Source organism: Luteimicrobium album, from assembly GCF_030161555.1.
Taxonomy (GTDB): domain Bacteria; phylum Actinomycetota; class Actinomycetes; order Actinomycetales; family Cellulomonadaceae; genus Luteimicrobium; species Luteimicrobium album.
This window is the reverse complement of record NZ_BSUK01000001.1, coordinates 566462-623605: the sequence shown is the minus strand read 5'-3', so window position 1 is coordinate 623605 and position 57144 is coordinate 566462. Positions and strand designations below refer to the sequence as shown.

Here is a 57144-nt window from a genome sequence, read left to right as displayed (position 1 = left end):
GCCTACCGGTGCGGTCTCACGGCCGTACCGCGGCCGGCAGCCCTTCTCGGAGAACGGGTTCTGGCAGCAGTACCCGGACCCGGGCACCGGGAAGTCGTCGACGCTGATCACCTTCATCCCCGACGCGCTCGCCACCGGACGATTCGAGCTCCGGACCGACTGCTACGTGAGGGAAGTCGTCGTCGGACGTGACGGGCGCGCCACCGGCGTCCTGTACCAGGACGGCGCAGGGAACGAGCTCCTGCAGGAGGCCAAGGCCGTCGTCGTGTGCGGCGGCGGGATCGAGACGCCGCGGCTGCTGCTGCTGTCGCGCTCGGCGCAGTTCCCGGACGGGCTGGCGAACGGGTCGGGGATGGTGGGCCGTCACGCGACCTTCCACCAGTACTCGTTCGCGATCGGCCTGTTCGACGACGAGGTATCCGACCCGCTGTACGGGTTCTCCGGCCACTACAACAACCTCGCGTCGATGGACTTCTACGAGACCGACGCGTCGCGCGGGCACGTCCTGGGGTCGTTGATCTTCCCGTCGATGATCGGGCACCCGGTCAACTGGAGCTTCCCCGGGCGCCCGTCCTGGGGGCAGGCGAGCAAGGACGCGGACCGCGACTTCTTCAACCACTCGATGAAGATCGGCGTCCTCCTGCACGACCTGCCCGTCGAGTCGAACCGGGTGGACCTGGATCCCGACGTCGTCGACGCCTGGGGGCTCCCCGTCGCCCGGATCACCCACACCCCGCACCCCAACGACTACGCGCAGGAGAGATGGCAGGTGGCGAAGAACGGAGAGATCCTCGAGGCGGCCGGTGCCAGCCGGGTGATCCCTGTGAACATGGAGCGCATCACCGGCAACACGTCGCACGAGCTCGGCACGGTCCGGATGGGCGATGACCCGGCCACGTCGGTCGTCGACCGTTGGTGCCGGTCGCACGAGGTGGACAACCTCTACGTCTTCGACGCCAGCGTCTTCCCCACGGCCACGGGCATCAACCCTGCACTGACGATCATGGCGAACTCGTGGCGGTGCTCGGAGCACATCGTCCGGTACGACGCCCGCGGCTGGACCGACTGAGGCAGCAAGGAAGGAGATCATCATGGGACAGGCCGACTGGGTGGTGGTTCCGCTCGACGCCAACGCGTCGGACGAGCCGCTCTACTTCGACGACCATGCCTGGAGGACGATCGAGGCGGCGACGGCACGGATCATCCCGACCGACCGTCAGCCGGGAGCACGCGAGGCCCGCGCGGTGCGTTTCATCGACCGCATGCTCGCAGGGACGCAGTTCGTGTACGCATCGGCGGACGGTTCCGGCTTCCTCCGGATGGACGGGCTCGAGGAGAAGGCGTGGCTCGAGCGGGTCGAGACACGCCGGGCGCTGTACGACGACGGCGTCGTCCGTCTCGACGAGCTCGCACGATCACGATTCGGGCAGCCGTTCGTGTCGCTCCGGGAGGAGGAGCAGGACGCGGTGCTCGAGGAGCTGGGCGGGCCCAAGCCGGCCCGATACCGTCTCGACGGGGCCGAGGCCGGCGGGACCGGCGGCGCCCCGGCCGGGAACCAGCCGATGGACGAGGACCTGCTCGACTTCTTCTCTCTCCTCGTCCTCAACACCCGCCAGGGTTTCTACGCCGATCCTGTCTACGGGGGCAACGCCGGCGGCATCGGCTGGCGGGTCATCGGGTTCGACGGGCCCGAGACGCTGCGTGCCACGACCGATGGGACGTACACGACGATCGACTACCTGATCGTCGACGCGCAGTGGCCTTACGAGAACGACCCGCGCGTCACTCGCGCCGGCTGGCGCTAGTAGCGGACGGGCGGGCCCGGACGGCGATCGTGCCGTTCGGGCCCGCCCCGGCACGGGATAATGGGACGGTGACCTCGACGACGCCCGCACGAACCGCCCGTCAGCGCACCTCTGGTGACGGTGGGCGAGCGGGCGGATCGCGGGCCCGGGCGACGGGAGGCCCGCCGCGCATGCTCGACGTGGCACGACTGGCCGGAGTGTCGCAGCAGACGGTGTCACGGGTCGTCAACGACCACCCGAACGTCAGCGACGACGTCCGCCAGCGGGTCGAGGAAGCGATCCAGAGGCTGGGATACCGACGCAACTCCACGGCCCGTGCCCTCGCAACCAACCGGACGATGGGCCTGGGCGTCGTCTGCTTCGCGCTCTCGGTGAACGGCCCCGCCGACGCCCTCTTCGGGGTTACCGACGAGGCGCGTCGGCGTGGCTACTCGACCCACCTGACGCCCTTGGACGACCTCGACCGTGCGAGCCTCCAGCGCGCGCTCGACCAGTTCCGGCTCGATGCCGTCGACGGCGTGGTCGTGCTGGCTCCGATGGCAGAGGTCGTCGAGGTCATGCGTGGCATCTCGGTCGGGCTACCCATCGCCGTCTTCGAGCAGGGCATGGCCTCGAGCGCGTCGTCGGTCGGGATCGACGACGTGTACGGCGCGCAGCTCGCCACGCGTCACCTGATCGAGCTCGGGCATCGGGAGGTGCTCCACATCGCGGGTCCCGTGGGGTGGATGGCGAGCGACGCGCGTGCACGGGGCTGGGACAGCGAGCTGAGGTTGGCGGAGCGCACGGGACGCGAGATGATCCGGGCAGACGACTGGAGCGCCGCGGCCGGTTACGCGGCCGGGCGAAAGTACCTTGAGCGCAGCGGCGCGCCAACTGCGGTCCTGGCCGCCAGCGACCGCCTCGCACTCGGGTTCGTGAAGGCCCTCCACGAGGCGGGAGTCCGGGTGCCGGACGACGTGAGCGTGGTGGGCTTCGACGATATCGCGGAGGCGGGGTACTTCGAACCGGCGCTGACGACCGTGCACTTCGATTTCGTCGCCGTCGGACGAGAAGCTGTGGCACGAGTCGTGGCGGCGATCGACAGAACCGAGAGCACCGGTCCGGACGCGTTGTCCGTCCCCGAGCTCGTCGTCCGCAGCTCTACGGCCCCGCCCCGCCGAACCGGGTGACGGCGGCCTCGCCGTCAGCCCCGAGGTAGCCAGACCCGCATCGTGCTCGGGCCACGGTTCGCCCAGCGGTGGTAGGGCACGAGCCGGCACTCGACGGAGCGGACGGCGCTCGGGACCGGCAGCGGACCGTACGGCGCGCCGTCGGGCTCGGCGAACGCGACGCTGGTCGCCTCGACGAGGGCGCCGTCCCCGTCGGGCCGCGGTGGGAGCATCGGGTCGACACAGAGCGTCTCGAGGTCCACGCCGTCGGGCAGGTCCACGGACTCCGCGCACAGAACCAGAGGACCCCGTTCGACGGCCACGGTGCCGCGGACCGCGTCGATGCGCGGGTCGGGATAGGTCCACCGCGGCGTCAGGGGGAGCCGCAGCACGACGACGTCCCCGGCCGCCAGGTTCGAGACCACGTGGCCCGGACCCTGGGCGCGCGCCACCCTCCCGCCGTCCTCGACGGTGGCGCCCTCGGCCCAGACGGGGACGCGCAGCGTGAGGTCCCACGGCCGGTCGGGGGCCTCGACGACGGTCACCGCCACCACGCCGTCCGCGGGGTAGCGGGTCGCGATCTCGAGACGGACCGTGCCGCCCGCGAGCTCGGCCCGCACCTGCCCGGTCACGTACTGGAGGAGCTGGACGCCGTCGTCCGACACGGTGGCCACGTACGTCGCGAGCTGCGCGAGCGTGCGGGCGACGTTGGGCGGGCAGCACGACACCTCGAACCACGGCGCCCGGAGCTGCGCGTGGGCGCGGGGCTGACGGCGTCGGGGTCGGTCTCCTGCGCGGCGACCCGCTGCTGGAGCGGGTTCGTGTAGAAGAACGCCCGGCCGTCCTCGCGGGGTGACGTGGCGACGACGTTGTACAAGGTCCGCTCGATCGTGTCGGCGTAGCGCAGGTCGCCCGTGCGCAGCAGGAGCCGCCACGCGACCATGACGGACGCGACACCCGCGCACGTCTCGCAGTAGGCGCGGTCGGGCGGGAGCTCGTAGTCGTCGCCGAACGCCTCGTCCTGGTGGTGCGAGCCCATCCCGCCGGTCAGGTACGTCCGCCGCTCGAGCGCGCGACGGTACTGGCGTTCCACGGCCTCGGCGAGCGCGGCGTCGTCCTGCTCGACGGCGGCGTCGACGGCCCCCGCGGACAGGTACAGCGCCCGGACGGCGTGCCCGCGCAGGTCGGTGGCGTCGAGGATCGGGACGTCGTCCTGGAAGTAGGCGCGGCCGAACTCGACGTCGGGGAGGGTGTGGTGGCCACGCCGGTCGAGGAACAGCCGGGCCTGCGCGAGGTACCGCTCGTCGCCGGTGGCCCGGTACAGCTCGACCAGCGCCGGCTCGATCTCGGCGTGCCCGCACACGCCCTGGATGCCGTCGGGGCCGAACGTGTCGCAGACGTGGTCCGCGGCGCGGAGCGCCACGTCAACGAGGCGGTCCCTCCGGCCGGTCCGCAGCCGCGCGACGGCGGCCTGGAACAGGTGGCCGTAGCAGTACAGCTCGTGCCCCCAGTCGAGCTGGGTGTAGCGCGCGGGCTGGCCGGGGTTGCCGAACCGCGTGTTGAGGTACCCGTCCGGCTGCTGGGCCGCGGCGACGCGCGCGACGATCCCCTCGAGCCGCGTCTCGAGCGCCTCGTCGCCGGTCCGGCCGATCTCCCAGGCCATCGCCTCGAGCAGCTTGTAGATCTCGGAGTCGGAGAACTCGCGGCCGCGCCGCGTCGTCGCGACGGTGCCCGCGGCCACGGCGTCGAAGTTCGCGAGCCAGCCGGTACGCTCCTGCCAGGCCGCGATGTGCGGGACGATCGCGTCGTGGTTGAGCGTCTGCCGGTCGGCCCAGAACCCGGCGTCGATGCGGACGTCGTCGAGGCCGAGCGGTCGCAGGGCGCCCGTGCCGGGGAGACGGGGGCGATCACCTGACGGTGCCGGGACCCGGTGGGGCGAGGGCTCGACGTGGTCAGTGGAGTCACGTTGGAAGTCATCCCTTCACCGCGCCTGACGTGAAGCCGCGGATGTAGTAGCGCTGGAGTGCGAGGAACAGGACGATCGCCGGGAGCGTGAGCACGACCACGCCGGCCGTCGTCGAGCCGTAGTCGATGACGCCCATGGTCTGCTGGCGCATGTTGACGAGGGCGAGGGGAGCGGCGCCTTCTCGGTGCTCAGCAGGTACAGCGAGACCATGAAGTCGTTCCACGCGGCCAGGTAGGTGAACAGGCCGACGGTCACGATCCCGGGGCGGACGGCGGGGAGCATGATCCGGTAGAACGCCTGGAACGCGTTGCAGCCGTCGATGTAGGCGGCCTCTTCGAGCTCGCGCGGGATCGTCGCGAACGAGTTCCGCATCATGAAGATCGAGAACGGGACCTGGAACAGCGTGAGGACGAGCGCCACGCCGATCAGCGAGTTCTGCAGGTGGATGTCCTTCATCCACACGAGCAGCGGGATGAGCAGGGCCGCGTAGGGGATCATCATGACCGACAGGACCAGGACGAACAGGGCGCTGCGCCCACGGAACCGGAACCGCGCGAACGCGTAGCCGCCGGTCGCCGCGATGACGATCGTGACGACGGTCGCGCCGACCGACACCACCAGCGAGTTCTTCAGGTACGTCGGGAAGCCGAGCCCGTACCTGAACATCGTCGTGTAGTTGCCGAAGCCGAAGCCGTCGGTCTGCGCCGTGCCGGGGCTCGGCGAGACCGAGCTCACGACCGCCCAGACGAGGGGCAGCATGAAGACGACGGCCATGACGGTGGTGAGCGTGTAGGCGGCGGACCGGCCGGCCGCGTTGGACCTCTTCATCGCGGGACTCCTACTTCTCGTCCGCGTCGAGCTTGAGGGCCCGGAGCTGGATCATGTTGATGATCACGAGCGCGAGCAGCAGCAGCACGGACAGCGCGGCGGCGAGGCCGAGGTCCTTGCGCGTCTCGAACGCGTCGCGGTAGATGAGCTGGACGATCGTGAGGGTCGAGTTGTTCGGCCCGCCCTTGGTGAGGATGTAGAACTGGTCGAACGCCAGCAGCGAGCCGGTGATCGACAGGATCATCGTCATCGCGATGGTCGGGCGCAGGAGCGGCAGCGTGATGGAGCGCAGGGTCCGCAGGCGACCCGCGCCGTCGATGCGCGCAGCCTCGTAGACCTCCGACGGGATGGCCTGCAGGCCGACCATCGTGAGCAGCATGTAGTACCCGGCGAAGCGCCAGACGACGAGCACGACGGTCGCCCAGAGCGCACCGCCCGGTGTGCCGAGGATCGAGGCGCCGGCCTCCGTGCCCGCGACCTTCTCGAGGATCCCGTTGATCGGGCCGACCTGCGGCGAGTACAGCGCGTAGAACAGCAGCGACGCCGACGCGATGCCGAGCGCCGAGGGCACGAGGATCGCGGTCCGCAGGAACGTGTTCCAGCGGCGCGACTCCTGCACGAGGAGCGCGAGCCCGTAGGCGATCGGCATGAGGATCAGCGTCGTCAGGGCCGTGTACTTGAGCGTGAACCCGATCGACTTGCCGAGCAGCGGGTCGGAGAAGAGCTTGGTGAAGTTGTCAGGGAAGTTGCCGCCCTGGGCGCCGCCCAGCAGCGTCCAGTGCGAGCACGCCATCACCACGACCACGACGACCGGCGCGACGAACAGGACGACGAGCAGGAGCGCGGTGGGCGAGGCGAAGAGCCAGCCGCGTCGATTCTCGAGCTGGGTCGCGGTGCGACGTCGTCGTCCGGACGACGACGTCGCGAGGGGCGACGGCGCCACCACCGGCTCCGCGTAGGTGGACTGGCTCATGGGGACCCTCCGTTGGGCGGGTGCGCGGCGGGCGGTGCCTCGGGGCTCCCGCCCGCCGCGCGCGTGCGGTGGACTACTGGCCGAGCGTCGACGTGATGGCGTCGTTGTCGCTGTCGACCTTCGACGCGTCACCCCAGACGGCATCCTGGACGAGGATCTGCCAGGGGCTGCCGGCGGCGTTGAACGCCTCGTTGAAGTTCACCGCGATGGGCGTCTGCCCGTCCTTGATGGTGCTGTTCGCGATGACGGTGCGAGGGTCGGCGTCCTTGTAGCCGTTCTCGAGCACCTTGAGGTTCGACGCCGTGTCGTTGTTGTCGGCGAAGACCTTCTGCTGCGCGTCCTCGGTCATGAGCCACGACAGGAAGTTCCAGGCCTGAGCCTCGTGCTTCGAGTCCTTGGAGACGCCGATGGCGTCGCCGCCGAGGAACGTGGAGGAACCGCCGTCGACGCCCGGGATGGGGGCGACGCCGATGTCGAACTTCGAGGTGTCGAACAGTGCGCTCACGGCCGTGGCCGGGTACTGCATCACGCCGATCTTCCCGTTCTGGAACGGCGCGGTCCACGTCGCCCCGGTCTCCTCCTTGGAGCCGGCGCCGAGGCCGTTCGGGGTCTTGGCGAGGTCCGCGTAGGCCGCGTAGAGCTTCTTCGCGGAGTCGCTCGCCATGAGGGACTCGGTGCCCTCGTCGTTGATCGCCTTCTCGCCGTTGCCCCAGATCATGGGGAAGAGCGTGAAGACGAGCGCTCCGCCGGACTGGCCGGCCAGGTAGGTGCCGGCGACGTCCTTCTTGCCGAGCTTCGCGACGGCCATGGCCTGGTCCTCGAACTCCTGGAGGGTGGTGGGGCCCTTGTCGGGGTCGAGACCGGCCTCCTTGTAGAGGTCCTTGTTCCAGACCATCACGGAGATGTCGGTGACGAACGGCAGGGTGTGCTCCTTGCCGTCCACCGTGCCGGCCTTGATGTGGCCGGACTGCAGGTCGGCCTTCTCGGGGAGCGAGTCGATCTGCTTGGTCAGGTCCATGAAGATGCCCTGCTCGGTCCAGTAGGGGACGCGGACGACGTCGCCTGCGAGGATGTCGGGCAGGCTGCCCGTCTGGACGGCCGCGCCGACCTTGCCCTCGACGTCGTCGTTGGGGAGGAGCTCGAGCTTGACCTGGTTCTTGTGCGTCTTGTTGTACTCGTTCACCGCGTTGGTCGCCTGCTTCTCGAGCGGGGCGCGCGACCACATGGTCAGCGAGGTGCCGTCGTCGGTCCCGCCGGTGGGGATCGCCGACGCGGCCTTGTCGTCGTCTCCGCCGCTGCTGCTGCCGCAGCCGGCGAGGGTGAGCGCGACGCCGGTGACGGCGGCCACCGCTCCCAGGGCGATCCGCCCGCGGCCTCGCCCGTGTGCGTTGTGCTTCATCGTGTGCCTCTCACTTCTCGACTCTGAGATCCGGCTGGCCTGGGGCCGCGGCGCCCGCCTGCTGTCCACGGCCGGTGCATCTCGAAACTACCGAAATGCTTTTCGCGGACGCTAGCATCGTGACTACAGCACGTCAAGCAGGACAAGGGGTCGGGTTCTGTTAACCTCGGCGAAAACCTTGCACGGTGACCTCGGACAGGGGGCTCAGGATGGTGGAGAAGACCAAGCCGGCCACGCTCGGCGACGTGGCCCGGCTGGCAGGCGTGTCCATCGCGACCGCGTCGAAGGCGCTCAACGGGCGGGCGCAGGTCCGCGAGTCGACGCGTGAGAAGGTGATGCGGTCGGCGGAGGCCCTGTCCTTCGTGCCGAACCCGCTCGCGCGTGGCCTGCTCTCGGGCACGACGGGGACCGTCGGGCTCCTCACCTCCGACCTGGAAGGCCGCTTCTCGATCCCGATCATGATGGGCGCCGAGGACGCCTTCGGCGCCGGCTCCACGTCGGTCTTCCTGTGCGACGCGCGTGGCGACGCCATCCGCGAGCAGCACCAGGTCCGCGCACTTCTGTCGCGCCACGTCGACGGGCTCATCGTCGTGGGGGCGCGCCCGGACCCGCGCCCGTCGCTCGCCGGCGACATCAACGTCCCCGTCGTCTACGCGTACGCGCCCTCCGAGGACCCCGACGACTCATCCGTGACCAGCGACAACGTGCAGGGCGGGCGGCTCGCGGCCGAGCACCTGCTCAGCACGGGTCGCCGGTCGATCGGCATCGTCACCGGCGACCGCGGCTACGGTGCGGCCCACGACCGGCTCGCCGGTGCGCTCACCGCGCTGCACGACGCCGGCGTCGAGCCGGTCCAGGACGCCCTGTTCGGCTCGTGGTCCGAAGGGTGGGGGCGCGGGGCCGCGCGGGTGCTGCTCGAAGCGCGCCCCGACCTCGACGGGCTCATCTGCGGCAGCGACCAGATCGCCCGCGGCGCGATGGACGCGCTCCGCGAGCTGGGCCGCGAGATCCCCGACGACGTCGCCGTGATCGGACACGACAACTGGGAGGTGCTCGCCATGAACGCGCGTCCCCCGCTCTCGACCATCGACATGAACCTCCAGGAGCTCGGCCGCCGGGCCGCGGGGATGCTCTTCGACGCCATCGGCGGCTCGCCGACGCACGGCGTCGAGAAGCTGCCGTGCCGGCTCATGGTGCGAGGCTCGACGACGCCGACGAGCTGAGGGCCGTCGGTTCCGCTCCGTCTGCGGTGGCGTCGCGCGTCCTGTGGTCGGGCCGTGCGTCCTGTGGCTTGGTCGGGTGGGGCGGGTGGGGTGCGCGCGGTCTTCCATCCGCCTCGCTCGTTCCTCGCTTCGGCTCCCGCCAGACCCGCCACGACCGCGCGCACCCCACCCGCCCCACCCGCCGCCGTCGGCCCACCTCCACGACCGGTCACCCGCCCAGGACCTGCAGCGGCGCCCGGTTCGGCGTCGGCGAGCCCCGTGCGCCGACGCTGACAGCGCCGCCTCGCGCGTGCACCCGGACACCAGGTCGACCAGAGGCCCACGGCGCCCAGCATGGGATCAGCAGCCACGTCACTTCGGGCGCGGCCGGCGTCGTCGTCGGCGAGCGAGAGGGCGCGATCGGCAGCGTCCGGGCGTATTCGGTGCCGATCGTGACCGGTCACGACGGCGCGCGTCACCGTCGGCGTCGGAAACGCGAGACGACGGCCGAACGGGTGGGTGCGGGGAGGTGGTGAAGGGCGTCAAGGAGTGCGCACGGCCCCCGGGCCGAAGCACGACAGCCCGAACCACCTCGCCGCACCCACCCGCGGACCCGGCCACCATCGTGAACGACCGAAAACACCGAAAACCATTGCGTCACTCTTTCGGGTATGGCATGTTCGACGCTGACCAGCCCATCTCGACGAGGAGAGAGCATGCACGCGCACCGACGAACGCGCAGTTCAGCCAGGCTGTCAGGGAGGTCAGGGCCAGGAGGAGCGGCGTCGTCGCTGTCGGCCCTGGCCCTCCCCACGGGAGGCGCAGCCGCCCGTCTGACCGCCGGCACAGCAGCCGCCGCCCTGGCGGCGACAAGCCTTTTCGGTCTTCTGACCCCGCAGCGCGCGGACGCGGCGAACGCCGACATCGGCTTCCCGACGTTCTCCGGCAGCGACCACCCCGTGCCCGACGAGGGCACCGGCTTCCACCCCCAGGGTCAGCTCCAGGCCATCTTCGACGCCGACAAGGCCGCAGGCGCAGGGACCGACACGGCCCACGACTTCTGGATCGACAAGATGCTCGCCCGGACCGGCAACCAGCCGGGCGGCTCCAACGGCGACGCCAACCAGTACCTGTTCTCGCGCGGTCGTGCGGTCTTCATGAAGACGCACACCCCCGGCACCCTCGGCTTCGGTGGCGAGGTGGCGTACTGGGAGACGATCTCGGGCGGCACGGGCGCCTACACGCTCAAGGTGCTCGTCGACGGGAAGCCGGTCACGCTCACCGAGGTCCCGGCGGAACGCAAGCAGACGCCGTCGTACTGGCGCTCGACGTTCACCAGCGCCGACAAGACCCTCAGCGTGGTCGAGACGAAGTTCATCACGCAGAACGACGTGGCGATCACCGAGCTCGCGGTGAGCTCCGCGGACGGCAAGGCGCGGACCGTGACGGTTCAGGCATCGTCGGCGTTCGCGACGCAGAAGGACGGCGACGAGCTGACCGGCTCCGTGACCGCGCTCAACAACATCACGACCGTCTTCCCGCGGCTGTCGGGCGACGGGTTCACCCCCGACGACGGCGCGTTGACCCGCGACCTGTCCGTGCCCGCGACGGGCTCGGTCACGACGAAGGTCCAGATGGGCTTCGTGACCAAGGAGATCCCCGAGTCGCGCACCGACTACGACACCTACCGCGACGCCACGCCCGCGGCCGCGTACACGAAGCACGTCACGGCGTACAACCAGTGGTGGGTCGACAACATCCCCTACCTGGACACGCCCGAGGACAACATCGACAAGACGCTCTTCTACCGCTGGTGGCTCCTGCGCTTCAACTTCCTCGACGCGAACGTGCCGGGCAACGACTACCAGTTCCCGACGTCCGTCGAGGGCGCGCTGGGCTACAACAACGCGATCGACCTGACGGCCGGCATGTTCATCGACGACCTCAAGTACCTGCGCGACCCCGCGTACTCGTACGGGACGTGGCTGTCGCAGGGCGAGACCGCCGGTTCGCAGGGCCAGTACCGCGACAACCCGGGGGACCCGGCGAACTGGAGCGCGAGCCACACGCAGTACATCTCCGAGTCGGCGTGGCAGTCGTACCAGGTCCACGGCGGCCCGGCGTCGGTCGCGGAGCAGATCGGCACCTACGCCGAGCGGGACACGGCGGGCGAGCTGGCCACGATGGACAGCAACCACAACTACCTGCTCGACACGAACTGGAACGCGTGGACGGGCAACGACGCCGACGCCGTGTCGTTCGACTACCAGCCGGGTCAGAAGCTCGACCGGCCGGAGAGCGCGTACGTGTTCAGCGGTGCCAAGGCCGGCGCCGAGGCGTTCCGGGTCGCGGGCGACGACGACCGTGCCGCCGCGCTCGACGACACCGCCCAGAAGGTCAAGGACGCCGTCCTCGACACGCTCTGGGACTCGAAGGACAAGCTGCTCTTGTCGAGCACGGTCTCGGGGACCCAGGTGCCGTGGAAGGAGATCAACAACTACTACCCGTACAGCGTCGGCCTCATGCCGAAGCCGGGTGACGCGGACTACACGGACGACTACGACGACGCCCTGCGACTCTTCGCGGACGACAAGGAGTTCCCGGTCTTCCCGTTCTACACGGCGGACCAGTCCGACAAGGCCGAGGCAGCGGCGGCGGGGCACCCGGGGAGCAACAACTTCTCGATCATCAACTCGACCGTGACGTTCCGGCTGTTCGACAGCGTCCTGCACAACTACCCGACGGACGCGATCGATGCGGACTCGTACAAGAAGCTGCTCTACTGGAACGCCTGGGCGCACTACCAGAACAACGGCGACAACCGGTACCCCGACCAGAACGAGTTCTGGTCCGACGGCAGCGCCGACCCGCAGAACATCGGCTACCGCTCCTGGATCCACCACACCCAGCTCGGCACCACGAACTGGACGATGATCGAGGACGCGATGGGTCTGCGGCCGCGCACGGACGACAAGCTCGAGCTGGACCCGATCGACATCGACTGGGACCACTTCGCCGCCGACAACCTCAGCTACCACGGCAAGAACCTCACGATCACGTGGGACGAGCCGGGCGGCACGAAGTACTACGGCGACGACGTGCCCGAGGGCTACTCGGCGTTCCTGGACGGCAAGCTCATCTTCACCGTCGACAAGCTGTCGCACGTCGTCTACGACCCGACCACGGGGACGGTCCAGACCGACGACGGCGTGACCGCGAGCAACGTGTCCACGGCGGGGCTCACGGACGCGCAGGACGTCCCGCTGGCCGCCGGCTCGCGCGTCGTCGACGCCCTGGCGAAGGCCGGGACCGCGGCCGCTCCGAGCGACGAGAAGGCCACGGACGTCGCGGCGGGCAAGCCAGTCACGTCGACCTTCGACGCGAGCGGCCACGCCGCGAAGCAGGCCGTCGACGGCCTGACCACGATGACCTCCTACTGGGGCACCGCGGGCTCGTCGAACGCGAGCGACTCGCTGACGATCGACCTCGCCGACGGCGGGGCCGCCGTGCCGGTCGACGACGTGCGCGTGTACTTCTACCGGACGTCGTCGAGCGGGACCGACCCCGGGTACGCGGCGCCGTCGCAGTACCTCGTCGAGTACGACGACGGTTCCGGCTGGAAGCCCGTGCCTGACGAGGCCCGCAGCCCCGTCTACCCGCAGGCCAACTACAACCACGTGCAGTTCCCGCAGGTGAAGGCCGAGAAGCTGCGCGTCACGGTGCAGCACGCGGCCGGTGCCAAGACGGGGATCAAGGAGGTCCAGGCGTTCTCGACGGGTGCCCAGGCGCCCGCCCCGACAGCCACGGGCCCGCACGCGGACGCGTGGGTCGACTCGACCTACAACCAGACCGGGTCGGCGCGCCTCCTGGGTCTCGCCCAGGGCGCGGGCGCGAGCGCCACGCCCGTCACCGCGCAGTGGAGCGTCGTCTCCGCGCCCGACGGCGGCAAGGCGTCGTTCGTGAGCGAGCACGCGGCTTCCACGGTGGTCCGGTTCTCGAAGGCAGGCAGCTACACGCTGCGGCTGACTGCGAGCCAGGGCGACAAGACGGACACCGCGGACGTCGTCGTGCACGGTACGGCGCTCGCCGAGGGCGAGATCAACATCGCGCCGAACGGGAAGCCCACGGCGAGCTACACGGCGTCGTGGAACAGCGTCAACGCGGTCAACGACGGCAAGCCGGCGTTCTACTCGGGCGGCAACCAGACCGACCTGTGGGGCACGTGGACGGGTGCCGAGCCGGCGACGCGCTGGCTCCAGTACACGTTCGACCAGCCCGTGCGGGTCGACCGGACGTCGATCGACTTCTGGTACGACAGCACGTCCGGCGGGAGCGGCGTGTCCGTCCCGAAGGGCTGGAGGCTCCAGTACTGGGACGACTCGGCGGCCAGTGGCGCCGGCGACTGGGCCGACGTCACGAACCCGTCCGGGTACGGGGTCAAGCGGGACGCCACGAACGAGGTCACGTTCGACGCGGTCACGACGACGCGCCTGCGGGCGACGTTCGACGCTCTGCCCAACGCGGCCGGCTCGGCTTACTCCGCCGTCGGCGTCAGCGAGTGGCGGGTGTTCGCGGCCTCCGCGGAGTCGATCGACCCCGTCGACGTGCGCACCACGATCGGCAAGGCGCCGACGCTGCCGAAGAGCGTCGACGTCGTGTACCCCGACGGGGCGCGCGTCGCGACGCCCGTGACGTGGGACGCCGTCGACCCGGCGGACCTTGCGCAGGAGGGCTCCGTCGCGGTCTCCGGGACGGTCGCCGGCACCACGCTCGCCGCCACCGCGACGGTCTGGGTGCGGTCGGCCCTCGGGCAGACGATCACGACCGTCAGCCCCGTGCAGGTCACGACGGCCGTCGGAAAGGCGCCGCAGCTGCCTGCCACTGTCACCGTCCAGTACAACGACGGCACGCGCCAGAGCGGCGTGGCCGTGCAGTGGGCGGCGGTCGACCCCGCGCAGTACGCGAAGGAGGGCACGTTCCAGGTCGCCGGCACCGTGGACGGGACCGATATCAAGGCCTCGGCCACGGTGACGGTCGGCTCGGGCGGCGACGACGGGGGCGACGAGGTCGGTCCGTCGATCGACAAGGTGTCGGTCGGTGACGGTGACACGGTGTCGGGGAAGGTGACGTTCACCGTGGATCTGGGTGGTGAGGCGAAGGACGTGTCGTACACGTACGTCGAGCTGAACAAGGGCTCGGGTCAGGTGTGGGTCACGGACAACACGAAGGCTCCGGGTTCGTCGAACGCGGGGCTGCACCCGACGCTGGTGGTGGACACCACGACCCTGGCGAACGGTGCGTACGGGTTGAAGGTCGACGCGGTGGGGACCAACGGGAAGACGACCGAGAAGAAGGTCTCGTTCACGGTCAACAACGCCCCGCGGTTGTCATTCGTGACTCCGAAGGACGGGGCGACGGTGTCGGGGAAGGTCGCGGTGTCGGTGGACCTGGCCGGTCAGGGTCTGAAGGCGTACAACCTGCGGGTCGACTCGGCGGGGTTGTCGTATGCGGCGTCGCCGAAGGCGGGCGAGCAGACGTTCACCTGGGACTCGACCACGGTCGCGGACGGGATGCACACGTTGCTCGTGACGGCGACGGACGATGCGGGGAACAAGACGACGGTCACCGAGAAGGTGAGTGTCGACAACGCCCCGAAGACCCCGGCGTGGGACGCGTCGACGGCCTACGCGACCGGTGACGAGGTCTCCTACGGCGGGTCGACGTGGCTCGCGTCGTGGTGGACGCAGAACCAGAAGCCCGGTGATGTGAACGGGCCGTGGCAGGAGATCGCGACGACCGCGGACGGGACCGCGGCCTGGACTCCGTCGCGGATCTTCGACGCGGGTGACAAGGCGGTCTACGACGGCGTGGCCTACGTCGCGCAGTGGTGGACGCGGAACGAGAAGCCGGGGCCGCGAACGGCCCCTGGAAGAAGCTCGGCTGACCCGACCGGCGGGTCGACGGGCCCGGCGTCGCTCCTCGCGGCGTCGGGCCCGTCGTCGTCGCCGAGTCAGCGTGTTTCGTCCGAGTCAGCGCGAATTCTCCGCTGACTCGGACGAAACCCGCTGACTCGTGGACCCCACCACGTCACCTCGGCAGCGAACGGAGCGTCAGCCGATGGTGGACGCCCTCGCGACGAGCGCGGGCGTGAACACGACCTGCTCGTGCCGGTGCTCGGGGTTGCCGGACTCGTCGAGCACGAGCCGCGCGGCGGTGCGGCCGAGCTCTTCGCGCGGCTGGCGGACGGACGTCAGCGGCACGGCGGCGGCGCCGGCGAAGACGATGTCGTCGTAGCCGACGATCGCGAGGTCGTCGGGGACCTTCCAGCCGCGGCCGATGGCCTGCTGGAGCAGCCCGAGCGCGATGAGGTCGTTGGCGCAGAAGACCGCCGTGGGGCGTCGCTTGCGCGGCACGCCGGCGAGCTGCTCGCCGGCGGCCCGGCCCTCGGCGATGGTGAGGGCGCTGCACGGGATGAGTGTGAGGTCTTCGGGCGGCAGGCCGGCGTCGTGCCAGGCGGCGACGGCGCCCTCGTACCGGTCGCGGACCTGCCCGATGGTCAGGGGCCCGCCCGCGAAGGCGACCCGCGTGTGCCCGAGGTCCACGAGGTGCTCGACGGCGAGCCGTCCGCCGAGCTCGTCGTCGACGGACACGGAGCACAGGTCGTCGGCGGCGCGGGCGCGGTCGATGAGGACGAGGGGGTACCACGTCCGACGACCTCGTCGAGCGCGGGGGAGTCGGGGTCGACGGGGGTGACGAGGACGCCCTGCGCCTGGTGCTGCTGGAGGTGCTGGAGGTGCGCGACCTCGCGCGTGGGGCGGTTGTCGCTGGTGCAGAGGAACAAGGAGAGCCCGGCGGCCTCGGCGACCTGCTCGATGCCCTGGGCGACGTCGGTGAAGAACGGGTTCCCGGCGTCGAGCATGACGTAGGCGAGGGTGCTGCTGTGCCCCGCGCGGAGCGTGCGCGCCGACTCGTTGCGGACGAACTCGAGGTCCGCCATGGCGCGCTCGACGCGGTCGCGGGTCGTGGCGCTCACGCGCTCGGGGCGGTTGAGGACGTTGGAGACGGTGCCGAGCGAGACGCCGGCGGCGGCGGCGACGTCCTTGACCGACGCGCGTCGGCCGGGGCCGGGCGAGGGTTCGACCACGGTGAGGTCCCTTCGTTATCAAACTGAAACGCTCAAACTGCAGCGTAGTGCAGAAGCGCGCGCCAGGGAGCCTTGACACCACGATGTGGGCTTCGTAGATTGCTCGTGTTGTGAAACCTTTCAACGAAGAAGGGAGGCGATGCGCATGGCCTCGAACCCGGACGCTCCCGTCCTCGAGCTCCGTGACGTGAGCAAGTCGTTCGGCGCGGTCGTCGCGCTGCGGTCGGGCACCCTCGCCGTCTCGCGCGGCTCCGTCCACGCCCTCGTCGGCGAGAACGGCGCCGGCAAGTCCACGCTCGTCAAGATCGCTGCCGGGGTGCACCGGCGCGACGGCGGCACGTTCCGCCTCGATGGCGAGGACGTGGACTTCACGTCGACGGCCGACTCCAAAGCCGCGGGCATCGCCGTCATCTACCAGGAACCCACGCTCTTCCCCGACCTGTCGGTCACCGAGAACATCTTCATGGGGCGCCAGCTCCTCAAGAGCGGTCGCCGCATCGACAAGCCCGCCATGTACGCGGAGGCCGACCGGTTGTTCCGGGGCCTGGGCGTCCGGATCGACCCGCGGCGTCCCGCGCTCGGCCTGTCGATCGCCGACCAGCAGATCATCGAGATCGCCAAGGCGATCTCGCTCGACGCCAGGGTCCTGATCATGGACGAGCCCACGGCGGCGTTGTCCGGCGTCGAGGTCGACCGGCTCTTCGCCGTCGCGCGCCGCCTGCGTGACGAGGGCCGCGCGATCGTCTTCATCTCCCACCGCTTCGACGAGGTCTTCTCGCTCTGCGACACGATCACCGTGATGCGCGACGGCGCCTACATCGCCACGCGCCCGACGGCGGAGACCGACGTCCCCGAGATCGTCGGGCTGATGGTGGGGCGCGAGGTCTCCGACCTGTTCCCCAAGCAGGAGACCGAGGTCGGCGAGGTCGTCCTCGAGGTCGAGGGGCTGACGTCCACCGGCGTGTTCCACGACGTCTCGTTCACGGTCCGGCGCGGAGAGATCGTCGGGCTCGCGGGCCTCGTGGGCGCGGGCCGCAGCGAGATCGCGCGCGCCGTCTTCGGCGTCGACCGGTACGACGCCGGCTCCGTCACGATGCGCGGCAAGGCCGTCCCGGCGTCCGACCCCCGCGCCGCGATCCGGGCCGGCATGGCGTTCGTCCCCGAGGACCGCCGTCATCAGGGCCTCGTCACCGAGGGGACGGTCGCGGAGAACATCGCCTCCGTCATCCGGACCCACCTGACGCGCGCCGGGCTGCTGACCCGAGCCCGCGAGAACAGGGCGGTCGCCCCGTGGGCCGCGCGGCTCGAGGTCAAGACGGGCGCGCTCGACATGGCCGCCAAGACCATGAGCGGCGGGAACCAGCAGAAGGTCGTCCTCGCGAAGTGGCTCGCCACCGAGCCCGACCTGCTCATCATCGACGAGCCGACGCGCGGCATCGACGTCGGCACCAAGGCCGAGGTCCACCGGCTCCTGTCCGAGCTGGCCGGGCGAGGCCTGGCGATCCTCATGATCTCGTCGGAGCTGCCGGAGGTGCTCGGCATGGCCGACCGGGTCCTCGTGGTCCGCGAAGGACGGCTGACGGCCGACCTGCCCCGCGACGAGGCCACCCCCGAGCGTGTGATGGCCGCCGCCACCCGAGACCGGAACGACGAGGAGGCCGCCTGATGGCGCCGCAGACGCAGACGCGCCCCGACGCGGTACCCGACGCGCACGACGACGGGACCACGCTCCTCGTCGAGCCCAGCTCGCCCTCCACGCGAGCGCCTGGTCAAGACGCTCCTGCACTCGCGGGAGATCTCGATCTTCGCGGTGCTGGTCGTGATCGTCCTCGCGGCCACGATCAAGAACCCGGGATTCGTGTTCAGTGCGAGCGGCTGGCGCGACCTGCTCCTCACGCCGTCGATGCTGCTCGTCCTCGCCGCAGGTCAGACCGTCGTCATCATCACGCGCAACGTCGACCTGTCCGTGGGTTCGGTGCTCGGGCTCACCGCGTACCTGACGGGGCGGATCTTCATCGACCATCCCGGCACCCCGGTCGTGCTCGTCTTCCTGGCGGGGCTCGCCGTCGGCGGTGTGCTCGGGCTTGCGAACGGTCTCGTCGTGGCGCTCGGCAGGGTCCCCGCCCTCGTCATCACGCTGGGCACCCTGTACATCTACCGCGGGATCGTCCTGACCTGGGCCGGAAGCAGCAGGATCAACGCATCCGACATGCCGGAGAGCTTCCTCAGCCTCGGGACCAAGCAGATTCTCTCCATCCCGGTCCTCTTCGTCCTCGCGGCACTGATCGTCGTGATCGTCGGCTACTTCCTTCAGACGGCACGGAGCGGACGCGAGCTCTACGCCGTGGGCTCCGACCCCGACGCCGCGGTCCTCTACGGTCTGCCCGTGCGGCGCCGCGTGATCGGCGCGTTCGTGCTCAGCGGCGCGCTCGCGGGCCTCGCCGGCGTCATCTACGCGGCGCGCTACGGCACGGTGAGCTCGGACGCCGGCACGGGGATCGAGCTCCAGGCGGTCGCCGCCGCCGTCATCGGTGGTGTGGCGATCTTCGGCGGAAGCGGCACGGTCTGGGGGCCGCGGTCGGCGCGGTCCTTCTCGTCACGATCAACCGTGCACTCCCGATGGTCGGCATCTCCGACTTCTGGCAGCAGGCCCTCGTCGGGGCCCTCATCATCGGCGCGATCGTGCTCGACCGGATCTTCGCGGCCAGACAGGCCCGCCAACTCATCGAAGCGAGGGACGAGCAGTGACCACGACGACGGCACAGAACCCGACGCCCGTCGGCTCGGGCGCCAGGACGCAGTACAGGGCGTACGCGCACCCCTGGTGGCGCCGCCTCCTGCTCACCCGCGAGGCCGCGGTGATCGCGCTCGTCGTGATCGTGGCGATGTGGGCCTACAGCAACGTGCCCTACTTCGGCGAGACGGACACGCTGAAGTACCTCCTGCTGGACAGCACGACGATCCTCCTGATCGCGCTGCCCATGACTCTCGTGATCGTGACCGGCGAGATCGACCTCTCGGTCGCGAGCGTGGTCGGGCTCTCGAGCGCCACGATGGGCCTGCTGCACGAGCACGGGACGGGCATGGCGCTCGCCTGCGTGATCTCGCTGCTCGTGGGCGTCGTCTGCGGGGCGTTCAACGGATTCCTCGTCGGGTACGTGGGGCTCCCGTCGCTCGCGGTCACGATCGGCACCCTCGCCCTCTACCGAGGGATCGCGGTCGGCCTGCTCGGCACGACGGCGGTGACCGACTTCCCCAAGGACTGGACGAGCAAGGCCTCCGAGGTGATCGGGTCGAGCGGGATCCCCGTCGTCATGGTCCCGTTCGCGGTGCTCGCGATCGTGTTCGTCCTGCTGCTGCACTTCACGCCCTTCGGCCGGGGCGTCTACGACATCGGCCTCAGCACCGAGGCCGCGACGTTCAGCGGCGTGTCCGCGAAGCGCACCAAGCTTGTGCTGTTCGTGCTCACCGGGGCCGTCTCGGCCCTCGCGGGCATCTACTTCACCCTCCGCTACGGCAGCGCCCGCGGCGACAACGCGAACGGGCTCGAGCTGCAGGTCATCGCGGCCGTCTTGCTCGGCGGTGTGTCGATCTTCGGGGGCCGCGGACGGCTCCCAGGAGTGATCGCCGGTGTGCTCCTTATCGGGGTCCTGTCCAGTGCGCTGCGCTTGCAGGGCGTGACCGTCAATGTCATCAGCATCATCATCGGGCTCCTGCTCGTCGTCTCGGTGATCTCGACGCCCGTCCTCGCGCGCGTCTCCGATCTCGTCGCCAGGCGCAGGAGGGCCAGGCGCGCGTCATCAGTACCCCAGTCCGTCGTCCCACAGTGAAGTGAAAGGACCTCATCCGATGCGTACCATCACCCGGCGCACCGCCGTCTTCGGTGCCACCGCGCTCACGATCGCGCTCGCGGTCACCGGCTGCTCGAAGGCCTCGACTGGCGACTCGCCCTCCGGCTCGGGCACCGGCGGCGGCAGCAAGAACCTCAACATCGTCTTCATCCCGAAGAACCTGGGCAACCCCTACTTCGACGCGTCCGACGCGGGCGGCAAGACCGCCGTCGAGGAGCTCGGCGGGAAGTACTCCCAGGTCGGCCCGCAGACGGCGAGCCCCGACGCGCAGGTGCAGTACATCAACACGGCCGCGCAGCAGCACGCGAGCGCGATCGTCATCTCCGCGAACGACCCCAAGGCCATCGGCGACGCGCTCACCCAGGCGAAGGAGAGCGGCACCAAGGTCGTGACGTTCGACTCCGACACGGACCCGCAGTACCGCGACATCTTTGTCAACCAGGCGTCGCCCGAGGGCATCGCCAAGGCGCAGGTCGACGGCATCGCCAAGCAGATCGGTGACAAGGGCGAGATCGCGATCCTCTCGGCCGCGGCCAACGCGACCAACCAGAACGCCTGGATCGCGCTCATGAAGAAGGACCTCGCCGCCGACCACCCGAACGTCAAGCTCGTCGACACCGTCTACGGCAACGACGACGACCAGACGTCCTTCGACAAGACGGCGGCCCTGCTGCAGACCCACCCGAACCTCAAGGGCATCATCAGCCCGACGACGGTCGGCGTCGCAGCCGCGGCACGCTACCTGTCGACGTCGGACAAGAAGGGCAAGGTCGCGCTCACGGGGCTCGGCACGCCGAACCAGATGAAGGAGTACGTCAAGGACGGCACCGTCAAGGAGTTCTACCTCTGGAACCCGAGCGACCTCGGCTACCTCGCCGCCTACGCGGCGGCGGCGCTCGCCGACGGCAGCATCACCGGCAAGGAGGGCGACTCCTTCAAGGCCGGCAAGCTCGGCGACTACAAGGTCGGAGCGAACGGCGAGGTGCTGCTCGGCGACCCTACCGCGTTCAACTCCAGCAACATCGACCAGTTCAACTTCTGAGCCGGCCGGGACGAGACCGATGACGACACCCGCCGGGCAGCCCGCCTCCACGGAGCGTGTCTGCTTCGAGCTCCGCGTGCGGCCCGAGCTCCTCGACGAGTACGTGGCCCGTCACCGGTCCGTCCCGCCAGCGATGCTGCGCGAGATCGCGGCGTCGGGCCGGAGGAACTACACGATCTTCCTCCGGCCCGACGGGCTCCTCGTCGGCTACTTCGAGACGGACGACCTGGCGGCCTCCGAGGACTACCTCGCGCGCTCGCCCGTCGCCACGGCCTGGGAGCGGGACTCCGCCCGCTTCTTCGCGGACCTCGAAGGGCGCCCCGACCAGGGCCTCACGAAGCTGCGGCAGGTCTTCCAGCTCGAAGAGCAACTCGAATCCGAAGGTGTGCATGATGACTGATCCCTCCCTCCCCGCAGCGGTCGCCGACGCCCTCGCGGCCCAGGCCATCGAGCTCCCCTCGTGGGCGTTCGGGAACTCGGGCACCCGCTTCCGGGTGTTCGGGACGCCGGGCACGGCCCGTGACCCCTACGAGAAGGTCTCCGACGCCGCCCAGGTGCACCGGTTCACGGGCCTCGCGCCGGCCGTCGCGATCCACATCCCGTGGGACGAGGTCGACTCGTACGCGGACCTGGCGCGGCACGCGGAGGACAACGGCGTCCGGCTCGGCACGGTCAACTCCAACACCTTCCAGGACGACGACTACAAGTTCGGCTCGCTCACGCACTCCGACCCGCGCGTCCGGCAGAAGGCGATCGACCACCACCTGCGGTGCGTCGACGTCATGGACGCCACGGGCAGCCGGGACCTGAAGATCTGGCTCGCCGACGGCACCAACTACCCGGGCCAGGACTCGATCCGCGCCCGGCAGGACCGCCTGGCCGAGTCCCTCGCGACGATCTACGCCCGGCTCGGCGAGCACCAGCGCCTCGTGCTCGAGTACAAGTTCTTCGAGCCGGCGTTCTACCACACCGACGTCCCGGACTGGGGCACGAGCTACGTCCACACGGCGGCCCTGGGCGACCGCGCGAAGGTCTGCCTCGACACGGGCCACCACGCGCCGGGCACGAACATCGAGTTCATCGTCGCCCAGCTCCTGCGCCTCGGGAAGCTCGGCTCGTTCGACTTCAACTCGCGCTTCTACGCCGACGACGACCTCATCGTGGGCGCGGCCGACCCGTTCCAGCTCTTCCGGATCCTGTTCGAGGTCATCCAGGGCGGCGGGTACGCGAACCCGGACGTCGCGTTCATGCTCGACCAGTGCCACAACCTCGAGGCGAAGATCCCGGGGCAGATCCGGTCGGTCCTCAACGTCCAGGAGGCGACCGCGAAGGCGCTCCTCGTGGACCTGGACGCGCTCGGAGCGGCCCAGGAGGCGCACGACGTGCTGGCGGCGAACGCCGTCTTCATGGACGCCTACAACACGGACGTGCGCGCCGCGCTCGCCGCGTGGCGCGAGGACCGCGGCCTGCCCGCGGACCCCATGGCCGCCTACCTCGCGAGCGGCTACCAGGAGAAGATCGAGGCCGACCGCGTGGGCGGCACCGCGGCGAGCTGGGGTGCCTGACATGACGCACACCACCGTGACCGAGCTGCTCGACCGCTCGCACCGCCTCGGCGCCGACCCCCGCAACACCAACTACGCGGGCGGCAACACGTCCGCGAAGGGCATCGCGCCCGACCCCGTGACGGGCGCCGACGTCGAGCTCCTGTGGGTCAAGGGCTCCGGCGGCGACCTCGGCACACTCACCGAGCCGGGCCTCGCGGTCCTGCGCCTCGACCGCCTGCGCGCGCTGCCCGGCGTCTACCCGGGGGTCGACCGCGAGGACGAGATGGTCGCGGCGTTCGACTACTGCCTGCACGGCCGGGGCGGCGCCGCGCCGTCGATCGACACCGCGATGCACGCGCTCGTCGACGCCGCGCACGTAGACCACCTGCACCCCGACGCGGGCATCGCGATCGCGACCGCCGCGGACGGCGAGGCGCTCACGGCCGAGATCTTCGGCGGCAGGGTCGCGTGGGTGCCATGGCGCCGGCCGGGCTTCCAGCTCGGGCTCGACATCGCCGCGATCAAGGCCGAGCGCCCCGACGTGGTCGGGGCGATCCTGGGCGGCCACGGCATCACCGCGTGGGGCGACACGTCCGACGAGGCCGAGGAGCGCTCGCTCTGGATCATCCGCACTGCCGCCGCCTATCTCGCCGAGCACGGCCGCCCGGACCCGTTCGGCGCGGTCCGCCCCGGTTTCGAGGCCCTGCCCGACGACGCCCGCCGGGCCAGGGCGGCAGCGCTCGCCCCGCACCTGCGCGGCCTCGCGTCGTCGGACCGGCCGCAGGTGGGGCACCTCACCGACAGCCCGGAGGTGCTGGAGTTCCTGGCCTCCGAGCGTCTCGCGGAGCTCGCCGCGCTCGGCACGAGCTGCCCCGACCACTTCCTGCGCACCAAGGTCAGGCCGCTCGTCGTCGACCTGCCGGCGACCGCGAGCGTCGACGAGATCGTGGCGCGGCTGCCCGAGCTGCACGAGGCGTACCGCGCCGACTACACGTCCTACTACGAGCGCGGCGCCGCCGCGGCCCGGGCGCGCGGCGAGGAGCCGCCCGCGATGCGCGGGGCCGACCCGGCGATCGTCCTCGTGCCGGGCGTCGGCATGTTCAGCTACGGCGCCGACAAGCAGACCGCGCGGGTCGCCGGGGAGTTCTACGTCAACGCGATCAACGTCATGCGCGGCGCCGAGTCGGTGTCCACGTACGCGCCCATCGACGAGGCGGAGAAGTTCCGGATCGAGTACTGGGCCCTCGAGGAGGCCAAACTCGCACGCCGGCCGAAGCCCAAGCCCCTGGCGACCCGGATCGCGCTCGTCACGGGCGCGGCGTCGGGCATCGGGAAGGCGACGGCCGCGCGGCTCGCGGACGAGGGCGCCTGCGTCGTGATCGCCGACCTCGACCTGGCCAAGGCGCAGGAGGCCGCAGCCGAGCTCGGTGGCCTCGACGTCGCCGTCGGCGTCCAGGCGGACGTCACCGACGAGGACCAGGTCCAGGCCGCGGTCGACGCCGCGGTGCTCGCGTTCGGCGGGCTCGACCTCGTCGTCAACAACGCCGGCCTGTCGATCTCCAAGCCGCTGCTCGAGACCACGACGAAGGACTGGGACCTCCAGCACGACGTCATGGCCAAGGGCTCGTTCCTGGTCTCGCGGGCCGCGGCGCGCGTCCTGATCGACCAGGGGCTCGGCGGCGACATCGTCTACATCTCGTCCAAGAACTCCGTGTTCGCGGGGCCGAACAACATCGCGTACTCCGCGACCAAGGCCGATCAGGCGCACCAGGTCCGGCTCCTCGCGGCCGAGCTGGGCGAGCACGGCGTCAAGGTCAACGGGATCAACCCCGACGGCGTCGTGCGCGGCTCGGGGATCTTCGCGGGCGGGTGGGGCGCCAAGCGCGCCGCCGTGTACGGGGTGCCGGAGGAGAGGCTGGGCGAGTTCTACGCGCAGCGCACCCTGCTGAAGCGCGAGGTGCTGCCCGAGCACGTGGCGAACGCCGTGTTCGTGCTCTGCACGTCCGACCTCGACCACACGACCGGGCTGCACGTCCCCGTCGACGCGGGCGTCGCCGCGGCGTTCCTGCGCTGAGGGTCGCGATGAGCAGCACGCGCGGAGGCGGGGCCGCCGTCGTCGCGGTCGACCTGGGGGCCACCTCCGGCCGCGTCGTCGTCGGGACGTTCGATCCCGACGGCGGCGCTCGCGGGGTGCCGCGCCTGCAGCTCCAGCACGTGGCGAGGTTCCCCAACGACCCGGTCCGCACGCGCGACGGCCTGCACTGGGACCTGCTCGGCCTGTACCGGGGCGTCCTCGCCGGGCTCACGCAGGCCGAGCGGGAGCAGCCCGGCGAGATCGTCAGCGTCGGGGTGGACTCGTGGGCCGTGGACTACGCGCTCCTGCGCGGCGGCGCCGTCCTCGGGATCCCGTACCACTACCGGGACGAGCGGACGGCGGCCGGCGTCGACGCGGTCCACGCCGTCGTCGGGCCGGCGGAGCTCTACGCCCGCAACGGGCTCCAGCACCTGCCGTTCAACACGGTGTTCCAGCTCGCGGCCGACCGGCGGCGCGGGCTGCTCGACGTCGCCGACCAGGTGCTGCTCGTGCCCGACCTGCTGACCTACTGGCTGACCGGCGAGGTCGGAGCCGAGCGCACCAACGCGTCCACGACCGGGCTGCTCGACGTCCGGACGGGGAGTGGGACCGCGACCTGGCCCGGCTCGTCGGCGTGCCCGAGCGGGTGCTTCCGACGCTCGTCGAGCCCGGAGCGGGGCGGGGCGTCCTCTCGCGCGAGGTCGCGGACGTCGTCGGGCGGGCGCTGCCCGTGACCGCGGTCGGTTCGCACGACACGGCGTCCGCCGTCGTCGCCGTCCCCGCGACCGACCGCGACGTCGCGTACGTGTCCTGCGGGACCTGGGGGCTCGTCGGGCTCGAGCTCGACGCGCCCGTGCTCACCGAGGACGCGCGCCTCGCCGGCTTCACCCACGAGGGTGGGGTCGACGGCCGCGTGCGGTTCCTGCACAACGTCATGGGCCTGTGGCTGCTGTCCGAGTCGATCCGCTCGTGGGACCGCTCCGCAACCGCGGCCCAGCAGTCCAGCACGCTCCAGTCGCTCCTCGCCGCGGCCGCCGAGGTGACCGAGCCCGTCCCCGTGTTCGACGTCGACGACGCCCGGTTCCTCGCGCCCGGCGACCTGCCCGCGCGGATCGCGGACTGGTTCGCGGAGCGCGGGCAGCCCGCGCCGTCGTCCCGGCCCGCGCTCGTGCGCAGCATCGTCGAGAGCCTCGCGCAGGCGTTCGCCGACGCCGTCGCCACCGCCTCCCGGCTCGCCGGACGACCCGTGCGGGCGATCCACGTCGTCGGCGGAGGAGCGCAGAACACGCTCCTGTGCCAGGCGCTCGCGGACCGGTCCGGCCTGCCCGTCCTGGCGGGGCCCGTCGAGGCGACCGCGATCGGCAACGTCCTCGTCCAGGCCCGGGCGCACGGGCTGGTGAGCGGCGACCTCGAGTCGCTGCGCGCCGTCGTCGCCGACTCCTTCCTCCCGTCCGCTACGAGACCCGATAGGTGGTCCACCCGTGGTCCAGCGCCAGCTGCCCCGCCCCGCCGAGCTCCGCGAGCTCGTCCGCTTCAAGCGTCCCGACCTGGACGCCCGACGCCGTCGGCTCGCCGCCGCGCTGACGATCGAGGACCTGCGCACCCTCGCCAAGAGGCGAACGCCGCGCGCCGCGTTCGACTACACTGACGGCGCCGCCGAGGGCGAGATCTCGCTCGGGCGCGCGCGGCAGGCGTTCCGCGACGTCGAGCTGCACCCGTCGATCCTGCGCGACGTCTCGACCGTGGACACGTCGACGACGGTGTTCGGCGGGCCGTCGGCGCTGCCGTTCGGCATCGCGCCGACCGGGTTCACACGGCTCATGCAGACCGAGGGCGAGATCGCGGGCGCCGGTGCGGCCGGAGCGGCCGGGATCCCGTTCACGCTCTCGACGCTCGGCACGACCTCCATCGAGGATGTCAGGGCCGCCAACCCGCACGGCCGGAACTGGTTCCAGCTCTACGTCATGCGCGACCGCGAGGTGTCCTACGACCTCGTGCGGCGGGCCGCGGCGGCCGGGTTCGACACGCTGTTCTTCACGGTCGACACGCCCGTCGCTGGGGCGCGGCTGCGCGACAAGCGCAACGGCTTCTCGATCCCGCCGCAGCTCACGCTGCGCACCGTGCTCGACGCCGCCCCGCGGCCCTGGTGGTGGTTCGACCTCCTCACGACGCCGACGCTCGAGTTCGCGTCCCTCACGTCGACGGGCGGCACGGTCGGCGAGCTGCTCGACGCCGCCATGGACCCGTCGATCTCGTTCGACGACCTCGCGATCATCCGGGAGCTGTGGCCGAACAGGATCGTCGTCAAGGGCGTCCAGAACGTCGAGGACTCCCGCCGGCTGGCCGACCTCGGCGTCGACGGGATCGTGCTGTCCAACCACGGCGGGCGCCAGCTCGACCGCGCGCCCGTGCCGTTCCACCTGCTCCCGCAGGTCGTGCGGGAGGTGGGGAGCGACCTGGAGGTCGCGATCGACACCGGGATCATGAACGGCGCCGACGTCGTGGCGTCGATCGCGCTCGGGGCCCGGTTCACGCTCGTTGGGCGGGCGTACCTGTACGGGCTCATGGCGGGCGGACGCGCAGGCGTGGACCGGACCATCGAGATCCTGCGCGACCAGGTCGTGCGGACCATGAAGCTCCTGCAGGTCGCGAGCCTCGACGAGCTGACGCCCGCGCACGTCACGCAGCTCACACGGCTCGTGCCGCTGCGCCCCGGCCTCGCCTCGGTCTCCTCCTGACACCGACGGTGACGCTGGGACCGCCGACGGTGACGTGGGGACCGCTGACGGTGCCGTCACCGTACGTCGAACGGGAGACAACGGCCGAGCGGGTGGGTGCGGGGAGGTGGTGAAGGGCGTCAAGGAGTGCGCACGGCCCCCAGGGCCGGAGCACGACAGCCCGAACCACCTCCCCGCACCCACCCGCGACCCCGACCACGTCATCGTCGGCGAACGCAACGTCACCGTCGACGAACGGTCGCGGCGGAGGCGCGCGACCTAGGCTGGGCGCATGCCGGGTGACGTGGGACCGAGTCCGCAGCAGGGGCGGCGCGGCCGACGTCCGGCCGGCGAGGACACGCGCGGCCTGATCCTCGACGCCGCGCGGGCCGAGTTCGCCGAGCGCGGGTTCGACGCGACGAGCGTGCGGGGCGTCGCACGCCGCGCGGGCGTGGACCCTGCGCTCGTCCGGCACTACTTCGACTCCAAGGCGGACCTGCTCGCAGCCGGGCTCGTGCCGGGCGGTGTCGACCCGCGCGTCGTCGTGGGGGCGGTCGCGGCCGGGCCGCGCGACGTCGTCGGCGAGCGGCTCGTTCGCCTCGTCCTGCGCGTGTGGGACACGCCCGACGGCCGGGCGCGGCTGCGGGCGGTGCTGTCGGGCGCGCTGTCGGCCGACCCCGCGGCGGCGGTGTTCGTCGACTACCTGCGGCGGACCGTCTTCGGGAGCCTCGCGGCCGGGCTCGACGCACCCGACGCGGACCTCCGGGTCAGCCTGGTCGCCTCGCAGGTGGTCGGGCTGCTCGTCACCCGGGTCGTGATCGGGCTGGAGCCGCTCGCGTCGCTGCCTGCGGACGACGTCGTGGCGCTCGTGGGGCCGACACTCCAGCACTACCTGACCGGAGACCTTGCCGTGGGCGGCACGGAGGAGCAGAATTCCTCACATGGGGAATAACCAGGCGGCCGCTGCCGTCGACGTCGTCGGGCTCACGGCCAGGCGCGGTGCACACACGGTCCTCGACGGACTCGACCTCCGGGTCCCGGCGGGCGAGGTCGTCGGGCTCCTTGGGCCCAGCGGCGCGGGCAAGACGACGCTCATACGCGCGATCGTCGGCGTCCAGGAGGTGCAGGGCGGCACCGTCGCCGTGCTCGGCCGGCCTGCGGGCGCCCCCGAGCTGAGACGCCGCGTCGGGTACGTGACCCAGGCGCCGAGCGTCTACGCGGACCTCACCGTGACCGAGAACCTCCGGTACTTCGCGACCGTGCTGCGCGCGCCGTCGGGCGACACGGACCGCGTGCTCGAGCAGGTCGACCTGGTCCGGTACGCGCGGACCCGCGTCGGCGACCTGTCGGGCGGGGAGCGGTCGCGCGTCTCGCTCGCCGTCGCCCTGCTGGGGGCGCCCGAGCTGCTCGTCCTCGACGAGCCGACCGTCGGCCTCGACCCGGTCCTCCGCCGCGACCTGTGGGACCTGTTCGGCCGGCTGCGCGACGACGGCACGAGTCTCCTCGTGTCGAGCCACGTCATGGACGAGGCGAGCCGCTGCGACCGGCTACTCCTCATGCGCGGCGGCGCCGTCGTCGCCGACGCGACCGAGGCGGAGCTGCTCGAGCGGACCGGCGCGGAGGACGTCGAGCACGCGTTCCTGGCGCTCGTCGAGGAGGGCGCACGATGACCCCGGCCCTCACCGCTGCGACCGCGCGGCGCGTCCTCGCCCAGCTCCGCCACGACCCGCGGACCATCGCCCTGATCGTCCTGCTCCCGTGCGTGCTGCTCGGGCTGATCGCCTGGATGTTCCACGGCACGCCCGTGCTCGACCAGTTCGGGCCGATCCTCGTCGCGCTGTTCCCGCTCATCGTGATGTTCCTGGTCACGAGCGTGGCGACGCTGCGCGAGCGCACCTCGGGGACGCTCGAGCGGCTCATGGCGTCGCCGCTCGGCAAGGGCGACTTCGTCGGCGGGTACGCACTGGCGTTCGGGGCGGTCGCCGTCGTGCAGGCGCTCGTCGTGACCGGGTTCGCGGTGTGGGTGTGCGGCATGGAGGTGCGCGGCTCGCTCGGCGCCGTCGTCCTCGTCGCCGTCCTCGACGCCGTCCTCGGCGCCGCGCTCGGGCTCGCCGCCTCCGCGGTCGCGCGCACCGAGTTCCAGGCCGTGCAGATGATGCCGCTGATCGTCTTCCCGCAGCTCGTCGTGTGCGGGCTGCTGATGCCGCGCGACGAGATGCCGACGGTCCTCGAGTGGATCTCCCGCGCGTTCCCGCTGACCTACGGCGTCGACGCGATGCAGCGCCTCGCCGCCGGGAAGTCCCTGGGCGACGTCGCCGGCGACGTCACCGTCATCGTCGCGTTCCTCGCGGGCGCCGTCGTCGTCGGCGGCCTCACGCTGCGCCGGCGGACCGCGTAGCGCGGCTTCCTCGGGGCACCTGCGTGACGCCACGCAGCGGCGGTGAGCGGCTGCGGAAGTCCCACCGACTCTCAGTCCGCCTCGTCGGGCCCGGTGGAGTCGAGGTGCAGGCCCGTCATGTAGTGCGCAGCGACCGCCGCGTTGTAGCGCGCGAGCAGGCCTGCGAACTCTGCGAGGCTCTCGTCGTCCCAGCCGGCGAGGAGCTCGCGAGTCCGACCCTGGCGCAGCGCGCTGGTGAGTGCCGCGCGGTCGCGCCCGTCGGCCGTCGCGGACACGACGCTGCGACGCCGGTCGTCCGGCGCGGGTTCGCGGCGCACGAGGCCTTGGTCGGCGAGTGCCGCGACCTGTCGCCCCACCGTCGAGGCGTCGAGGCCGAGGACGGTCGCAAGCTCGTTGATGTCCGCCGAGGACAGGCGGCCGAGCGCCCGCAGGATCAGGTAGGCCGCGCGGTCGAGCTCGCCGGGCTCACGCGCGCGTCGGCGCAGGAGCTCGGTGTTGCGGGCTGTGACGGCGAGCTGGACGTCGATCACACCGATCGGCCCGCCATCGTCGGCGAGCGCGGGCCCGGTGCCGACGGTTCGACTCTCCTGCACCCCTGCCATGGACCGATCCTCCCGGCTGAACGGTGACGTCGCCAGATTATCGGTATGATACCGATATTGGCGCGGACGCCGCGCATCGTCGCGACGCACGCGGGCCGACCCCACCACTGCCCGAAGGAGGCGTCATCCGGCGACGCATCGCTCACGGGCTCGACGCTCTCGTCGCATCGGACCCGGGCCTCACACGACTGCGGATGGGCCTCTCCGGTGCCGTCTGCGTCGCGGTCGCGCTCATCGCGGAGTACCTCGTCGCTGAGGGGACCGGGGCTGGTCCGCAGGGCGCGACCGTGCTCATGCTGCTCGGCAGCGTGGTCGCGATGATGGGCTCGAACGCCCTCGCAGGGCACGAAGTGGCCTGGAACGTCCGTGCCGCCGCGTTCTTCCCGGTCGCGATGGGGGTCGGTTTCCTCGCGGGCGTGCTCGTCTCGGGCAACCACCTGCTCACGCTCGCGACCTTCGTCGCGGTCATGTTCCTCGCCGTCTACGTCCGCAGGTTCGGGCTCGCGTTCTTCTTCTACGGCTTCATGGCCTGGGTCGGATTCTTCTTCACCTCCTTTCTCCACGCCACGTTCTCCGACCTGCCTCGGATGCTCCTCGGCACCCTCGTCGGGACGGTCGTCGTGCTCGGGCTCAGCGTGAGCGTGCTGCGCACCAGCCCGCACCGCACTCTCGCGAGGGTGGCACGAAGCCTGCGAGCGCTCGCGCGGAGGCTGGGAGCCGCCTGCGCCGCCGTCGTCACCGCCGCCGACCGGGCCGACCGCGACCGCGCGGCCCGCCGCGTCCTGGACCTGCAGGCGGCCGTCCACGAGGCTGTGCTCATGAGCGACGGCTGGGCCGCCCACTCCCCGGCGCTCCCCGACGGCTGGTCGGCGCCGGCACTCCGGCGTCGGCTCATCGACCTGCAGGTCGGCCTCGACAGGCTCGCGGACGCGTCCGCTGTGCTTGCCACCGCGGACCACGTGACCCGCCGAGCCGCCGCCGCGCTCCTGGACGACTTCGCGAGTGGATCGGACACCGCCACGGCAGGCTGCGCGCTGCTCGACGCCACTGTCGCAGCCCCGGACGCCGTGCAGCGGGCAGCGGCCAGGCTCGTGTCCGCAGTCACGGCGCTGACGAAGATCTCCGCGCCACCTCAGGGCGCGCCCGCCGCGGACGATATGCCCTACGAGCCCGCAGCCGCGCTCTCGCTCGGTGTCCTGCCGGGGCCTGCGTCCGTCGCGGGAGACGTGGAGCTCCGCGGTCGCCTGTGGCGCCGCCTGTCGCGGCTGCGTTTCACGACGCGTCAGGCGCTCCAGGTCACGCTCGCCGGAGCCCTGGCCATCGTCGCGGGCATGCTCGTCAACCCGGAGCGCTACTACTGGGCCGTGATCGCGGCCTTCGTCGCTTTCACCGGCACCGGAACCCGGTTCGAGACGGTGCGCAAGTCGGCGAACCGCGTGCTTGGCACGCTCGCCGGGCTCGTCGCGGGCATCGGCCTCGCGATGCTCACGACCGGCGACGTCCGGTGGTCCCTCGCGATCATCGTCGTGAGCATCTTCTGCGGCTTCTACCTCGTCCGGGTCTCCTACGCCTACATGATCTTCTTCGTCACCATCATTGTGTCGCAGCTGTACGGGATCCTCGGCGAGTTCTCGGACGCGCTCCTGCTGACACGACTCGTCGAGACCGCCGTCGGCGGCGCGATCGGTGTCGTCGTCGCGCTCGTCGTCGCGCCCGTCAGCACGCGTGACGCCGTCGCCCTCGCGGAGCGAGGCGTCCTGGACGAGCTACGCGAGCTCGTCGCGGTTGCTGCCCGCCACGCACGCGGACCGGGTGGAGCCACGGCACTCGAGCTCGACGCACGCACGCTCGGAGCGGACGCGGCGGTCAGGCACCTCAGGCTGGCCGCCGAGCCGCTCGTGCGCTACCCGCTCTGGGAGAGCCGCCCGCGCGACGTCAGGCGCCGGCTCGCCCTCGTCGACGCCGCCGTCAGCACCTCACGTGCTCTTGCTGTGGACGTCCGCCCGCTCGAGAGCGCGAACCCGACGCTCGCGAGCGCTCTCGCGGCACTCGCCGACCCCAGCGGGGTCGTCCCACGCGACGCCGTCCTCGAGGCTCCGTGGGCCGTGCGGGTGGAGCGGCTCGAAGACCTGCTGCGGCGCCTCACGACGCCCGACGAGCTGTCGGGCCCTCCGCTCGTCGGGACTGACGGCGACCCGGGGGTCGAACCCGGCCGCACCCCGCACGTCCCTGACACCCTCAGGGACGTGCGCCGAACCGCTCCAGCAGCTCGGCGGGGCCCGACACGATGAGCAGGTCGGTCGGGGAGATCCGGGTCTCGGGCGTCGCGTACTGGAACTCCACGCCTGGCGACTTCACGCCGATGATCGTCACGCCGTACTTGGACCGGACCTTCGACTGCTCGAGCGTGAACCCGTGCGTCTCCTTCGGCGGCCGCATCTTCACGATCGTGAAGCCGTCCTCGACCTCGATGTAGTCGAGCAGCTTCCCGGAGACCAGGTGTGCGACCCGGTTCCCGGCGTCGGCCTCGGGGAAGACGACGTGGTGCGCGCCGATGCGCTGCAGGATGCGTCCGTGCTCCGCGGAGATGGCCTTGGCCCAGATCTGCGGGGTCCCGAGGTCGACGAGGTTGCCCGTGATGAGGACGGACGCCTCGAGCGCCGTCCCCACGGCTACGATCGCGACCGAGAAGTCGCGCGCCCCGATCTGCTCGAGCGCCTCGGGGTTGGACGCGTCGGCCTCGACGAGCGCGAGCCGGCCCGACCACTGCGCCACGAGGTCGGGGCTCTTCTCGGCGACGAGGACGTCCTGGCCGAGCCGGTCGAGCGACGTCGCGATCGACTGCCCGAACCGGCCGAGGCCGATCACGAGCGCACCGGCGGCACGCCCCTCGGCGCGGGGCCGGAGCTCGCGGACGCGGGGTCCACGCTCTTCGCGGTGGTGCTGTCAACCAATGATCGGCCTCTCCTCGGGCATCCGGATGACGCGGCGGCGGCTGCGGAGCGCGAGCGCCGCGCCCAAGGTCATCGTCCCGGTGCGTCCGACGAACATCAACACGACCAGCACGTACTTGCCTGCCTCGGGCAGGTGCGGCGTGACGCCCGTCGAGAGCCCCACCGTCGCGAACGCGGAGATCACCTCGTACAGGACGACGTCGAGGCTCCACCCCGTGATCTCCAGCAGCAGCAGGCTCGAGACGAGCACCGCCGTCGCACCGACGAACGTCACGGCGATCGCGAGCCGGATCGTCTCGGGCGGGATGCGCCGTCGGAAGACCTCGATGTCCCGGTCGCCGCGCGCCTCGGCGACGATCGCGAGGAGCATCACGGCGAGCGTCGTGACCTTGATGCCGCCGGCCGTCGACGCGCTGCCGCCGCCGACGAACATGAGGGCGTCCGAGATGAGCCAGCTCGTCTCGTGCAGCTGGCCGATGTCGACGGTCGAGAAGCCGGTCGAGCGCGGCATGATGCCCTGGAACACGGACGCGAGGACCTTGTTGCCGACGTTGAGCGGGCCGAACGTGTGCGGGTTCGTCCACTCGAGCGCGAGGAACATCACGGCCCCGAAGAGGACCAGCGCCGCACCCGTGACCAGGGTCAGCTTGGCGTGCAGCGAGAGCCGGTCGAGGCGCTTGCGGTTGCGCATGATGTTGAGGATCACGGGGAAGCCGAGCGACCCGATGAAGGTGCCGATGATGAGCGGGATGCACAGCGCCCAGTCGCCGACGGCCGAGTTCAGCCCCTCCGCGGTCGGGACGAAGCCGGCGTTGTTGAACGCGGAGATCCCGAAGAACAGGAGTGCCACGCCGCCTCGCCGACGGTCTGGCGCAGCACGACGAACCGGGGGAACAGGGCCAGCGCGACGAGCAGCTCGAGCGACGTCGACGTGATGATGACGACCCGGATGAGCGAGCCGACCTCGCCGAGCCGGGTGGTCTTGACCTCGGTGGCGGCGAGCATGCGCTGCGTGAGCCCGAGGTGCCGGGACACGGCGAGCCCAAGGATCGACGCGAGGGTCATGACGCCGAGGCCGCCGACCTTGATCGCGACGAGGATCACGACCTGCCCGAACGCCGACCAGTACGTCCCCGTCGGCACGACGGTGAGCCCGGTGACGCAGACCGCGGACGTCGCGGTGAACAGGGCGTCGACGAACGACGCGCCCTTCCCGGACCGGGTGGCCCACGGGGTGAGCAGGAGAAAGGTGAAGACCACCACGACGCCCGCGAAGGAGGAGACCGCCAGCCGCGCGGGGGAGCGCCGGGCGAGGCGGTCGACGAGGCCTCGCGCGCTCACGAGCTGGCTGCTGAAGGCCTCGGCCACGTCCCTCCTCCGTCTGCCGGACCGGGCTTTTCGCCGCGCCCGCCCCGGCAGACTAGCGTGATCCCCGTGCCGGTTCCCTTCGACGCGCGCGACACCGCGGCCCCCGACCCCGTCGGCGACGGCGCCGTCGGGCCCCCGCCGACGGGCTCGCGGACCGGTCGCTCGTCGTCTGGAGCCCCGAGCTGCTCGGTTACGACTTCGGTCCGGGACACCCGATGGCGCCGTCGCGCCTGCAGCTCACGATGAGCCTCGTGCGGTCGCTCGGGCTGCTCGACGCGCCGGGCGTCGAGCTCACCGACCCCGCGCCGGCGAGTGACGCCGAGCTCGAGCTCGTGCACGACGAGCGCTACGTCGCGGCCGTGCGGTCCGCGTCCGAGAAGGGCACCACGGACCCGCTGCGCGGGCTCGGCACCGAGGACGACCCGGTCTTCCCGGGCATGCACGAGGCCGCCGCGCGGATCTTCCACGGGTCGTACCTCGCCGCGGGCGCCGTGTGGGCGGGCGAGGTCGAGCACGCCGTGAACATCGCGGGCGGGATGCACCACGCGCGCCGAGACGCGGCGTCGGGCTTCTGCATCTACAACGACGCGGCCGCCGCGGTCCGCCGCCTCCTCGACGACGGCGCCACCCGGGTCGCGTACGTGGACGTCGACGCACACCACGGGGACGGCGTCGAGAGCGTCTTCTGGAACGACCCGCGCGTCCTCACGGTCTCGGTGCACCAGAGCGGCCAGTCGCTCTTCCCGGGCACGGGCTTCCCGACCGACACGGGCGGACCCCGGGCCGAGGGCTCGGCCGTCAACGTGGCCCTGCCGCGGCACACCGACGGCGCGGGGTTCCTGCGTGCGTTCGACGCCGTCGTGCCTGCGGTCCTGCGGGCGTTCGCACCCGAGGCGATCGTCAGCCAGCACGGCTGCGACTCGCACGCGCAGGACCCGTTGACCGACCTGCACGTCGGGGTCGACGCCCAGCGGATCGCCGTCGAGCGGGTGCACGCGCTCGCGCACGAGCTGTCGGACGGGAGGTGGGTCGCGCTCGGCGGCGGCGGGTACGCCGTGATCGACGTGGTGCCGCGGGCCTGGGCGAACGTCGTGGCGGAGGTCGTGCACCGCCCGCTCGACCCGGACACCCCCTCCCGGACGGGTGGCGGCGCGACGTCGCGGAGGGTGCGGGCGAGGACCCGCCGCGCCGCATGGGCGACCACCCCGTGACGTTCCGTGCCTGGTCACAGGGCTACGACCCGGCCGACGACCTCGACCGGTCGATCCTCGCGACCCGTCGCGAGGTCTTCCCGCTCCTCGGCCTCGACCCCTACCTGGACTGACCCGGTTTCGGCGGGGCGTGGTCGGCGCGGTAGGCTGGCCCACGGACTTCGTCTCGTCTCGTCCCACCGTCTTCGACCGCCGTCGTCAGCTCGTCAGCTCGCCGTCATGTCGCAGCCCAGGGGGACATGGTGGACGAGGCGGCGATCAGACAACCTTCGATCATTGCGAGGACCCATGGGCTCCGTCATCAAGAAGCGCCGCAAGCGCATGGCGAAGAAGAAGCACCGCAAGCTGCTTCGCAAGACGCGCCACCAGCGTCGCAACAAGAAGTGACGCCCCGCCCGGCCTGCCGGGCGTGAGCGAGAAGGGCTCGGCCGCGTGCGGTCGGGCCCTTTCGTGCGTCCAGGGGGTCAGCGGCGGGCGGCGCGGCGCAGCAGCGACGTGGCGGCCCAGCCGGCCGCGACCCAGCCGCCGGCCTTGACGCCCGTCCGGGCGGCGCGGCGGGTCGGCTGGCGGAACTCGCGCACGTCCCACCCGTTCGCCCGGGCCAGACGCCGCAGCCGCGGCTCCGCGTTCACGGCGCACGGGTGCCCGACGGTGCCCAGCAGGTCGACGTCGTTCATGGAGTCGCCGTACGCGTACGAGCGGTCGAGGTCGATCCCGGTCCGCGCGGCGAGGTCGCGGGCCGCCCGCGCCTTGGCGGCCCCGTGCATGAGCTCGCCGTCGAGCCGTCCCGTGTACACGCCGTCGGCGTCGTGCTCGGGCACGGTCGCGAGGGCCCCCGTCGCGCCGAGCCGGCGCGCGATCAGCCCGCCGACCTCGACGGGCGCCGCAGTGACGAGCCACACCTGGTGGCCGGCCGCGAGGTGCGCCTCGAGGAGCGCCTTCGTGCCAGGGAAGATCCGGAGGGCGAGGACGTCGTCGTACACCTGCTCGCCGATGCTGCAGACCTCGTGGACCGAGTGGCCTGCGACGAGGCAGAGCGCCTTGGACCGCACCTTGTCGAGGTGCTGGGTGTTCTCCCCGTAGACGGCGTAGCGCGCCTGGTGCACCGCGAACCGAGCGATGTCCCGGGCCCGGAAGAAGCCGTGCGCGTGGAGCGCGCGGGCCAGGTGGAACGTGCTCGCTCCGCGCACGAGCGTGTTGTCGACGTCGAAGAACGCGGCCACCGTCGAGGGGTCCGCGGTGGTGCCGGCGCTCGTCCCCGGGCGCGCGGGGGTGGCGCGCTGGGTGCTCCGGTCGTCCGACATGACCCCAACCCTAGGCGCGGCACCTGGGCGTTCCGGACGAGCGGCCAGGGGCGCTGCAGGTCCTGCACACCACCTGCACGGGCCACCTACGCTGGGGTGGTGACGTCCCCCGAACCCGCTCCTGCCGTCCCCCGGTCGCGCCCGACGGCGGCGCCTCGCCGCGCGTCGTCCTGTACGTGCGCGAGGCGTGCCACCTGTGCGAGGACGCGCGCGCCGTCGTCGGGCAGGCGTGCGCCGAGGCGGGGGAGCGGTTCGTGGAGCGAGACGTGGACACGGACCCGGCCCTGCGCGCGGAGTACGGCGAGCTCGTGCCCGTCGTGACGGTCGACGGCGTCCGGCAGGGTTACTGGCGGCTCGACGGCGACCGGGTGCGCCGGGCGCTCGCGGTGCGCTGAGCCCGGGGACGACGAAGCGGGCTGTCAGGGCGTGGTGAGCGTCGAGACTCACCACGTTCTGACAACCCGCTCGCGGGAGGTCGGAAGGAGGTCAGTCCTTCTTGACGATCGCCGAGAGGTCGAGCTCGATCTTGACCTTGTCGGAGACGAGCACGCCGCCGGCCTCGAGGGCCGCGTTCCACGTGATGTCGAACTCCTTGCGGGAGATCTCGGTCTTCGCCTCGAAGGCGACGCGCTCGTTGCCGAACGCGTCGACGGCCGCACCGGTGAACTCGGTCTCGAGCTCGACCGACTTGGTCACGCCGTTGATCGTGAGGTCGCCGGTCACGACGAACTCGTCGCCCGAGCCGGAGACGGACGTGCTGGTGAACGTCCAGGTCGGGAACTTCTCGACGGTGAAGAAGTCGGCGCTCTGGAGGTGGCCGTCGCGGGTGGCGTCACCGGTCGTGACGGAGCGCGCGTCGAGCTCGGCGGTGACGGTCGAGGATTCGAGGCTGTCGCCGACGACGATCGTGCCGCTCGTGATCGCGACGGTGCCGCGGACCTTGGAGATACCGGCGTGGCGGACGGTGAAGCTCGCGGACGAGTGGGCGGGGTCGATCTCGTACGTGCCGGGGACGACGCCGGTGGGCAGAGCGGTGGCGGTCATGGGTTCTCCTCAGGGCGTGGCTCGGGGCCGCTGTATTGGTTGAACATACAACTGAACCGAACGGTCCGCGCGGACATTCCCCGGGTCGATGTGGCGTGCGTCACACCGCGCTCTCCCCGGAACGGCGTCGTCGACGACGCGGCATTAGGACATCTCCGCACGTCATGGACACAATGCCGCCGTGAACACCCCGACCGACCACCGCTGGCTCGACACCGAGCAACAGGCCGCCTGGCGCGACTTCCTCGAGGGCGTCGGCCGGTTCCAGGAGGTCCTCGTGCGCGAGCACGACCGCCGCCTGCCCCTGTCCGTCCCCGAGTACGACGTGCTCGTCCAGCTCTCCGAGCAGCCCGACCGGTCGCTGCGCATGTCGCGCCTCGCCGAGCGCCTCGCGTACTCCCGCTCGCGCGTCACGCACACGGTCTCGCGCATGGAGCGGGCGGGGCTCGTCCGCCGCGTCGCCGCCGCCGAGGACAAGCGCGGCGTCCACTGCTCCATGACCGACGCGGGCTGGCACGCCCTCGTCGCGTCCGCGCCCACGCACGTCGACATCGTTCGGACCTACCTCGTGGACGTGCTGACCCGGGACGAACTCCTCTCGCTCGGCGCCGCGATGGCGCGCGTGCGCGACGCCTGCGCGGCCGCCCTCGCCTGAACCTGACGTTCCGTGCGGAACGGCCTCCTCAGGCGCCTCTGCGACAATCGGGGACGTGCCCAGCCCTGACCCCGCCGCTCTCGTGACCGTCGTCCACCTCGTGCGCCACGGCGAGGTGCACAACCCCGACGGCGTCCTCTACGGCCGCATCCCCGGCTATCGGCTGTCGGAGCGCGGGCGGGCGATGGCGCAGCGGATCGCCGAGCACTTCTCGGACGGCCACGACGTCACGCACGTCGTCGCCAGCCCGCTGCAGCGCGCTCAGGAGACCGCGACGCCACTCGCCGAGGCCCTCGGCCTCGGGCTCGGCAGCGACGACCGCCTCATCGAGGCCGCGAACCACTTCGAGGGCCTCACGTTCGGCGTCGGCGACGGCTCGCTGCGCCACCCGCGACACTGGAAGTACCTGTGGAACCCGTTCCGCCCGTCGTGGGGCGAGCCGTACCGGGCGCAGGCCGCGCGCGTGCGCGCCGCAGTCGACAGCGCCCGTGAGGCGGCGCGCGGGCACGAGGCCGTCCTCGTCAGCCACCAGCTCCCCGTCTGGGTGACGCGGCTGTCCGCGGAGCACCGTCGCCTCTGGCACGACCCGCGCCGTCGCCAGTGCGCGCTCGCGTCCGTCACGTCGCTCACGTTCGAGGGGGACCGGCTCGTCGGGATCGAATACGCCGAGCCTGCCGCGGACCTCCTGCCGGGCGCCTCCGCGGTCCCGGGGGCGTGACGGTGGTCACGAACGTTCCCTCCAGGGCCCTGGAGGCACCGGATTCCCAGGACGCGTCCAGGCTGCGGCGGCACGGTGGCACCGTGCCGCGCCCTCGCCCTGCCCGCCTCGCCGCCCTTGCGGCCGTCCTCGTCGCCGGGGGCCTCGCGCTCACCGGCTGCACGTCGAGCTCGGGCAACGACGGCGGCAACCTCGGCTTCGTCCAGGGCGACGGCTCCGTCAAGACCTGGACGCCCAGCGAGCGCTCGAAGCCCGTGACCCTGACCGGGACCGCGTTCGACGGCACCAAGGTCGACACCTCCGCCTGGCGCGGCGACGTCGTCGTCGTCAACACCTGGTACGCGGGCTGCGCGCCCTGCCGCAAGGAGGCACCCGACCTCGCCTCCCTCGCGGCGAGCGAGACCGACGGCGTGCACTTCGTCGGTATCAACTCCACGGACGACGCCGGGGCCGCCGAGGCGTTCCAGCGCACCTTCAAGCTCACCTACCCGTCGATCTCCGACAAGAGCGGCTCCGTCATCGCCACGCTCCAGGGCGTCGTGCCGGTCCAGGCCGTGCCGACGACCGTCGTCCTCGACGCCGAGGGGCGGGTCGCCGCCCGCGTCCTCGGGTCGACGACGAAGGCCACGCTCGCCGGGCTCGTCGACGACGTGCGGGCGAGCGACACCGCCACCGCGACGTCGTGAGCGCCATGATGCTCGCGGACGGGGTGCTCCAGGCGTCGTCGGGGTTCGCGACCACGGCGTTCAGCGGGTCGATGCTGCTCGCGGTGCCGGTCGCCGTCGTCGCGGGGTTCGTGTCGTTCGCGAGCCCGTGCGTGCTCCCGCTCGTCCCCGGCTACGTCGGCTACGTCAGCGGCTGGGCCGCGACCAACGCGGGCGTGAACGCGCTCCCGGGCGGCACGGCCGCGGGCGCCCGGACCGAGGGCCCGGCGAGCGTCGCCCGAGGCCGCGCACGCGTCGTCGCAGGGGTCGGGCTGTTCGTCGCCGGGTTCACGCTCGTGTTCGTCGTGCTCGGCGGGTTCGTCGGCGCTCTCGGCACGCAGGTGCGCCAGGCGGAGGACGTGCTCATCCGAGTGCTCGGCGTCGTCGTGATCCTCATGGGCCTCGCGTTCCTCGGGGCGCTGCCGTTCCTGCAGCGTGAACGACGCATCCACGTCACGCCGCGCGCCGGCCTGTGGGGCGCACCGCTCCTCGGGATCGTGTTCGGGCTGGGCTGGACGCCCTGCCTCGGGCCGACCCTCACCGCCGTGTACGCGCTCGCGCTCGACCAGGCGACCCTCGTCCGAGGGGCGGCGCTCGCCGTGGCCTACTGCGTCGGGCTCGGGGTGCCGTTCGTGCTCGTCGCGCTCGGGCTGCAGTCGAGCAAGCGGATGCTGGACTTCCTGCGCCGGCACCGGCTGGCGTTCCTGCGCATCGGGGGCGGCATGCTCGTGCTCATCGGGCTCGCCATGGTGACCGGGGTGTGGGGCACGTGGACGGCCGCGCTGGGCGGCTGGGCGTCGAGGTACGGGGTGCAGGTGTGACCGAGACCGACAAGACCACCGAGCGCGACGAGACGCGCCGCGGGTACCGCCCCGAGGGCATCGACGACGCGTTCGTCGCGGACGACGACGACGCCCCCGCAGGCGACGACGCCGGCACGGGTCGCGGCCGCAAGTCCGGTGCCGACGGCGCCGCGCCCGTCATGCCCAAGCTCGGCTGGCGCGGCACGCTGCGCTGGATGTGGCGCCAGCTCACCAGCATGCGCGTCGCGCTCATGCTGCTCATGCTGCTGGCGGTCGCCGCCGTCCCGGGCTCGATCCTGCCGCAGCAGTCGATCGACCCGTCGGGCGTGACCCAGTACCTCCAGGACAACCCGACCGCGGGCAAGATCCTCGACAAGCTCGGGTTCTTCGACGTGTTCTCGTCCGTCTGGTTCTCGGCGATCTACATCCTGCTGTTCGTGTCGCTCGTCGGCTGCATCGTGCCGCGCGCGCTCGCCCACACCAAGGCCCTGCGCCAGCGACCGCCCAAGACCCCCGTCCGGTTCACCCGCTTCCCCGCGAAGGGCCACGCCACCACCGACACCGAGCCGGACGCCGTCGTCGCCGCGGCCGTGCGCCACCTGCGCGGCCCGATCCGCTGGCTGCCGACCTTCCGCGTCGAGACCGGCACCGACGCCCAGGGCCGGCGGACCGTCGCCGCCGAGCGCGGCTACCTGCGCGAGACCGGGAACATCCTGTTCCACCTGTGCCTGCTCGGGCTGCTGGTCGCCGTCGGGACCGGCCAGGTGCTCCACTACCGGGCCCAGGTCATCGTGTCCGAGGGCGCGGCTTCGCGAACTCCGTCGTCGACTACGACACCTTCGAGTCGGGCGCGTTCTGGCGGGCGAGCTCGCTCGACCCGTTCAGCATGACCCTCGACAAGTTCACGTCCGAGTTCACGACGACCGCCACCGCGGAGCCCCGGAGCTTCACCGCGTTCGTGACGGTCCGCCAGCCCGGCGCCCCGGAGAAGGCCGAGAAGATCCGGGTCAACCACCCGCTCGACGTCGGCGGCGCCAAGGTCTACCTGCAGGGCAACGGCTACGCGCCGAACATCACCGTCAAGGACGCCAAGGGCCAGGTCGCGTACTCCGGGCCCGTCGTGTTCATCCCGCAGGACACCAACTACACGTCCCAGGGCGTCGTCAAGGTCCCGGACGTCTCGGACGGGCTCGACCAGATCGGCCTCGTCGGCTTCCTCCTCCCGACCGCCGCGAGCGACGACCCCACCCAGGCGTCCATCTACCCGCAGCCGCTGAACCCGATGCTCGTGCTCAACGTCTGGCACGGGAACCTCGGGCTCGACGACGGCACCCCCAGAACGTCTACCGGCTCGACACCAGCGACATGACGGAGTCGACCAAGGACGGCAAGCCCGTCACCCTCACCATTCAGCCCGGCGACACCGTCAAGCTGCCCGACGGGCTCGGCACCGTCACGTTCGACTCCCTGCCCCGCTACGTCGCCCTCGACCTGCGCTACGACCCCGCGCTCACCTGGATCCTCGTGTTCGCGCTCGGCGCGCTCCTCGGCCTCGCGCTCTCGCTGTTCACGCCCCGCCGCCGCGTCTGGCTCCGGGTCTGGACCGAGGACGTCCGAGACGACGAGTCGGGCGAGACCCGCCCGCGTACAGTGATAGACGCTGCCGGTCTCGCCCGAGGCGACGACTCCGGCCTCCAGCGCGAGGTCGACGCCGCGGTCCAGAGCGCTGCCGGACGGTCACCCGCCGACCCGTCGACCACCGCCACGCCGACCCTTCCGAGAAAGGCTCCCCGATGAGCTACGCAGAGCTCAGCACCCACCTCGTCTGGGCGGCGCTGACGGTCCTCACGATCGCGATGATCGCGTTCCTCGTCGACCTGACGCGGCTCGGCGAGTCCCGCCAGGAGCTCGTGTCCGTCGCCCGCCTCGGCACGCGCCGCAAGGAGCTCGTCGGCGTGGGAGCCGCGTCCGACGACGTCGCCGCCTCGCTCGCGGACGCGCCCCTCGGGCCGCGGACGCCGACGGCCCGGACGCAGGCACCGCCGAGCGGCCCGCGAGCCGCAAGGCCGCCGGCATCGGGATGTCGACCACGACCCTCGGCTGGCTCCTCCTCCTCGCCGCGATCGTCACGCGCGGCATCGCCGCAGGGCGCACGCCCTGGGCCAACATGTACGAGTTCACGCTCGTCGGCGCGTTCGTCGCCCTCACGGTGTTCCTCCTCGTCAGCAGGTTCCGCGACATCCGGTGGCTCGGCGCGTTCGTGACGTTCCTCGCCGTCGTGTTCCTCGCGCTCGCCCAAGAGGTCTTCTTCGTCCAGGCCGACGGCGTCCAGCCCGCCCTCCAGTCCTACTGGCTCGTCATCCACGTCGGCGTCGCCATCACCGCGGCCGGCATCCTCACCGTCGCGTTTCTCACCTCGGTGCTCCAGCTCCTCCGCGACTCCCGGGACAACGGCTCCGCGCTGCTGAACCACCGCGCGTTCCGGTGGCTCGACGCGCTCCCTACCCCCGGGCAGCTCGAGACCCTCAGCTTCCGGCTCAACGCCGTCGGGTTCGTCCTGTGGACCTTCACCCTCATCGCCGGCTCCATCTGGGCCGAGCACGCCTGGGGCCGGTACTGGGGATGGGACCCCAAGGAGGTCTGGACGTTCATCGTCTGGGTCGTCTACGCCGGGTACCTCCACGCCCGCACGACGCGCGGATGGTCTGGGCGCCGGGCCGCGTACTTCGTGGTCGTCGGGTACGCGTGCGTGCTGTTCAACTTCACCGGCGTGAACCTCATCTTCGACGGGAAGCACTCGTACTCGGGTCTGACGAGCTGATCTTCTTCGTCGCACGTCGGTTCGTCGTGGTTGCGTCCGCGCGGGCGCGGCACGGTGTCTCGGACTGTCGTCCTTCGGCCCTGGGGGCCGTGCGGGCTCCTTGACGTCCTTCGTCCCCGTCCCGCGCCCGCGCTATCGTGCTCCCCGTCACCCTCGCCGACGGTGACGTGCTCCCCGATCTCCCGTGTTTCGCCTTCCGGCCCGAGCATGCTGTTGTGCACCACGCCGTGCGCCGAGCATGACGTGGTGCACCGTTCTCGGCTCGGACGGGGGTGTGACCGCATGGTCGGCGCCGGGGGCGGTCGCCTGCGTGCGTGATCGCGCGGTCGGCGTCGCGGGCGGGCTGGGCCATACCCGCCGCCGACGACGGCGCGGCGCCGGTCAGGCCGAGGGGTCCGGGTTGTCGTCGTGCGGGGCCGAGCGACGGTCCCGCTGCTCACGGCGGCGGCGCTCCTCGTCGATGCGGCGCAGGAAGTCCGGGTCGTCGTCGGGCGCGACCGGGCCCGACGGGCGCGAACCGCGCGCCGGGGGCGTCCCCGCCTCCGCACCCGGGCCCCGGGAGAGCACGAGCCACAGGACCGGACCCAGCACGGGCAGCACGATGATCGCCAGGATCCACAGCGCCTTCGGAGCGCCGGCGGGCCGCTTGTCCTGCGACGTGACGCAGTCCGTCAGCGCGTACACGAGCAGGCCGATGGCGGCGAGGACCAGGAGACCGCGGAACATGGGTCCCAGCCTAGGCCCGTAGGCTGAGCACATGCCCCTGGTCGTCTACACCCTCGTCCGGCTCGCGCTCATCGCGGTCGTGTGGGTCGTGCTGTGGCTCGCCGGGCTGAGCTGGCCGATCGCCTTCGCCGCGGCCATCCTGATCGGCCTCATGGTGGCCTACCTCGCGTTCCGCGGCCCCCGCGACGCGGCGGCGCGCTGGCTCGCCGACCGTGCCGCGCGGCGTCGGGCAGCCAAGGGCCCCCGCGCGTCGGGGATCGAGGACGACGCGGACGTCGAGGACCGTGCCATCGACGCCGCCGCGGCCTCCGGGCAGGATGCCGCGCCCGCCCCCGTACCTCCGACGGCGCGCGCACCCCCGACGATCGGCCGTAACGTCACCGGGTGAGCACCTGGACCTGGCCCGCGTACGTGGGCGTGGTGGGCGGCGTCCTGCTCTTCGGGGTGTTGCTCGTCCCGATCCTGCTGTTCCAGGTCCGTCGGTACGGGGCGCTGGACGCGCGGCGTCTCATCGGTGCAGCCGCCGTCGCGGTCTACGGGGTCGCGCTCGTCGCGTACACGCTGCTCCCGCTGCCCACGGGCGACCTGGACGCTTGGTGCGCCGCCCACGGGTACGACGGCGCGCAGCTCCGTCCCCTCCAGTTCGTGGACGATATCCGGGACGCGACGGCCGGCGAGCCGCTCACGACGGCGCTGCGCAGCCCCGCGGTGCTGCAGGTCGTCCTCAACGTGGTGCTGTTCGTGCCGTGGGGCGTGATCGTGCGGCGGTTCCTCGGCTGGCGGCTGCTGCCCACGGTCCTCAGCGCGTTCGGCGCCTCGCTCCTGATCGAGACGACGCAGTACACGGGGATCTTCGGCCTGATCCCGTGCTCGTACCGGGTCGGGGACGTCGACGACCTCCTGACCAACACGCTGGGCGGCCTGCTCGGCGCGCTCGCAGCGCCCGTGGTGCTGCGGTGGATGCCGCAGGCCCACGACCTGGCGACGCATCGCGGCGACCCGAGACCGGTGACGGTCTGGCGGCGGTGGTTCGGCATGGCGCTCGACGCGGTGGCGTTCGTCGGGCTCGGGTTCGTGCTCGACGTCGGCTACCGGCTCGTGCTCGTGGCCGCGGGGCGCCCGGTCCCGACCGGGCAGGACCTCACGGACTGGCTGGTCGGCAGCGTCGTGCCGTTCGTGGTCGTCTTCGTATGGCCGGCGCTCGTCGGGAGCGGGGCGTCGTGGGGCCAACGGGCCGTCTGGCTGGCCCCGTGGTGGCCGGGGCGTCCGCGGCGGCTTCTTCGTGCCGCCGTCCCGGGCGGGCTGTGGGGCCTGTGCGGCGTCCTCGCCTCGGTGCCGGCGGCGTGGGACCTGCCCGACGTCGTGGACGTCGCCCGGGTGGTCGAGGTCGCGCTCGCCGTGGTCGCCGTCGTCGCGGTCCCGTTCACGCTCGGACGGCGCGGCCTGTCGGGCGCGGTGACCGGCGCCGTCGTGCGGGACGTCCGGGGGAGGTCGTGCGGACGACCGCTCAGATCGACAGGCCGAACCCCAGCAGCACGCCGTAGCCGAGCTCGAAGAAGCCGGTCGCCGCGAGCACCGGGACCAGGGCGCGCCCGCGCGCCCCGACGAGCACCGGGATCGACAGGAGGATCGCGGGCAGCAGGAGGAGCAGGACGAGCAGCGACCAGGGCGCCCAGAACGCGCAGACGACGCCGAGCGCGAGGGCGATCCACAGCTCGGCCACGTAGACGCGGCGGGCGCGGAAGTCGCCGAGGCGCACCGCGAGCGTGCGCTTGCCGGCGGGCAGGTCCGTCGGGATGTCGCGGATGTTGTTGGCCATGAGGATCGCGCAGGCCAGCAGCCCGACGGCCACCGCCCCGAGCCCCGACGGCCACGTGATCCGTGGGCTGTCGCTGTACGCGAGCTGCGTGTACGTCGTCCCGAGGACGGCGACGAGCCCGAAGAAGACGAAGACCCCGACGTCGCCGAGGCCGCGATACCCGTACGGGTTCTTGCCGCCCGTGTAGTACCAGGCGGCCAGCACACAGAGGACCCCGACGGCGATCAGCCACCACGTGCCCGACAGCCACACGAGCACGAGGCCCAGCACCGCGGCGACGGCGAACGACGCGAACGCCGCCGCACGGACCCGCTCGGGCCGCGCGAGGCCGGTCGCGGTGAGCCGCGTCGGACCCACGCGGTCGACGTCGGTGCCGCGGACGCCGTCCGAGTAGTCGTTCGCGTAGTTCACGCCGAACTGGAGCGCGAGCGCGATGCCGAGGGCGAGGAGCGCCCCCAGAACCAGAACCCGTCGGTCTGCGCAGCGGCGCCCGAGCCGACGATGACGGGGGTCGCGGCAGCCGGCAGGGTGCGGGGACGCGCGCCCGCGACCCACTCGGAGGGTGTGGCCATGGAACCAGGCTATCCGTGCGTCAGTGCTGCTCGCCGCGCACGACTGCGTCCGCGAGGGCCGCGACGCCGCGGCGGTCCACCTTGCCCGGGCCGCGCAGGGGAGCGCGCCCGCGACGAGGACGTGGTGCGGTGCGGCGTGCGGGCCGAGCGCGTCGCGGGCGAGCGTGCGCGCGCGGTCGCGGAGGTCGTCGTCGGCGGGGCCGAGCTCCCCGGGTACGGCCCCGTCGACCTCGGGGCGGACGACGACCGCGACCACGGCCTGGCCCCATTCGGGGTCGGGCACCCCGACGACGCACGTCTCGCCGAGCGGGGCGAGCGCGTGCTCGACGGCCAGCGGCGCGACCTTCTCGCCACCCGTGACGACGACGTCGTCCGCCCGCCCGAGGACCCGCAGGCGGACGCCGGGCCCGGCGGGCGAGGCGCCGTCGTCGGGCAGCGCGGTGAGCGACCCGAGGTCGGAGGTCACGAACCAGCGCGTGCCGTCGGCGTCGGTGCGGAACGCCGGCGACCTGGGCTCGCCCAGGTAGCCCGCCGCGACGACCGGGCCGCCCAGCTCGACGCGCTCCTCCTCGCCCAGGCGCACCCGGACGCCGTCGAGGGGGACGCCGTCGTACACGCAGCCGCCGCACGTCTCCGACATCCCGTAGGTGGTGACGACCGGGACGCCGAGCGACCGGGCGGCGTCGAGCAGGTCGGGGACGACGCCGCCCCGCCGACGAGCACCGCGTCGAACCGCGCGAGCGCCCCAGCCGCGGCGACGCCGGCGGGATCCGCGGCCCGCGCGGCCTCGACGACGCGGTGCAGCTGGGTCGGGACGAGCGAGAGGTACGCGCGCTGCGTGGCGGGGTCGTCGAAGAACGCCGTCGCGTGCTCGGCGAGGAGAGCCGGGGTGAACGGGGCGTCCGGCAGGTCGGCGGGGTGCGTCCCCGCGACGACCGAGCGGGCCACGACCTGCGCGCCGGCGACGTGGTGCCACGGGATCGCCAGGAGCCAGCGCCCGTGCCCGCCGAGGCGTGCCGCCGTGGCGTCGATGGACGCCCGGAGGGCGGCCCGGGTCAGCACGACCTCGCGCGGCGAACCCGTCGAGCCCGACGTCCGCACGACGAGCACCGCGTCCTCCGGAAGCGCGCCCTCGTCGTGAGCGAGCGGCTCGAGGGTGACGGTGACGTCGTCGTCCGCGCCCAGGGCGCGCGTCAACGACGCGTACAGGTCGGCGGCGGAACGAGGGACGACGACGCGCGGCACCCGTCCAGCGTAGGCGTCCGGCGGATGCGGTCCGCGCGCACGTAGGGTGTGCGCGAGAACGGTCGAGCGAGGAGTGGACATGCACGCTGCGACGACGACGCCCGCCCGGTTGCGCCGCGGCGCACGGACCGCGCTGGTCGCGGTGACCGTCACGGCGGTGGGGCTCGTGGCCGGGTGCTCGGGGAGCAAGTCCCCCGCGCCGACCGAGACCGTCACCGGCGGCGTCCCCACGGCGGACAAGACCGCCCCGCCGAGCCCCGCGACGCCGACCGTGTGGCCGCTCACCGGCGTCAAGACCGACAAGGTCGCGGACCGCCCGGCGCTCGCCGTGAAGATCGAGAACTCGACCGACGCCCGCCCCCAGTACGGGCTCGAGCAGGCCGACACGGTGTGGGAGGAGGTCGTCGAGGGCGGCATCACGCGCTTCCTCGCCGTCTTCCAGTCGAAGACGCCGTCACGCATCGAGCCGATCCGGTCCGTCCGCCCCATGGACGCGGCGGTGGTCGCACCCTGCACGGGCTGTTCGCGTTCTCCGGCGGGCAGCCGCCGTTCGTCAACGCGGCCAAGAAGGTCTCGCAGGTCATCACGATGGACGGCGGCAGCCCGGGCTTCCACCGCGACCCGAACCGCGTCGCCCCGCACAACGTGTTCGCCGACACCAAGGACCTCTTCGCGCAGGCCGACACGTCCAAGACGGCGGCGCCCCGCCCGAGCAGTTTCGGTTCGCCCGGTCGCTCGAGCAGTCGACGGCGGTGACCTCCGGGAAGGCCGCGACCAAGGCCACCATCCACATGTCCGGCGGCTACGTGCCGGGCTGGACCTACGACGCGAGCAAGAAGGTGTACCTGCGCGACGAGCGCGGCGTGCCGTCGAAGTCGGCCGACGGCGTGCGCCTGTCGGGGGTGAACGTCGTCGTGCTGCGCGTCAAGGTCGTCAACACGAAGTACAAGGACCCGGCCGGCAACCCCGTCCCCGACACCGTGCTCGAGGGCACCGGCTCCGCCACCGTGCTGTCCGGCGGCAAGGCCGTGACCGGGACGTGGACCAAGAAGTCCACCGGCGCCGTGCTGCGCGTGACCGCCGACGGCGAGGACGTCCTCCTGGCGCCCGGCGAGACGTGGGTCGAGCTCGTCCCGACCGGCAGCGGGAGCGTCGCGCTGAGCTGACCCCCGGACACCCCACGCACGGGCCCGGGGGTCGACCAGGGACTACCCCGGGCGCGCTGGGACGGGGCCCGGGTGACGATGGGGCCATGGCCGAGAACAGCAGCCCCCAGGGCGAGAGCACCCGTCAGGCCGGCGACGCCGGCACCCTCCGCTACGACGTCGTCGTCATCGGCGCCGGTCCGGTCGGCGAGAACATCGCCGACCGCGCCGGCCGCACCGGTCTCTCGACCGCGATCGTCGAGGCGGAGCTGGTCGGAGGAGTGCTCGTACTGGGCGTGCATGCCGTCCAAGACCCTGCTGCGTCCCGGGGCGGCGCTCGCGGCCGCGAAGGACGTCCCCGGGCTGACCGTCGCTCCCGCGATCGATCCCGCGCCGGTGCTCGCGTGGCGCGACGAGGTCACCTCGGGCTGGGACGACGCCGGCCAGGTCGAGTGGCTGGACGGCGCCGGGATCGCGCTGCTCCGCGGGCACGGGCGGGTCGTCGGGTCGCGCCGGGTCGAGGTGACCGACCCGGACGGGAAGCGCACGGTCGTCGAGGCCCGGTACGCGGTCGCGGTCGCGACCGGCAGCGTGCCCGTCCTGCCGGAGGTGCCCGGGCTGGCCGAGGCCGCGCCGTGGGGCAGTCGTGAGGCCACGGCTGCCGAGGAGGTGCCGTCGTCGGTGGTGGTCGTGGGTGGCGGCGTCGTCGCGTGCGAGATGGCGACGGCGTACGCGGACCTCGGGGCGCACGTGACCCTGCTGGTGAGGCACGGGCTGCTCGGCGCGGCGGAGCCGTTCGCGGGCGAGGCGGTCGCCGACTCGCTCCGGGAGCTCGGCGTCGACGTGAGGCTCGGCGCGTCGCCCGTGCGGGTGGCGCGCGACGGCGTCGGGGGCCGGTCACGGTGACGTACGGCGACGGGTCGGGTGAGCACGACGTCACGGCCGCGGAGCTGCTCGTCGCGACCGGGCGGGTCCCGCGCACCCAGGACGTCGGGCTGGACACCGTCGGTCTGAGCGAGATCGCGCGCGGCCTCGAGGTCGACGACGCGATGCGGGTCCGGGGCGTCGACGGCGGCTGGCTCTTCGCCGCCGGCGACGTGACGGGGCGCGTCGCGACGACGCACCAGGGCAAGTACCAGGCACGCGTCGCCGGCGACGTCATCGCGGCGACGTTCGGAGCCTCGCCCGAGGACGGCGGGAAGTCCGGGGACGGGGTGCCGGTGCCCGCGACGGACGAGAACCGTGCCGCCGCGCGGGCGGCCGAGCCGTGGAGCCGGTTCGCGGCGAGCGCCGACCACGCGGCGCAGACCCAGGTCGTCTTCACCCGGCCGCAGGTCGCGTGGGTCGGGCTGAGCGAGCGCAAGGCGCGCGAGGCGGGGCTCGAGGTCCGCGTCGTCGAGTACGACCTCGGCTGGGTCGCGGGCGCGCACGTCACGGGGAAGTCGTTCGCGGGCCGGGTGAGCGCGGTCGTCGACGAGTCCCGACGGGTGCTGGTCGGCGTGACGTTCGTCGGGCCGGAGGTGGGGGAGATGCTGCACGCGGCGACCGTCGCCGTCGTCGGGGAGGTGCCGCTCGAGCGGCTGTGGCACGCCGTGCCGGCGTACCCGACGGTGAGCGAGGTGTGGCTGCGGCTCCTGGAGACGTACGGGCTCTGAGGCGGCCGGACACTGGTCGCAACATCCATTGCGCAATAGGGGTTGCGCAATAGGGGTTGCGCAATGGATGTTGCGCAACTAGTGTTGCGTGTGTCGGGTCGCGAGGGACCCGGCGGACGCTCAGGGAGGCCATCATGTTCGGACGACAGCACGCACCCCGCACCACCACCACGTACCGCGCCGCGAACCGCGCGGAGGAGACCCGCCGCCACGACGCGGCGCTCGCCCGCCAGCGGGCCGAGCAGGACGCGGAACGGTACCGCGACACCGCCTCGCTGTGGTGGGGCCGCTGAGGAGGCACGGATGACCCAGACCAAGCGCACCAGCATCTCGTCGCAGGAGTCGCTCACCACGAGCGACCCCGCGATGCTGCGGGCCCTGGCGCACCCTCCGCATCGAGATCCTCGCGATCCTCGACGAGATCGGCGAGGCGACGGCGAGCGAGATCGCCGAGCGGACCGACCAGACCGTCGCCAACTGCTCCTTCCACCTGCGCTCGCTCGAGAAGGCCGGGTACGTCGAGCGCGCCGAGCCCCGCGGGCGCGAGAAGCCGTGGCGTTCGGCGCACCGCAAGCGCAGCATCGAGCCTGACGCGAACGACGCGACGGCGGTGCGCCAGTCGGGCGTCATCTCCGCCGGGTACGTCCAGCACGAGGCCGCACGCCTCACCGAGTTCCTCACCGACCCGAGGCCGCTGCCTCCCGCATGGGTGCGCGCCGTCACGGTGTCCACCGCCGGCATCTGGGCGACCGCCGACGAGATGGAGCAGCTCGCCCACGACGCGCTCGCGCTGCTGGAGCGGTTCGCCGGGCGCAGCACCGACCCCTCGCTGCGACCCGAGGGCGCCGTGCGAGGCCACATGCTGCTGACGCTCAACCCGGACCGCGACGGGCTCTGACGGCGCCCTCCGCGGCAGCCCGACTCTCCGACGTCCCTCGCGCAGACGGCCGCGGCCCGCCACCCGAGAGGTGGCGGGCCGCGGCCGTTCCGGGCCGTGGGCGGGTCAGCTCGTCGACGCGAGCTGACCGTCCGAGCTGAACACCAGACCGATCGTGATCTGCCCCTTCTGCAGCGCCGCCTTGGTCAACGGGCCGCCCGTGTCGAGCTGCTTGAAGCTCGCGAACTGCAGCCCGTAGACCTTCTCGAGGCCCGGCTGGCAGTAGTCGCGGGTGGTGCACTCCGGCGGGCCGCCGAGGATCAGGCCGCCGCACTTGGCCGCCAGGTCCGACAGCGTCTTGACGCCGTTCTTGTCGGCGAACGCCGTCGTGACCGCGTAGGCGTTCTGGTCCTGTGCGGCGGCGGGCTTGCCGAAGACCAGGCCCACCTGCTTGCCGAGGTCGGTGAGCGCCGCGACCGTCTTGTCGAGGTCGCCGCTCGCCGGGCTCGTCGAGTCCGCGCCGTTCTTGGCCGCGTTGATGAACGTCGTGAGGGTGCTCGTGTACTCGGGGACGATGGTGAGCTGGCCGTTCTCGAGGGCCTTGAGGTACGTCTCGCGTGAGCCGACGTCACGGACGGTCGGGGAGTAGCCGGCCGACTTCAGGACGTCCGCGTAGATGTTCGCGAGCGTCGCGGACTCCGAGAAGTTCGAGGCACCGATCGTGACCTTGGTGCCCTTGCCCGCGGAGCTGTCCTTCGCGGCGAGCTGGTGCTGGTCGACGAAGTCCTGGGCGGCCTGCGTCGACGTCTGACGGTCCACGTCGACGGCCTTGTTCAGGGCGATGAGCCCCGGGGTATCGAGCGCGGCCGAGACCGTGTCGAGCAACGGGATGATGGCGTCGTCGTCCGCGACGGCCTTCGCGTTGAGGGCCGGGATGACGTTGTCGGCGTTCTGGAGCAACTTGTCGTCCTCGAGGACGACGAGCGTGTCGCCCGCGACAGGTTCACAGGTCGGGACGGAGGCGTTCGAGGCGTTGGCGGAGGACGTCGGGTGGGAGCCCGACGAACCGGCCTGGCCGCACGCGGCGAGGACCGACGCGAGCGCGACGGCCGAGAGTCCTGCGGCGAGTGTTCGGGTACGCATTGCCCCATTCGACCGCCCGCCACCGACACAGGCAACCGGGATACGCCCGCCGGGCGCCGCGAACGAGGCCGGCGAGCGCCGTCGTCGGGCCCGGACGGCTCACACGGCGCGCGCCGCCGCGCGCGACTCGGCCCGCACCGAGGCCGGCGTCACCGCCCGCTGGACGAGCGCGAGGACGCCGTCGACGAGCAGGCACAGCACGGCCACGATCACGCCGCCCGCGAGCACCTGGCCGTAGCGTTGCGTCCCGAACCCGAGCGAGATGATCTGGCCCAGGCCGCCGCCCCCGGCGAGCGCCGCGAGCGGGATCGTCGCGACGACCTGGACGATCGTCGTCCGCAGGCCCGCGGCCAGGTAGGGCACGGCGAGCGGCAGCTCGACCCGCCCCACGACGCGCCCGCCGCCCATGCCCATCCCGCGGGCCGCGTCGGTCACGGCGGGATCCACGCCCCGCACGCCCGTGAACGTCGTCGACAGGAGCACCGGGAGCGCGAAGACCGCCGCCGCGATCACCGTCGCGGTGTCCCCGAACAGGCCCGCGGTCGCCAGGATGATGATGATCGCGAGAGTCGGGAGGGCACGCGTCGTGTTGGCCACGACGATGACGGCCGCCGCGCCACGCTGCAGCCGGTGGCTGTGCCCGAGCCAGATGCCGAGCGGGATCGCGACGACCGACGCGAGCAGCACCGCGGCGAGCGTCATCAGCAGGTGCTCACGCGTCAAGGCCCAGATGCCGCCCGGCCCCGACCAGTTGAGCGGGTCGTTGAGCCAGGTGATCGCCTCCTGCACGACGTTCATGCGGCCCTCCCACGCAGCCACGGCGTGAGCGCACGCCCGACCAGCCACAGCAGCACGTCCAGGACCAGGGCGAGCAGGAGGCACAGGACCGTCGCCGTCGTGATCTCCGCCCGGTAGAAGCTCTGGAAGCCGCGGAACAACAGATTCCCCAGACCCCCGTACCCGACGACGACCCCCACCGTGACCAGCGCGACCGTCGACACGGTGGCGAGCCGCACCCCCGTCACGATGCCCGGCAGTGCGCTCGGCAGCTCGACCGTCCAGAACCGCCGGGCCCGGCCGTAGCCCAGTCCCCGCGCCGCGTCCAGAACGGCCGGGTCCACGCCCTGCAGCGCCGCGACCGCCGTGCGCACCAGGATCACCAGTGCGTACAGCACCAGGCCCAGCAGGACCGGCGCGCGCCCGATCCCCATGAACGGCGCCAGGATCGCGAAGAGCGCGAGCGACGGGATCGTGTACAGCGTCGACGCGAACCCCACCACCGGCCCCGCCAGCCAGCGCACGCGCGTCGCCAGCGCCGCGAGAGGCACGGACACGACGATCGCGATGGCGACCGCCTCGACGGTCAACGACGCATGGATGATCAGCGCCTCACGGATCGCGTCCCAGTTCGCGGTGACGTAGTCCCACGAGAACCACGGGTTGGCTGCCACCCGCCCGAACCTACCGGCCACCGGTGACGTTCGCGTGCGGGGTGGGCCTCGTGGGTCGTGGTCGGGTTCGCGGGTGGGTGCGGTGTCGTGGTCGGGTTCGCGGGTGGGTGCGGCGAGGTGGTTCGGGCTGTCGTGCTTCGGCCCTGGGGGCCGTGCGCACTCCTTGACGCCCTTCACCACCTCCCCGCACCCACCCGCTCGGCCGTCTCTCACCTTCGCCGACGGTGACGTTCCGCTCGTCGATGGTCACGGTGGCGCCGGGGGTCAGGTCCCTTGCGTGCCGAGCACGGGGTTGTGCACCCGTTGAGCGAGGCGGGTTCTAGCGGTCCCCGCAACACTCTGGCTGTTGGGAGTTGCGTTGGGGTCGAAGAGGACGTTGGTGTCGGTGGAGGTCAGGAAGGCGTTCTTCGCTGCGCTTGATCGGTTGGACGGGAATATCACGGGTGCCGCGCGGGAGGTCGGGGTGCACCCGGCGACGGCGTTCACGTGGACGAAGAAGCTGGGTATCCGGGGGCGGGGGCCCTCGGGTGCCAAGCTCGGGGTGCGGCGGGCGCCTCATCCGGGGCGGGCCGAGTACGAGCGTTTGCGGGCGGGTGGGGTCGCGCGAGCCGAGGCGGCGGGGCGGGTCGGGATCCATGTGCGCACGGCCCAGGAGTGGGACCGGGGCGTGCGTTGGGTCGGGGCCGGTCGGGTCTACCCGGACCGGGCCCGTGGCGGGGACGAGTCTGGTGGCGTGACCGCTCTCGTCGATGCCCGCGTCGATGTCCCTGTTGATCCGTCGCTCGCCGAGGTGGAAGCGGTCCTGGACCGCAGGTTCTTGACGTTGGCAGAGCGGGAGCTGATCGCGGACCTGCACCGCGCCGGTGCGTCGTTGCGGGCGATCGGGCGTGAGCTGGGCCGGCCGGCCTCGACGGTCAAACGCGAGCTCGATGCCCGTAGCACCGACGGGGTCTACCTGCCCTATGCGGCCCAGCGTGCCTGGGCCGCGTCCCGGCCCAGGTTCAAGGCGTCCAAGCTCGCGACCGACGGGCCGTTACGCGAGTACGTGGCCGGCAAGCTCGCCGAGCGGTGGTCCCCGGAGCAGATCAGCCATGCTCTTGCCAAGGAGTTCCCCGACCAGGAGGACATGCGGGTGAGTACGGAGACGATCTACCAGGCGATCTACGTCCAGGCCCGCGGCGGCCTGCGCCGCGAGGTCGCTAACGCGTTGCGCACCGGACGCACCCGCCGCAAACCCCACAAGAAAGCGGACCAGCGCACGCCCCGGTTCGTGGACGAGATGATCATGATCTCCGAACGGCCCGCGGAGGTCGAAGACCGGGCCGTGCCCGGGCACTGGGAAGGTGACCTGATCGTGGGCACCGCCTCGAAGTCCGCGATCGTGACCCTGGTCGAGCGCAGCACCCGGTATGTCCTGCTCGGGCACCTGCCGGGCGGGCACAGCGCTGAAGAGGTCCGGGACGTCCTGGTCCCGCTGATCGCGGCCCTGCCCGCCCATCTGCGGGCCTCGCTGACCTGGGACCAGGGAACCGAGATGGCCGCCCACAAGCAGTTCACGATCGCCACGAACGTCCCGGTCTACTTCTGCGACCCGCACTCGCCCTGGCAACGCGGATCGAACGAGAACACCAACGGGCTCCTGCACCAGTACTTCCCCAAGGGCACCGACCTGTCGATCTACAGCCCTGAGGATCTCGAGCACGTCGCCCAAGAGCTCAACGGCAGACCACGAAAGACCCTCGACTGGGACACCCCAGCCGAGCGCCTCCGTGATCTACTGACCAGCGTCTAAACCATCACGGTGTTGCGACCACCACGAGAATCCGCCGCGACGCATCGGTGCACAAGCCCGTGTTCGGCGGCGAGACCGGTGCCTGATCGCATGGTCGGCGGGCGGCGGTCGGCGGGCGGCGGGCGGCGGGCGGCGGGTGGCGGGCGGCGGGCGGCGAGCCGGGCGTCACCCTCGGCGAACGGGGCGTCACCGTCGGCGCATCCGGGTAGGTTCGATCCATGGCCGACGCCGCGATCGTCTTCGAGCACGTCCGCAAGGAGTACCCCGACGGGACCGTCGCGGTGGAGGACCTCTCCTCGAGGTGGTGGAGCACGAGATCCTGGCACTCGTCGGGCCGTCGGGCTGCGGTAAGTCGACGACCCTGCGGATGACGAACAGGCTCGTCGAGCCGAGCGGCGGCCGGATCCTGGTGGGTGGCGAGGACGTCCTCGCGGCGGACCC

46 protein-coding genes and 12 pseudogenes (2 of these 58 only partly in view) are annotated in these 57144 nt (G+C 72.0%); 39 read left to right on the top strand and 19 right to left on the bottom strand.

Going from position 1 to position 57144, the window contains the following annotated elements; translation table 11 throughout:
• The 3 genes from QQK45_RS03140 to QQK45_RS03130 form a co-directional block, all read left to right on the top strand.
• Nucleotides 1-1069 carry the 3' portion of a GMC oxidoreductase gene (locus tag QQK45_RS03140; RefSeq protein WP_348525138.1) on the top strand. The gene continues 299 nt to the left of window position 1, outside the view, so 1069 of the gene's 1368 nt are visible here — the last part of the coding sequence; the start codon falls outside the window, past its left edge; its stop codon occupies nt 1067-1069.
• A gap of 22 nt (nt 1070-1091) precedes the next feature.
• Nucleotides 1092-1805 (top strand): gluconate 2-dehydrogenase subunit 3 family protein, encoded by a 714-nt coding sequence (locus QQK45_RS03135; protein WP_284292024.1) that lies wholly within the window; start codon nt 1092-1094, stop codon nt 1803-1805.
• Between the two features lie 170 nt (nt 1806-1975).
• Nucleotides 1976-2974 (top strand): LacI family DNA-binding transcriptional regulator, encoded by a 999-nt coding sequence (locus QQK45_RS03130; protein WP_284292023.1) that lies wholly within the window; start codon nt 1976-1978, stop codon nt 2972-2974.
• 14 nt (nt 2975-2988) lie between these two features.
• On the opposite strand, the gene QQK45_RS21835 is transcribed toward QQK45_RS03130, so the two are convergent.
• From QQK45_RS21835 to QQK45_RS03110, 5 genes are all read right to left on the bottom strand, one after another.
• Entirely contained in the window at nt 2989-3618 is a 630-nt protein-coding gene (locus QQK45_RS21835) for a glycoside hydrolase family 127 protein (RefSeq protein WP_348525137.1), read from the bottom strand.
• Complete coding sequence (locus tag QQK45_RS21830) at nt 3582-4754, bottom strand: glycoside hydrolase family 127 protein (RefSeq protein ID WP_348525329.1); 1173 nt, start codon at nt 4752-4754, stop codon at nt 3582-3584. The genes QQK45_RS21835 and QQK45_RS21830 overlap by 37 nt, the downstream gene beginning before the upstream one ends.
• Nucleotides 4755-4934: 180 nt before the next feature.
• Complete coding sequence (locus tag QQK45_RS03120) at nt 4935-5747, bottom strand: carbohydrate ABC transporter permease (protein WP_284292022.1); 813 nt, start codon at nt 5745-5747, stop codon at nt 4935-4937.
• Nucleotides 5748-5757: 10 nt separating this feature from the next.
• A complete protein-coding gene (locus tag QQK45_RS03115; RefSeq protein ID WP_284292021.1) occupies nt 5758-6720 on the bottom strand; it encodes a carbohydrate ABC transporter permease in 963 nt (320 codons plus the stop codon).
• A gap of 73 nt (nt 6721-6793) precedes the next feature.
• Nucleotides 6794-8119, bottom strand: coding sequence for an ABC transporter substrate-binding protein (locus QQK45_RS03110; RefSeq protein ID WP_284292020.1), 1326 nt, complete (start codon nt 8117-8119; stop codon nt 6794-6796).
• Nucleotides 8120-8328: 209 nt separating this feature from the next.
• Between QQK45_RS03110 and QQK45_RS03105 the strand changes: the two genes are divergently transcribed.
• Complete coding sequence (locus tag QQK45_RS03105) at nt 8329-9342, top strand: LacI family DNA-binding transcriptional regulator (RefSeq protein WP_284292019.1); 1014 nt, start codon at nt 8329-8331, stop codon at nt 9340-9342.
• A gap of 695 nt (nt 9343-10037) precedes the next feature.
• Nucleotides 10038-15371, top strand: coding sequence for an Ig-like domain-containing protein (locus QQK45_RS03100; protein WP_284292018.1), 5334 nt, complete (start codon nt 10038-10040; stop codon nt 15369-15371).
• Between the two features lie 60 nt (nt 15372-15431).
• On the opposite strand, the gene QQK45_RS21825 is transcribed toward QQK45_RS03100, so the two are convergent.
• Both QQK45_RS21825 and QQK45_RS21820 read right to left on the bottom strand, forming a co-directional pair.
• Entirely contained in the window at nt 15432-15971 is a 540-nt protein-coding gene (locus QQK45_RS21825; protein ID WP_348525136.1) for a substrate-binding domain-containing protein, read from the bottom strand.
• On the bottom strand, nt 15878-16465 hold the full coding sequence (locus QQK45_RS21820; protein ID WP_348525135.1) for a LacI family DNA-binding transcriptional regulator: 588 nt from the start codon (nt 16463-16465) through the stop codon (nt 15878-15880). The genes QQK45_RS21825 and QQK45_RS21820 overlap by 94 nt, the downstream gene beginning before the upstream one ends.
• Nucleotides 16466-16610: 145 nt before the next feature.
• On the opposite strand from QQK45_RS21820, the gene QQK45_RS03090 reads away from it, so the two are divergent.
• The 14 genes and pseudogenes from QQK45_RS03090 to QQK45_RS03035 all read left to right on the top strand — a co-directional run bounded on the left by QQK45_RS03090 (nt 16611) and on the right by QQK45_RS03035 (nt 30094).
• Nucleotides 16611-18131 (top strand): sugar ABC transporter ATP-binding protein, encoded by a 1521-nt coding sequence (locus QQK45_RS03090; RefSeq protein ID WP_284292017.1) that lies wholly within the window; start codon nt 16611-16613, stop codon nt 18129-18131.
• Nucleotides 18132-18368: 237 nt separating this feature from the next.
• Nucleotides 18369-18956: pseudogene (locus QQK45_RS21815) on the top strand (ABC transporter permease); the annotation flags it as partial.
• Between the two features lie 128 nt (nt 18957-19084).
• Nucleotides 19085-19213, top strand: coding sequence for a hypothetical protein (locus QQK45_RS21810; protein WP_348525134.1), 129 nt, complete (start codon nt 19085-19087; stop codon nt 19211-19213).
• Complete coding sequence (locus QQK45_RS03080; protein WP_284292016.1) at nt 19210-20295, top strand: ABC transporter permease; 1086 nt, start codon at nt 19210-19212, stop codon at nt 20293-20295. The genes QQK45_RS21810 and QQK45_RS03080 overlap by 4 nt, the downstream gene beginning before the upstream one ends.
• Before the next feature lie 19 nt (nt 20296-20314).
• Complete coding sequence (gene rhaS / locus QQK45_RS03075; protein ID WP_284292015.1) at nt 20315-21358, top strand: rhamnose ABC transporter substrate-binding protein; 1044 nt, start codon at nt 20315-20317, stop codon at nt 21356-21358.
• A 19-nt stretch (nt 21359-21377) separates the two neighbouring features.
• Nucleotides 21378-21758, top strand: coding sequence for an L-rhamnose mutarotase (locus tag QQK45_RS03070; protein ID WP_284292014.1), 381 nt, complete (start codon nt 21378-21380; stop codon nt 21756-21758).
• Nucleotides 21751-22923, top strand: a complete 1173-nt coding sequence (gene rhaI / locus QQK45_RS03065; RefSeq protein ID WP_284292013.1) for an L-rhamnose isomerase — start codon at nt 21751-21753, stop codon at nt 22921-22923. Before QQK45_RS03070 ends, rhaI begins: the two co-directional genes overlap by 8 nt.
• Before the next feature lies 1 nt (nt 22924).
• Entirely contained in the window at nt 22925-24979 is a 2055-nt protein-coding gene (locus tag QQK45_RS03060) for a bifunctional aldolase/short-chain dehydrogenase (protein WP_284292012.1), read from the top strand.
• An 8-nt stretch (nt 24980-24987) separates the two neighbouring features.
• Nucleotides 24988-25713: an FGGY family carbohydrate kinase gene (locus tag QQK45_RS22850; RefSeq protein WP_431310216.1), complete on the top strand. Its 726-nt coding sequence runs from the start codon at nt 24988-24990 to the stop codon at nt 25711-25713.
• Nucleotides 25614-26306: pseudogene (locus tag QQK45_RS22845) on the top strand (FGGY-family carbohydrate kinase); the annotation flags it as partial. The gene QQK45_RS22850 and the pseudogene QQK45_RS22845, both read left to right, overlap by 100 nt.
• A gap of 154 nt (nt 26307-26460) precedes the next feature.
• A complete protein-coding gene (locus QQK45_RS03050) occupies nt 26461-27717 on the top strand; it encodes an alpha-hydroxy acid oxidase (protein ID WP_284292011.1) in 1257 nt (418 codons plus the stop codon).
• 271 nt (nt 27718-27988) lie between these two features.
• Complete coding sequence (locus QQK45_RS03045) at nt 27989-28648, top strand: TetR/AcrR family transcriptional regulator (protein ID WP_284292010.1); 660 nt, start codon at nt 27989-27991, stop codon at nt 28646-28648.
• Nucleotides 28638-29366 carry an ABC transporter ATP-binding protein gene (locus tag QQK45_RS03040; RefSeq protein ID WP_284292009.1) on the top strand — a complete coding sequence of 243 codons (729 nt, stop codon included), beginning with the start codon at nt 28638-28640 and terminating at the stop codon, nt 29364-29366. The genes QQK45_RS03045 and QQK45_RS03040 overlap by 11 nt, the downstream gene beginning before the upstream one ends.
• On the top strand, nt 29363-30094 hold the full coding sequence (locus tag QQK45_RS03035; RefSeq protein ID WP_284292008.1) for an ABC transporter permease: 732 nt from the start codon (nt 29363-29365) through the stop codon (nt 30092-30094). Before QQK45_RS03040 ends, QQK45_RS03035 begins: the two co-directional genes overlap by 4 nt.
• Nucleotides 30095-30165: 71 nt before the next feature.
• Here QQK45_RS03035 and QQK45_RS03030 read toward each other — a convergent pair whose 3' ends face one another.
• Nucleotides 30166-30696, bottom strand: coding sequence for a MarR family winged helix-turn-helix transcriptional regulator (locus tag QQK45_RS03030; protein WP_284292007.1), 531 nt, complete (start codon nt 30694-30696; stop codon nt 30166-30168).
• Between the two features lie 194 nt (nt 30697-30890).
• On the opposite strand from QQK45_RS03030, the gene QQK45_RS03025 reads away from it, so the two are divergent.
• Nucleotides 30891-32987 carry an FUSC family protein gene (locus QQK45_RS03025; protein ID WP_284292006.1) on the top strand — a complete coding sequence of 699 codons (2097 nt, stop codon included), beginning with the start codon at nt 30891-30893 and terminating at the stop codon, nt 32985-32987.
• On the opposite strand, the gene QQK45_RS03020 is transcribed toward QQK45_RS03025, so the two are convergent.
• Nucleotides 32935-33564 (bottom strand): potassium channel family protein, encoded by a 630-nt coding sequence (locus QQK45_RS03020; RefSeq protein ID WP_284292005.1) that lies wholly within the window; start codon nt 33562-33564, stop codon nt 32935-32937. The genes QQK45_RS03025 and QQK45_RS03020 overlap by 53 nt on opposite strands.
• 78 nt (nt 33565-33642) lie before the next feature.
• Nucleotides 33643-35018 (bottom strand): annotated as a pseudogene (locus QQK45_RS03015) (TrkH family potassium uptake protein).
• Between the two features lie 215 nt (nt 35019-35233).
• Here QQK45_RS03015 and QQK45_RS03010 point away from each other — a divergent pair.
• Both QQK45_RS03010 and QQK45_RS03005 read left to right on the top strand, forming a co-directional pair.
• Nucleotides 35234-36342 (top strand): annotated as a pseudogene (locus QQK45_RS03010) (acetoin utilization protein AcuC).
• A gap of 175 nt (nt 36343-36517) precedes the next feature.
• A complete protein-coding gene (locus QQK45_RS03005; RefSeq protein ID WP_003792170.1) occupies nt 36518-36616 on the top strand; it encodes a 30S ribosomal protein bS22 in 99 nt (32 codons plus the stop codon).
• A 77-nt stretch (nt 36617-36693) separates the two neighbouring features.
• On the opposite strand, the gene QQK45_RS03000 is transcribed toward QQK45_RS03005, so the two are convergent.
• Entirely contained in the window at nt 36694-37533 is an 840-nt protein-coding gene (locus QQK45_RS03000; RefSeq protein WP_284292004.1) for an HAD family hydrolase, read from the bottom strand.
• A 170-nt stretch (nt 37534-37703) separates the two neighbouring features.
• On the opposite strand from QQK45_RS03000, the gene QQK45_RS02995 reads away from it, so the two are divergent.
• A complete protein-coding gene (locus QQK45_RS02995) occupies nt 37704-37928 on the top strand; it encodes a glutaredoxin family protein (protein ID WP_284294925.1) in 225 nt (74 codons plus the stop codon).
• A gap of 91 nt (nt 37929-38019) precedes the next feature.
• Here the strand turns inward: QQK45_RS02995 and QQK45_RS02990 are convergent, their stop codons facing one another.
• Nucleotides 38020-38577: a YceI family protein gene (locus tag QQK45_RS02990; protein ID WP_284292003.1), complete on the bottom strand. Its 558-nt coding sequence runs from the start codon at nt 38575-38577 to the stop codon at nt 38020-38022.
• Between the two features lie 181 nt (nt 38578-38758).
• On the opposite strand from QQK45_RS02990, the gene QQK45_RS02985 reads away from it, so the two are divergent.
• From QQK45_RS02985 to ccsB, 6 genes and pseudogenes are all read left to right on the top strand, one after another.
• On the top strand, nt 38759-39232 hold the full coding sequence (locus tag QQK45_RS02985) for a MarR family winged helix-turn-helix transcriptional regulator (RefSeq protein WP_284292002.1): 474 nt from the start codon (nt 38759-38761) through the stop codon (nt 39230-39232).
• Between the two features lie 55 nt (nt 39233-39287).
• Nucleotides 39288-39950, top strand: coding sequence for a histidine phosphatase family protein (locus QQK45_RS02980; RefSeq protein WP_284292001.1), 663 nt, complete (start codon nt 39288-39290; stop codon nt 39948-39950).
• Between the two features lie 83 nt (nt 39951-40033).
• Complete coding sequence (locus tag QQK45_RS02975; protein ID WP_284292000.1) at nt 40034-40636, top strand: TlpA family protein disulfide reductase; 603 nt, start codon at nt 40034-40036, stop codon at nt 40634-40636.
• Between the two features lie 5 nt (nt 40637-40641).
• Nucleotides 40642-41475, top strand: a complete 834-nt coding sequence (locus tag QQK45_RS02970) for a cytochrome c biogenesis CcdA family protein (RefSeq protein ID WP_284294924.1) — start codon at nt 40642-40644, stop codon at nt 41473-41475.
• 161 nt (nt 41476-41636) lie between these two features.
• A pseudogene (resB, locus tag QQK45_RS22840) lies at nt 41637-43254 on the top strand (cytochrome c biogenesis protein ResB).
• 283 nt (nt 43255-43537) lie between these two features.
• Entirely contained in the window at nt 43538-44278 is a 741-nt protein-coding gene (gene ccsB / locus QQK45_RS02950) for a c-type cytochrome biogenesis protein CcsB (RefSeq protein WP_284291998.1), read from the top strand.
• Nucleotides 44279-44659: 381 nt separating this feature from the next.
• Here the strand turns inward: ccsB and QQK45_RS02945 are convergent, their stop codons facing one another.
• Nucleotides 44660-45004 (bottom strand): PLD nuclease N-terminal domain-containing protein, encoded by a 345-nt coding sequence (locus tag QQK45_RS02945; protein WP_284291997.1) that lies wholly within the window; start codon nt 45002-45004, stop codon nt 44660-44662.
• A 31-nt stretch (nt 45005-45035) separates the two neighbouring features.
• On the opposite strand from QQK45_RS02945, the gene QQK45_RS02940 reads away from it, so the two are divergent.
• Together QQK45_RS02940 and QQK45_RS02935 are read left to right on the top strand one after the other, a co-directional pair.
• A complete protein-coding gene (locus tag QQK45_RS02940) occupies nt 45036-45392 on the top strand; it encodes a DUF4229 domain-containing protein (RefSeq protein WP_284291996.1) in 357 nt (118 codons plus the stop codon).
• A pseudogene (locus QQK45_RS02935) lies at nt 45389-45940 on the top strand (VanZ family protein); the annotation flags it as partial. The gene QQK45_RS02940 and the pseudogene QQK45_RS02935, both read left to right, overlap by 4 nt.
• A 571-nt stretch (nt 45941-46511) precedes the next feature.
• Here QQK45_RS02935 and QQK45_RS02930 read toward each other — a convergent pair.
• From QQK45_RS02930 to QQK45_RS02925, 3 genes and pseudogenes are all read right to left on the bottom strand, one after another.
• Nucleotides 46512-47395, bottom strand: a pseudogene (locus QQK45_RS02930) (1,4-dihydroxy-2-naphthoate polyprenyltransferase).
• 157 nt (nt 47396-47552) lie between these two features.
• A pseudogene (locus tag QQK45_RS21805) lies at nt 47553-47651 on the bottom strand (hypothetical protein); the annotation flags it as partial.
• Nucleotides 47652-47857: 206 nt separating this feature from the next.
• Entirely contained in the window at nt 47858-48721 is an 864-nt protein-coding gene (locus tag QQK45_RS02925; protein ID WP_348525133.1) for an AMP-binding protein, read from the bottom strand.
• On the opposite strand from QQK45_RS02925, the pseudogene QQK45_RS23565 reads away from it, so the two are divergent.
• The 6 genes and pseudogenes from QQK45_RS23565 to QQK45_RS02895 all read left to right on the top strand — a co-directional run bounded on the left by QQK45_RS23565 (nt 48720) and on the right by QQK45_RS02895 (nt 52338).
• A pseudogene (locus QQK45_RS23565) lies at nt 48720-49396 on the top strand (DUF3048 N-terminal domain-containing protein). The gene QQK45_RS02925 and the pseudogene QQK45_RS23565 overlap by 2 nt on opposite strands.
• On the top strand, nt 49393-49806 hold the full coding sequence (locus QQK45_RS02910) for a DUF3048 C-terminal domain-containing protein (protein WP_284294922.1): 414 nt from the start codon (nt 49393-49395) through the stop codon (nt 49804-49806). The pseudogene QQK45_RS23565 and the gene QQK45_RS02910 overlap by 4 nt, the downstream one beginning before the upstream one ends.
• An 86-nt stretch (nt 49807-49892) precedes the next feature.
• Nucleotides 49893-51440: pseudogene (locus QQK45_RS02905) on the top strand (dihydrolipoyl dehydrogenase family protein).
• Nucleotides 51441-51574: 134 nt separating this feature from the next.
• Entirely contained in the window at nt 51575-51733 is a 159-nt protein-coding gene (locus QQK45_RS02900) for a hypothetical protein (protein ID WP_284291995.1), read from the top strand.
• A gap of 101 nt (nt 51734-51834) precedes the next feature.
• Nucleotides 51835-51966: pseudogene (locus QQK45_RS22835) on the top strand (winged helix-turn-helix domain-containing protein); the annotation flags it as partial.
• 84 nt (nt 51967-52050) lie between these two features.
• The gene (locus QQK45_RS02895) at nt 52051-52338 is read left to right on the top strand and encodes a hypothetical protein (protein WP_284291994.1); all 288 of its coding nucleotides are present in this window, start codon (nt 52051-52053) and stop codon (nt 52336-52338) included.
• Nucleotides 52339-52443: 105 nt separating this feature from the next.
• Here QQK45_RS02895 and QQK45_RS02890 read toward each other — a convergent pair whose 3' ends face one another.
• The 3 genes from QQK45_RS02890 to QQK45_RS02880 all read right to left on the bottom strand — a co-directional run bounded on the left by QQK45_RS02890 (nt 52444) and on the right by QQK45_RS02880 (nt 54911).
• Complete coding sequence (locus QQK45_RS02890; RefSeq protein WP_284291993.1) at nt 52444-53460, bottom strand: glycine betaine ABC transporter substrate-binding protein; 1017 nt, start codon at nt 53458-53460, stop codon at nt 52444-52446.
• Between the two features lie 99 nt (nt 53461-53559).
• Complete coding sequence (locus tag QQK45_RS02885) at nt 53560-54258, bottom strand: ABC transporter permease (RefSeq protein ID WP_284291992.1); 699 nt, start codon at nt 54256-54258, stop codon at nt 53560-53562.
• Nucleotides 54255-54911, bottom strand: a complete 657-nt coding sequence (locus QQK45_RS02880; protein WP_284291991.1) for an ABC transporter permease — start codon at nt 54909-54911, stop codon at nt 54255-54257. The genes QQK45_RS02885 and QQK45_RS02880 overlap by 4 nt, the downstream gene beginning before the upstream one ends.
• A 654-nt stretch (nt 54912-55565) precedes the next feature.
• Between QQK45_RS02880 and QQK45_RS02875 the strand changes: the two are divergent.
• Nucleotides 55566-56703, top strand: a pseudogene (locus QQK45_RS02875) (IS30 family transposase).
• Between the two features lie 199 nt (nt 56704-56902).
• On the top strand, nt 56903-57144 hold the 5' end (the start) of the coding sequence (locus tag QQK45_RS02870) for an ABC transporter ATP-binding protein (protein WP_431310318.1). Its footprint extends 808 nt past the window's final position; only the first 242 of its 1050 coding nucleotides appear in the window; the start codon lies at nt 56903-56905; its stop codon lies off the right edge, out of view.

Coding starts and splice junctions, on each gene's coding strand:
- QQK45_RS02940 (WP_284291996.1), top strand. CDS start 45,036: ATGCCCCTGGTCGTCTACACCCTCGTCCGGCTCGCGCTCATCGCGGTC.
- QQK45_RS03000 (WP_284292004.1), bottom strand. CDS start 37,533: ATGTCGGACGACCGGAGCACCCAGCGCGCCACCCCCGCGCGCCCGGGG.
- QQK45_RS02900 (WP_284291995.1), top strand. CDS start 51,575: ATGTTCGGACGACAGCACGCACCCCGCACCACCACCACGTACCGCGCC.
- ccsB (WP_284291998.1), top strand. CDS start 43,538: ATGTCGACCACGACCCTCGGCTGGCTCCTCCTCCTCGCCGCGATCGTC.
- QQK45_RS03135 (WP_284292024.1), top strand. CDS start 1,092: ATGGGACAGGCCGACTGGGTGGTGGTTCCGCTCGACGCCAACGCGTCG.
- QQK45_RS03110 (WP_284292020.1), bottom strand. CDS start 8,119: ATGAAGCACAACGCACACGGGCGAGGCCGCGGGCGGATCGCCCTGGGA.
- QQK45_RS03035 (WP_284292008.1), top strand. CDS start 29,363: ATGACCCCGGCCCTCACCGCTGCGACCGCGCGGCGCGTCCTCGCCCAG.
- QQK45_RS21810 (WP_348525134.1), top strand. CDS start 19,085: ATGGTCGGCATCTCCGACTTCTGGCAGCAGGCCCTCGTCGGGGCCCTC.
- QQK45_RS03100 (WP_284292018.1), top strand. CDS start 10,038: ATGCACGCGCACCGACGAACGCGCAGTTCAGCCAGGCTGTCAGGGAGG.
- rhaI (WP_284292013.1), top strand. CDS start 21,751: ATGACTGATCCCTCCCTCCCCGCAGCGGTCGCCGACGCCCTCGCGGCC.
- QQK45_RS03030 (WP_284292007.1), bottom strand. CDS start 30,696: ATGGCAGGGGTGCAGGAGAGTCGAACCGTCGGCACCGGGCCCGCGCTC.
- QQK45_RS03045 (WP_284292010.1), top strand. CDS start 27,989: ATGCCGGGTGACGTGGGACCGAGTCCGCAGCAGGGGCGGCGCGGCCGA.
- QQK45_RS02885 (WP_284291992.1), bottom strand. CDS start 54,258: ATGAACGTCGTGCAGGAGGCGATCACCTGGCTCAACGACCCGCTCAAC.
- QQK45_RS03060 (WP_284292012.1), top strand. CDS start 22,925: ATGACGCACACCACCGTGACCGAGCTGCTCGACCGCTCGCACCGCCTC.
- QQK45_RS03005 (WP_003792170.1), top strand. CDS start 36,518: ATGGGCTCCGTCATCAAGAAGCGCCGCAAGCGCATGGCGAAGAAGAAG.
- QQK45_RS22850 (WP_431310216.1), top strand. CDS start 24,988: ATGAGCAGCACGCGCGGAGGCGGGGCCGCCGTCGTCGCGGTCGACCTG.
- QQK45_RS03040 (WP_284292009.1), top strand. CDS start 28,638: ATGGGGAATAACCAGGCGGCCGCTGCCGTCGACGTCGTCGGGCTCACG.
- QQK45_RS02945 (WP_284291997.1), bottom strand. CDS start 45,004: ATGTTCCGCGGTCTCCTGGTCCTCGCCGCCATCGGCCTGCTCGTGTAC.
- QQK45_RS03070 (WP_284292014.1), top strand. CDS start 21,378: ATGACGACACCCGCCGGGCAGCCCGCCTCCACGGAGCGTGTCTGCTTC.
- QQK45_RS03090 (WP_284292017.1), top strand. CDS start 16,611: ATGGCCTCGAACCCGGACGCTCCCGTCCTCGAGCTCCGTGACGTGAGC.
- QQK45_RS02890 (WP_284291993.1), bottom strand. CDS start 53,460: ATGCGTACCCGAACACTCGCCGCAGGACTCTCGGCCGTCGCGCTCGCG.
- QQK45_RS02970 (WP_284294924.1), top strand. CDS start 40,642: ATGATGCTCGCGGACGGGGTGCTCCAGGCGTCGTCGGGGTTCGCGACC.
- QQK45_RS03105 (WP_284292019.1), top strand. CDS start 8,329: ATGGTGGAGAAGACCAAGCCGGCCACGCTCGGCGACGTGGCCCGGCTG.
- rhaS (WP_284292015.1), top strand. CDS start 20,315: ATGCGTACCATCACCCGGCGCACCGCCGTCTTCGGTGCCACCGCGCTC.
- QQK45_RS02990 (WP_284292003.1), bottom strand. CDS start 38,577: ATGACCGCCACCGCTCTGCCCACCGGCGTCGTCCCCGGCACGTACGAG.
- QQK45_RS03115 (WP_284292021.1), bottom strand. CDS start 6,720: ATGAGCCAGTCCACCTACGCGGAGCCGGTGGTGGCGCCGTCGCCCCTC.
- QQK45_RS03120 (WP_284292022.1), bottom strand. CDS start 5,747: ATGAAGAGGTCCAACGCGGCCGGCCGGTCCGCCGCCTACACGCTCACC.
- QQK45_RS02925 (WP_348525133.1), bottom strand. CDS start 48,721: ATGTCCACTCCTCGCTCGACCGTTCTCGCGCACACCCTACGTGCGCGC.
- QQK45_RS03130 (WP_284292023.1), top strand. CDS start 1,976: ATGCTCGACGTGGCACGACTGGCCGGAGTGTCGCAGCAGACGGTGTCA.
- QQK45_RS03025 (WP_284292006.1), top strand. CDS start 30,891: ATGGGCCTCTCCGGTGCCGTCTGCGTCGCGGTCGCGCTCATCGCGGAG.